Here is a 56,622-nt window from a genome sequence, read left to right as displayed (position 1 = left end):
AGCGCGTTGGTCGTGAAGTTCCGGCATTCGACGGTAAACTCGTCGTTGACGCCATCGCCAAGGTGGAAGAGGAAATCGGCTACGCGCTTACCGATGCCCAGCGAGAGGCGGTCTACATGGCCACGAGCTGCGGCATCTGCGTCATCAGCGGTGGCGCAGGCACGGGCAAGACGACAGTCGTGCGTGCAATCCTTGCCGCACTGGAGGCCGTCCGCGACAGTCTTCCAGCTTCGCAGCGCCAAGGCGTCGAACACCTGCAGGTGGCTCTGGCAGGCCGCGCCGTCAGACGGATCAGCGAAGCGACAGGCCGCCCGGCAAGCACTCTTTCGCGACTGGTGCACGACATCGAAAATGCTGGCCGCCGTGTTCAGTCAGGGACCGTCATCTTCGACGAGTCCTCGATGCTCGACACCCCGTCGATCTATCGGGTGCTCGCTCAGTTGCCCATCGAGGTCAACCTGATCTTCATTGGCGACCCCGGTCAGCTCCCGCCTATCGGACCCGGCCTGCCCTTCCACACCATGGTCAAGGCGACGCGCATCCCTTCGGTCACTTTGGATGTCGTCCATCGTCAGGATGATGCCACTGGCATTCCCGCCGTCGCCTCTGCGGTGCGATCAGGTAAGTCCGTCGCCCTCCGGCGCTTCGATCCAAACGTCGCCCTCTCGCCGGGCGTCTATCTCTTCCCGGCGACGAAGGAGGATGTGGCAGCAAGAACCTTGGCCGCCTTCCGCGCCATGTGCGGTCGGGTGCCCGCCTACGGCAGGACGGCCGCCCTGCACGATATGGATGTCCAGATACTCACTCAGGTGAAGAACGGACCGGCCGGATCGAAGGAGCTGAACCGCGCCATCGAGATCGAATACATGGCGCGGCAGGCCAACGTCGAGGACTGGGGCCTGAGCGTCGGCTCGAAGATCATGTGGTTGAAGAACGACTACCCAAGGCACCGCAACTGGATGCTGATGGCAGTCCCCTACTCGACAAGGTGACCGGCGAACCTGTCTGCTCCGGGTTCATGAACGGCTCTCTGGGCGTGGTCACCAAGCCTCATCCGAAGGGTGCTTGGGTTAGGTTCGATGACGGCGCTGAAGATGCGGTCACTGCGGCCGACCTTGAGAAGGTTACTCATGGCTGGGCGATCAGCGTTCACAAGGCGCAGGGCTCGGCTTTCCGTAGGGTGATCGTGCCGCTCGTCGGCTCGAAACTTCTTGACCGGACCCTGCTCTATACGGCCGTCACCAGAGCCGTCGAGACGGTCGTCATTGTTGGTGACCCGGAAGTCCTTCGTCGCACGATTGAAGAGCCGCCCACGGCTCTTGATCGAAGCAGTTCGATGAGCTTGGAGGCGGAACAATAGTTGCTCGAAATCGCGCTAAGGCCGAACGGAGCGGGAACGGCCCACCGGGCGCATCTCAAAAGGGCATCAATAATCGGGCATTCCGGAACCTGGTCGCCGCTGCATTGCGCTGCCATATCCGACATGACCCGCTCCAGACGCCTTAGATCGGCGATTTTCTGACGGATATCTTTCAAATGTTCGATTGTGAGCGCGTGAACCTCCTGGCAGGTGTGGGCGTGGCCATCGACAAGTTGCAATAGCCCACGCAGTTCATCGAGGCTGAAGCCGAGTTCCCGGCCGCGCCGCACGAAATGTAGCCGCCGCGTGTGGTCATTGCCGTATACACGATACCCGCCTGCGCTGCGGGCGGGCTCCGGCATGACGCCGATCTTCTCGTAGTAGCGGATCGTCTCGATGTTGACGCCGCTGCGTTCAGACAGCACGCCGATCGAGAATTCTTCTTCAGTCTGCTTCATCACGATGTGCTCACAAATTGGTGAATTTTTCCCGCTTGACCCTGTAGTCGCTACAGACGCTAGGGTCACGATAGATCAATTTTGGGAATATGTGAACGATGACGCAGGACGAAACTCAGACGCTGAGAAATACCGCCGTAGAGCCCGAGGAAAAAGGATTTGATCGGGCGGCGTTGCTGTCAGTTGGCGGCATCGTGGCGGCACTGGGCGCGGCAACCTGTTGCGTGGTGCCTTTGCCTTGTTCTTCGCCGGCATCAGCGGCGCATGGATCGGCAATCTGACTGCCTTCGAGCCCTATCAGCCTGTGTTCGTCACGATCGCGCTCGCCTGCCTCGGCTATGGCTTCTATCTCGTATACCGCAAGCCGAAGGCCGCGGAATGCGTCGAAGGCTCCTATTGCGCGCGCCCGTCGTCCCACCGGAACGCCAAGATCGGCCTCTGGATCGCAACGGTCCTCATCGTCGTCGCTGTGGGCTTTCCCTACGCTGCGCGCTTCCTCCTTAACGCCTGACCTGAAGGAAATCCTCATGAAAATCCTACCCTCGTTGCCCTCACCGTATCGCTGCTTACGAGTGTTCCCGCCTTTGCCGCCGAGCAGACGGTGACCTTGAATGTCGCCAACGCCACCTGCGAACTTTGCGGCCCGATCGTGCAGCGGGCTCTCAGCGACGTGCCAGGCGTACTCGATGTCGACGTGTCGGAGGCGATTGGCGCGGCAATCGCCAAGGTGCGCTTCGATGACAGTCAGACGAATGTTGAGGCGCTGATCACCGCAACCAGCAATGCTGGCTATCCCTCCAGCCTTTCGCAGTAGGGAGGCTCAGCATGACTGATGGAAAGTTCATCGGCTTCGGCGTCGTCGCGCTTCTGGCTATCACCTGTTGCGCCGCCCCATTTCTGCTGGCTGCTGCGGGCTCTTTCGTGGCTTACGCATGGTTCGCGGCAGCGGGCCATATGCAGGTCCCGATCGCGCTCGCTGCCATTGGGGTAGCTGCATTTTACCTTTACCGGCGCAGCTGTTCTGGATCGGCGGCGGATGCCGCTTGCTGCGGATCGCCGACAGAAAACAAGGAAGAATTGAATGTGTGAACACTGCGAACCCACTTCGAACAAAGGCAATGGCCGTTACGATCTCGTTGTCGTCGGGGCCGGCTCGGCCGGATTTTCCGCCGCAATCACGGCCGCCGAACAAGGCGCGCAAGTGGCCCTTGTCGGGCATGGCACGATCGGCGGCACCTGCGTCAACATCGGCTGCGTGCCCTCGAAAGCCCTGATCAGAGCCACGGAGGCCGTGCGTCACGCCAATGATGCGGCTGCCCGTTTTGATGGTGTCGAAAGCGGTGCGCGGGTGGTCAATTGGGCCGCCCAGATCGCCCAGAAGCGACGCTTTGGTTTCCGCTCTGCGACAGGCGAAATACGCCGATCTGCTGCCGGAGTACAACAACGTGGTCTATCGCGAAGGGCAGGCCCGTCTTGTAGACGGCGGTGTCGAGGTGGCAGGCCAGCGGCTCGCCTCCGAACGGATCGTCATCGCGACAGGCGCGCGTCCAGAACTGCCGGAAATTCCGGGATCGCCGACGTATCGCCGCTCGACAGCACGACGGCGCTCGCCCTGACCGAACTGCCGCGTTCGATGATCGTGCTCGGCGGCGGCTACATCGGCTTGGAGCTTGCCCAGACTTTCGCGCGGGCCGGTGTCGCGGTGACGCTCGTGTTCCGCAGTCGGCTTCTGCCGGAGGCTGAACCCGAAATCGGGTCTGCGCTTGCTACCTACCTGGCCGACGAGGGCATCCGGATCGTCGGCGGCATCAGCTACGAATCCGCCCGCAGGACCGATGACGGCGGCATTGCGCTCGCCATCGTGCGGGACGGTCGTCCGGAGACCCTGACGGCCGAGCGGATTCTGTAGCGACGGGACGCCGCCCGAACACCGAGGCCCTCGGGCTCACTGGAGGCCGGCATAGACTTGTCACCTGCCGGTGCCATCGTCGTTGACGACCGCATGCGCACCTCGAAGACGGGGTCTATGCGGCCGGAGACGTGACCGGCAAGGATCAGTTCGTCTACATGGCTGCCTATGGCGCAAAGCTCGCCGCCAGGAACGCCTTGAACGGCGACGGCCTGCGCTACGACAACACCGCAATGCCCGCTGTGGTGTTCACAGACCCGCAGGTGGCGAGCGTCGGCCTGACCGAAGCGCAGGCGCGCGCCGCCGGACATTCGGTTCGCACTTCCGTCCTTTCCTCGACAATGTGCCGCGGGCGCTGGCGGCGCGCGACACACGCGGCCTGATCAAGCTGGTGGCGGACGGAGCAAGCCGGAAACTGCTGGGGCGCACATTCTCGCGCCGGAAGGTGCCGACAGCATCCAGACGGCCGCGCTGGCTATCCGTGGCGGCCTGACGATTGACGATCTGTCGGAGACGATCTTCCCGTACCTGACAACCGTCGAAGGTTTGAAGCTTGCGGCTCAGACCTTCGACAGGGACGTGAAAAGCTATCCTGCTGCGCGGGTTAAAGGTGAAAGGGAAACGGGTGCTTGCTCAGTTGTAGCATAGACGGAGCGGGCACCTCATCCCTGACGCGCATAATGGTCACGGCATCGTCGGTGCCTTCTGGCCAAGCTTGATGATCAGCGCTCCGATTGTTGCGTGCCTCGCGTCGAACTATGCCGCCAGAACCGACGCTCTACGGAGCAACAAGGGAGGGATAGAGCGGTGCAACAATGCTGCCAAGTGTAGCGAAACGGGCCGACCACCAAAGCAACAAACGGTGTCAAATCATTGCTGCAACACCTTGTCCCGAGGTCATCCTCCGGAAACCATTGCAACGCATGGCGATCGGCTCACTCACTCACCCAGCTTCACTGCCGAAACCGCACTCTTTGGAACTACCCTATATCCATCTGTCCTGAAACATCGCGACAACCGCTTGCGACGCTATCGATATCTAAGCCCTGAATATTCGCGGCACCAAACACTAGAGAAATGGCACTGAAAACGAGCATGTAACTTCCAGCGAATCGGACCTTTTTTCCACCTCGTTTCAGCTGACATTCAAACGTCGCAAACGGCGGAAATTACGGCGTTTTTCGGGCGCGCTCAGCGGCCATTTCTACTTTGTAAATCCGGTGAAAACCCATAGTTCCGTACCAGAATGCGAGCACTTAATTCGCTCAAGAAAATGTGAATATGTTAATTAAGTCAAAGTGTTGATAAGTTCTCTTGCAAGTGGCGCGCTTATCCATAAGATGCGGGCCATTTCAAAAATTTCAAAGGAGGGGTTCTCAAATGTATCGTAAATTTCTACTGACAGGTGTGTGTCTTCTGGCGCTGGCTGGCGCAGCTTCGGCAGAAGTCGTTCTCAATCGCGGCAACGACACTGATCCGGCGACACTGGACCATCACCGCACCTCGACGGTGGCTGAAGGCAATGTCATGCGCGACTTGTATGACGGCCTGACTATTCAGAACGCAAACGGCGAAGCAGTTCCGGGCGTTGCCAAATCCTGGGATGTTTCCGAAGACGGTACGGTCTACACCTTCCATCTGCGCGATGACGCAAAATGGTCGAACGGCGATCCGGTCACGGCCGGTGATTTCCAGTTCACCTTCCGCCGCCTGATGGACCCGAAGACAGCCGCCGGGTACGCCAGCATGCTGTTCATCATCAAGAATGCCGAAGATATTGCCGGTGGCAAGAAGCCGACTGACCAGCTCGGCGTTGAAGCCGTCGATGACCATACGCTCAAGGTCACGTTGAACGCCCCTGCTCCGTATTTCCTTGAGCTTCTGACCCACCAGACCGGCTTCCCGATGAACCAGAAAAGCGTCGAGGAAAATGGCGACAAGTTCACCACGCCCGGCAAGATGGTGACGAACGGCGCCTATATGCTGGAAAGCTTCACACCGAACGACAAGATCGTGATGAAGAAGAATCCGTATTACTATGAAGCGGATCAGGTGAAGATCGATACGGTCAACTGGATACCGTTCGAGGATCGCGCAAGCTGCATGCGCCGTTTTGAGGCGAAGGAAGTGCAGATTTGCTCCGACGTTCCGGCCGAGCAGATGGACTATGTGAAGAAGAACCTTTCCAAGGAATTCCGCATGGCGCCTTATCTCGGCGTCTATTATCTGCCGGTAAAGGGCAAGACCGCCGACAGCAAGCTGAAGGACCCACGCGTCCGCCAGGCGATTTCCATGGCCATCGACCGTGATTTCATTGCCGATCAGGTCTGGCAGGGCACCATGCTTCCGGGCTATTCGATGGTTCCTCCGGGCATCGCCAATTATGTGAAGGATGCGCCGAAGCTCGACTATTCAGACGACATGCTGGAACGCGAAGACAAGGCCAAGGAACTGTTGAAGGAAGCTGGCGTCGAACCGAACACACTTTCGATCGAACTGCTTTATAACACCTCGGAAAACAACAAGAATACCATGGCCGCCATCGCCGATCAGCTCGGCAATATCGGAGTCAAGGCTTCACTGAACGAAACCGAAGGTGCGACCTACTTCAACTTCATGCGCGACGATGGTCCGTTCGATATCGCGCGTGCAGGCTGGATCGGTGACTATAACGATCCGCAGAACTTCCTTTTCATCAGCCAAAGCAATGTGAGCTTCAACTATTCCAAGGTGAAGAACGCCGACTACGATGCGCTGATGGCGAAGGCAGAAAAAATTCTCGATCTCAACGAGCGCGCCAAGACGCTGGCTGAAGCTGAAAAGCTGAAGCTCGATGAGATGAGCAATATCCCGATCCTCTATTATTCGTCGCGCGCCCTTGTTTCGGACAAGATCGACGGTTGGAACGACAACCTCATGGACAGCCACAAGACGCGCTGGCTCTCGTTTAAGCAATAAATTTTCAGCTTGGGCTGCGCCTGTTGGCGCGGCCCTTTTCTCTTCCGGCAGTTCCGGAGGGCCCTCTTTTGTCGGGGCTAACATTTTTTAATAAGCATATGGGAGTTTTCAATGGTTCGCGGATTCTTGATGACAGGCGTTTGCCTGATGGCGCTAGCCGGTGCCGCATCGGCAGAAACAGTGCTCAACCGGGGCAACGATACCGATCCCGCCACGCTGGACCAGCACCATACAACCACCGTTTCGGAAAACCGTGTTCTTCGTGATCTTTATGAAGGTTTGTTGGCGCAAAACGAGAAGGGCGAAGCCATTCCCGGAGCGGCCGTATCATGGCATATTTCCGAAGACGGCCTCACCTACACATTCCACATGCGCGAGAATGCCAAATGGTCGAACGGTGACCCTGTTACCGCCGGCGATTTCGAGTTTTCCTTCCGCCGCATCATGGACCCGAAGACGGCTGCCGGCTATGCCAGCGTCCTCTACGCCATTAAGAATGCCGAGGAAGTTGCCACCGGCAAGATGCCCGTCGATCAGCTTGGCGTGAAGGCGCTTGACGACAAGACGCTGCAAATCACTCTCAAGAACCCTGCCCCTTATTTCCTCGAACTTCTCACTCATCAGACCGGTTTCCCGGTCAACAAGAAGGCTGTCGAGAAGTTCGGCGACAAGTTCACCCTGCCCGGCAACATGGTGACCAATGGCGCCTATACGCTTGTCAGCTTCACTCCCAATGACAAAATCTCCATGAAGAAGAACCCGAATTACTGGGATGCTTCCAATGTGAAGATCGATGCGGTGAACTGGATACCGTTCGAGGATCGCGCAAGCTGCATGCGCCGCTTCGAGGCGAAGGAAGTCGATATCTGTTCCGATGTTCCTGCCGAACAGATGGACTATGTGAAAAAGAACCTCGGCGGTCAGTTCCGCCTCGCTCCCTATCTTGGCATCTATTATGTCGACATCAAAGGCGAGCCATCGAGCAAGCTGCGCGATCCGCGCGTGCGCAAGGCCATATCGATGGCCGTCGATCGTGAGTTTCTCGCCAATGAAGTCTGGCGCGGTGTGATGCTGCCAGCCAGTTCCATGGTGCCGCCCGGCATTGCGAATTACGTCAAGGACGCGCCGAAGCTGGATTTCGCCGACGAGGATGTGCTGGACCGTGAGGACAAGGCCAAGGAATTGCTGCAGGAAGCCGGTGTCCAACCGGGCAGCCTTTCCGTGACGCTGCGCTACAATACCTCGGAAAACCACAAGAATACCATGGCGGCGCTTGCCAACATGCTGGGCAATATCGGCATCAAGGCAACGCTCAACGAAGTGGAAGGCGCCACCTTCTACAACTACCTTCAGGAAAAGGGTATGTTCGACATCACCCGTGACGGCTGGATCGGCGATTACAACGATCCGAATTCGTTCCTGGAGCTTTATACCACCGGCAATTACTTCAATTATGCCGAATGGTCGAACAAGGATTACGACGCGTTGATGGCGAAATCTGCAACGACGACCGATCTCGCCGAGCGTGCAAAAATCCTGGCTGAAGCAGAGAAGATACTGCTCGGCGACGGCGCTGTCGTGCCGCTGATGTATTATTCGTCCACCGCCCTCGTTGCCGACCGTGTTCAGGGTTACGAAGATAACCTCATGAATTCGCACGGCACGCGCTGGTTATCGACAAAGAATTAAAAACAAAAAAGAAACAAGCCCTTAGTGGGATTTGCCGGATCGTTCAAAGCGGTCCGGCAAAGAAGGGAAAAGAACATGCTGGGCTATACGCTCCGACGATTGGGTAGTGCGATACCCACGATATTCATCATCATCACGCTGACGTTCTTTCTGATCCGGCTTGCGCCCGGCGGACCTTTCGACCTTGAAAGGCCGATTGATCCACTGATCCTGGAGAACCTCAAGAAGGCCTATAATATGGATGCGCCGCTGTGGCAGCAGTATCTGATTTATCTGGGCAATCTTCTGCACGGCGATCTTGGACCGAGCTTCACACGACGCGACTTCTCGGTGAACGATCTTTTCGCTTCCGGCCTGCCGGTTTCTATCATGCTCGGCACGCTCGGTCTGACGCTTGCAGCGATCATCGGAACATTCCTCGGCACGCTGGCGGCGTTGAAGCAGAACTCAGCTGTCGACTATTTCGTCGTCGCACTGGCCACATTCGGCATCACCACGCCCAACTTCGTCGTGGCCCCTCTCCTCAGCCTTCTGTTCGGCGTCATTCTCGGATGGGTTCCGGCGGGCGGCTGGTCTTCGGCCAATATAACTTACTGGATATTGCCGGTCCTGACGCTTGCATTGCCGCAGGTCGGCGTCATTGCGCGTCTCGTGCGTGGCGCAACGATTGAGGCGTTGCGCGCCAATCACGTGCGCACCGCCCGCGCCTATGGCCTGCCATCGCGTGTGGTTGTGGGCGTGCATGCCTTGCGCGCCGCGATGCTCCCCGCAGTCTCCTATCTCGGCCCGACGGCAGCCGCCCTGCTCACAGGTTCGGTCGTGGTCGAGACGATCTTCGGCATTCCCGGCATCGGTCGTTACTTCGTGCAGGGCGCGCTTAGCCGCGATTACACCCTCGTCATGGGAACCGTTGTTGTCATTTCGGTCTTCGTCGTGGTGTTCAACCTGATCGTCGATCTTCTTTATGCATGGCTTGATCCGAGGGTTCGCTATGACTGATCTTACTGTACCGACGGAAACAGCCCGGCTGGAAGTTCCAAGCCGCTCGCTCTGGCAGGACGCATGGTTGCGCCTGCGCAAGAACAAGGCTGCCGTGGCAAGCGCTATCGTCCTTCTTCTGATGGCTTTTCTGGGCATTTTCGGCCCGATGCTGAGCCCGCACCCCTATGACAAGATTTATCCGCAGTTCGTGCGTGTGGCACCGAGCCTCGAAGCCTATCCGCGTGAAGATACAATCATGCCAGGCCTTGAACGCGAACTTGCCCGGGCGCGGCTGAAAGCTGCCGGCGAGCCGGAACTGAACGGCAACAATGTCGTTGTCGACTTTACCGCACAGCGTCCGACGGACGAGCGTGTGCTGCGTTATTTCCAGCGCTCCGACCTGTTCAGCAATCCGAAAATCGAGATCGCTACTGACGGGCTGTCGGGCAAGCTGACCCTCGACGTGGCACGCAATTATTTCCTGCTCGGCACTGATAATCTGGGCCGCGATCTGATGACGCGCATCTTCATCGGTGTGCGCATGTCGCTTGCCATCGGCCTGCTTGCCTCGGCGATGGCACTGGTTCTGGGCGTGTCCTATGGCGCTGTCTCCGGTTATCTCGGCGGGCGCATCGACAATGTGATGATGCGGCTCGTGGATATTCTCTATTCGCTGCCCTTCATCTTCTTTGTGATATTGATGCTCGTCTTCTTCGGGCGATCCATTTTCATCATCTTCATCGCCATCGGCGCGACGGAGTGGCTGGATATGGCGCGCATCGTGCGCGGACAGACATTGAGCCTCAAACGTCAGGAATTTGTGCAGGCTGCGGAAGCGTTAGGCGCGACACGGCGCGGCGTCATCACCCGCCACATCATTCCGAATGCGCTCGGCCCGGTCATCGTTTTCGTGACGTTGCTGGTGCCGAAGGCAATCCTGCTCGAAAGTCTCCTCTCCTTCCTCGGTCTCGGTGTTCAGGACCCCCTCACCTCTCTGGGGCTGCTGATTTCCGAAGGTGCCCAGAACATGCGCGGCGCAAGCTGGCAATTGATCTGGCCTGCCGCAACGCTGACCATCATCCTGTTTGCGCTGAACTTCCTTGGCGATGGCCTGCGCGACAGCCTTGACCCGAAGGATCGCTGAGATGACGAGTGAAAACATTCTGAGCGTGCGCGACCTGAAGGTCACATTCGACACGCATGACGGGCCGGTGCAGGCGGTGCGCGGCATCAATCTCGATGTCAAAGCCGGTGAAACCATCGCCATTGTCGGCGAGTCCGGTTCAGGCAAGAGCCAGACGACCATGGCAATGATGGGGCTTCTGGCCCAGAACGGCAAGGCAACCGGCCAGGCGCTCTATCGCGGTCAGGATCTGATCGGCATGTCCGAAAAGAAACTGAACAATATCCGCGGCGCAAAGATCACCATGATCTTTCAGGAGCCGATGACGTCGCTCGATCCGCTTTACCGCATCGGCGACCAGCTTGCCGAGCCGCTTCGCTATCATCGCGGCATGAACAAGAAGCAGGCGCGTCCGCGTATTCTTGAACTGCTCAAGCTGGTTGGTATTCCAGAACCTGAACGCCGCATCGACAGCTATCCTTATGAACTGTCAGGCGGACAAAGGCAGCGTGTCATGATCGCCATGGCGCTCGCCAACGAACCGGACATCCTGATTGCCGATGAACCGACGACTGCGCTCGACGTCACCATTCAGGCGCAGATTCTCGATCTTCTGGCCGATCTGCAGAAGCGGTTGGGCATGGCGGTGGTCTTCATCACGCACGATCTTGGCATCGTGCGGCGCTTCGCCGACCGGGTCTATGTGATGCGCTCCGGCGAAGTGGTTGAAACCAACGAAACGGAAAAGCTCTTCACCTCACCGGAGCATCCCTATACGAAGATGCTGCTCGATGCGGAGCCGGAAGGCGAAAAGGCCCCTCCCCGTGACGACGCGCCGGTGCTTGTTCGCGCCGACAATGTGAAGGTCAATTTTCTTATCAGCAAACCATGGCTCGGCGCTGCGAACTATCTCACCGCCGTCAACAATGTCTCGCTGACATTGAAAGAAGGCCAGACCATCGGCATTGTGGGTGAATCCGGTTCCGGCAAGTCCACGCTCGGTCGCGCCATTCTGCGTCTTCTCCCATCAGAAGGCCGCATCGCTTATCTCGGCAAGGAATTGCCGACGGAATCGCAGGCGATGCGTCCGAAACGCCGCGAATTGCAGCTCGTTTTTCAGGATCCTTTTGGCTCGCTCAGCCCGCGCATGACGGTGGGACGCATCATCACTGAAGGGCTTCTGATCCACGAACCGAACCTTTCGGCGAAAGAGCGTGATCGCCGCGCGCAGGATGCCCTGCGGGAAGTCGGCATGGACCCGGCCATGCGCAATCGCTATCCGCACGAATTTTCCGGCGGCCAGCGCCAGCGCATCGCCATTGCGCGCACGATGATCCTGAAACCGCGCGTGATCGTGCTCGACGAACCGACAAGCGCGCTCGATCGTTCGGTGCAGAAGCAGATCGTCGCCCTGTTGCGCGACCTGCAGAAAGACCACGGCTTGTCCTATCTCTTCATCAGCCACGACATGGCGGTCGTGCGGGCCGTTTCGGACTATGTGATTGTGATGAAGAACGGAAAGATTGTCGAACAGGGCGATACCGAACAGGTCTTCGACCACCCGCGCGAAGATTATACCAAGGCTCTGATGGCGGCGGCGCTCAGCGAAGAGCGCTTCGGTACGTGATGTAATGACGGAATGAAAAGCGAAAGGGCCTGATTTCAGGCCCTTTTCATTTGAAAGAAGCTCAAGCGACGCTGTGCAGTTCGGTGCAGACCTTGTTGCGGCCCAGATGCTTGGCACGATAGAGCGCCGCATCTGCCCTGCGGAAGACCGTTTGGAAATCTTCGTTACCCGGCATGCAGAAAGCGATGCCTGCGCTGGTCGTCGTTGAGAAATCTCCAGCCGAAGCCTCGAACACGATCGCCGAAAAGGCTTTCCGGATCGTGTCGGCCAAGGCAAGAACATCGCTATTATGTTTCTGCCTCAGGATCAGAACAAATTCCTCACCGCCGATGCGGGAAATGAGAGCCTGACCTTTGACATGATTACGCAGAACGCCGGAGAACGTGTACAGCACTTCATCCCCGACGATGTGGCCATGCGTATCATTGATGGATTTAAAAGCATCAAGGTCGAAGATCACGACTGAATCCCCGAGCTGCAGTTCATTATCGTCCAGCACGTCATAAAGCGCGCGCCGGTTCAGCAATCCGGTCAGGCTGTCGGTGCGCGCCTCGTTGGCATGACGACGCGCAATGCGCGACTGGGTGAAATTCAGCGACAGCGCGCCAATGCCCGTAATGCCTATGATTGCGGTGATGGCATTGATATCTTCAGCCCAATTGCTTGGGATCGTAGTCATGACCCACTGTTGTTGATGCAGGATGACAGCGCCGCACAGAAAGAATGAAATCGCTGTCAGGGCATAAAGAACGATCATGCCAATGACCGGAACCGGCGCTTCCCGATAGACATGGAAATATTCTTTCGCCGTCAGCAGGAGCAACAGGGCCGAAGTCAGGTTGAAGATCGCTGTGCCAGTGCCCGTCTGTCCGGCCAGAATGGGCAGCGTCGTAGCGCATATTACAGCAATCGCCAGCACGACCAGAAAGCTCCGTTGTATCGGACGTCCGGAAATCTGCCGTGACCCGACAATCAGGAAGATGAAACCGACGCTCTCCAAACCGAAGGCGACAATGGAGGCCGTAGCCAGCGGCAAAGGCCCCGCATAGTAAAGTACTGCCCCCGTGCCGAGCAGGATCATGCCAAGGCAACCCCAGAGCAGAAATTTGTCACGCGAGTTCTGATACCAGACGCTGAGAATCGTCAGCCCTACTGCCAGAGAGCAGATACCTGTCGCAAAAAACAAAGTGTTCTGGTCGAGTCCCAAAGCTGCACTTCCCCCGCTGCATAGCCAAGTGTAGTTCAGCTCTTGATAATAAGCGATAAGCAATATGTTTAAATCGATCAACCATCGGTCGACATGATGCCATATCTATACAGAACAGATGAGCTATGGTTAATAATCGCCATACATGGCTTTGGTAAAAGAGGTCGAGATGTTGAAAATTGCATTGCTGGCAGGCAGCCTGACACTTCTTGCAGCACCATCGTCTTTCGCCGACGAACAGACAATCGAAGGTGTGGGCCTCGGCAGGGAAATCACCTGCACCTCCGGCGATGTCGGGATTTACGGTGCGGAAAATAACGTCAAGCTCAAGGGAGAATGCGGCCATATCACCATACATGGCGTTTCTCATACTGTGACTTTCGAAAACGCCCGGAAGCTTTCGGTATCCGGCACGGACAACACGGTTTCGGGTGGAGCAACGCAAAATCTGATCGTTGAAGTGTCGAACAATCAGGTAACCGCCACCTTGAAGAAAGGAACAGATCCTTCAATTCTGGAGGTTTCCGGCGCGGAGAATATCGTCAATGTGAAGGTCGATGGACCTTCGCAGTTCGATGTCAGCGGCGCGAACCATCAGGTGACCTGGTCGCTTGCAGGCGGTTCCGCCGAACCGACGATCTCGATCTCCGGCGCCGATAACGATGTAACCAAGGCTGAATGAAAATGATCTGCGCGGCACCGTGATCTGGCGCCGCGCAGATTATCGATTTCAGGCTGCCAGCGAAGCCATATCGATGACGAAGCGGTAGCGCACGTCGCTCTTCAGAACGCGTTCATAGGCTTCGTTGATCTCCTGAATGTTGATCTTCTCGATTTCCGAAACGATGTTGTGCTGGCCGCAGAAGTCCAGCATTTCCTGCGTTTCCTTGATCGACCCGATCATCGATCCTGCAAGCGACTTGCGGCCGGGAATAAGCGAGAACGCATGCACCGGCACCATGTCTTCGGGAACGCCAACGACAACCATCGTTCCGTTTACCTTGAGCAGGCCAAGATAGGCATTCCAGTCGATGGCGACGCCAACCGTGCAGATGATGAGATCGAACGATCCCGCCAGCTTTTCGAAAGTGGTCGCGTCGCTAGTCGCATAATATTCATGAGCGCCGAGCTTGAGGCCATCTTCCTTCTTGGAAAGTGACTGGCTTAGAACCGTAACATGCGCGCCCATGGCATTGGCGAGCTTGACGCCCATGTGTCCGAGTCCACCCATGCCGACGATCGCCACACGCTTGCCGGGACCTGCATTCCAGTGACGCAGCGGCGAATAGAGGGTGATGCCTGCACAGAGCAACGGTGCTGCCGCATCAAGCGGAAGATTGTCAGGCATGGAAAGGACATAGCCTTCCTTGACGACGATATGGTCGGAATATCCGCCCTGCGTCCGCGCCTTTCCTTCGGTGTCGAAGGTGTTGTAGGTCTGGATGAGGCCCGGAAGATAATGCTCATTGTCGACATCCCGGCTGGCGCAGCCAACACAGGAGTCCACGAAGCAGCCGACGCCGACCTTGTCGCCGACCTTGAACTTGGTAACCGCATCACCGACGGCGGTGACGACACCTGCGATTTCGTGCCCCGGAACGATGGGATAAACTGCGTTCTTCCATTCATTGCGGACGGTATGGATGTCGGAATGGCAAACGCCGCAATACTGGATCGAGATGACCACGTCATCTGCATTGGGCTCGCGCCGTTCAAAAATGAACGGAACCAACGGCTCATCTGCATCCGTAGCAGCGTAACCTCTTGCTATGGCCATGATAGACTCCATTTATTGGATTGGGGAAGCAGGCAGAATATGCCGGAAGCAAGGGCAGAAGCGGTAGACCGATCCTGCAAGCTTCTTGCACGATCCTGCAAAACTGCCTGCTTCGCGATTGCCGATGCATGCCTGCCTGATCAATAATTGCTGTATTCTATCTCATCTGAAGCGGATCACCTATGACGTCACTGAACGACACCTACGAGGAACTTGCCGCGCTGGCGGAGCGTTTCACCGCACAGGACGGCGAATACCGAACACCGATCGAAGGTCTGGGGATCAGCAGGCGGACGACGCCAAGCATACCGTGCCACAGCAGCTATCGGCCCTGTCTCGCCATGGTGTTGCAGGGCGCGAAATCCCTGCGTCTCGGCTCCGAGACGATCAATTATACCAAGGGCGAATATCTGGTGACGTCGCTGGACCTGCCCGTCACATGGCGGGTGGTCGAAGCTAGCCCGGAAGCACCACATCTGTGTCTGGCGCTTGCCATCGACAGCGAAAAGCTCACCGACCTGATCGGGCGCGCCGACGTTCGCAGGCACGTGATGGCAGATGGCGATCAATGGGGCATTACCGTCAATGCAGCGCCTGCTGGACTGCTGGATGCGGCTCTGCGCCTGCTGCGCCTACTTGACAATCCCGAGGATATTCCGGTGATGGCGCCCCTGATCGAACAGGAAATCCTTTATCGCCTTCTGACTGGTCCCGGCGGCGAGCGTTTGATCAACATCGCAACCGCCGACAGTCAGGCCAACCGGATAGCACGGGCTATCGGGTGGCTTCGGCAGAACTTCGCAGCGCCATTGCGGATTGAACAGCTTGCCGAACACGTCAATATGAGCGCGTCGTCATTTCATCATCACTTCAAGGCGATTACGGCAATGACGCCGGTTCAGTATCAAAAGCAACTGCGTCTGAACGAGGCACGCAGGCTGATGCTGGTCGAGCGTCTGGATGCTGGTACGGCTGGCCATCGCGTAGGCTATCAAAGCCCGTCACAGTTCAGTCGCGAATATAGCCGCTTCTATGGAAACCCGCCGATGCGCGATATCGAAGCGGCTTAGATAGCAGAACGGCGGAACTTTCGTTCCGCCGTTCTATTGTTAGTGCCCCTGGCTGTTGCGGACAGCCGCGACATCTGTCGCCTTTACCGGTCCTGCGCTGTTACCCCATGCCGAGCGGACGAATGTTGCCAGTTCGGCGACTTCATCATCCGACAGGCGGTCGGCATAACCCTGCATCACCAGACGCATCGGACGCTTCGCCGTGGACGGAACCTCTGCGCCATGCAGGATGATCGAGATCAGCGGTTTCGTCTCCGAACCTGTCACAAGATCATTACCGGCAAGCTCAGGAAAGATTTCCGGCGCGCCCTTGCCCGTCACGAAGTGGCAGGCGGCGCAGTTATCGATGTAGAGACGTGCGCCCAGAGGCATATCCGGAGAAGCTTCCGTCAGCATCTTTGTCGTTGCTTCACCGGCCGCATCGGCCGGAGCCGCTGGCAGCGCCATCGACGCCTTAGAAGCGAAGCTCTGCGGCACTTCGACAGCCGCACCGTCGATCCCCTTCAGGAAAGCGGCCATCGCCAGATTGTCTGCATCAGTGAGATGCTGCAGCGAATGTTCGACAGCGAGGCCCATTTCGCCATTGGCCGTTGAATGGGAATTGCGGCCTGTTGCGAGATAGGTTGCCAGTTCCTCGATGGACCATTTCTGTGGAGCGGAATTGGCGCCGCGTAGAGACGGAGCGTTCCAGCCATCGACGACACCGCCGATGAGGAAGTCCTTGTCACCGACCTGCGTGCCGCTCTGCGCCATCAGCGTATTGCGTGGGCTGTGGCAGGCAGCACAGTGTGCCGGTCCTTCGACCAGATACTGTCCGCGATCCTCTGCTTCCGACTTGCCGGCGGCCTTGAAGGCCGCTTCCTGACCGAGAGCAAGCCAGTTCCAGGCGCGAATGCCGAAACGCATGTTGAACGGGAAGCCGAGCTTGGTTTCCTGAACGACATTGTTCACCGGCTCCACCTGATGCATGAAATAATCATACAGAGCGCGGACATCTTCTTCCGTCAGCTTGCGATAGTTCTCATATGGCATTGCTGGATAAAGATGCGAGCCGTCGGCACGAATGCCGTCATAGAGAGCGGCGCGAAACTGATCGAGTGTCCAGTTTCCAATGCCGGTTTCCTTATCCGGAGTGATGTTGGTCGTCCAGATCGTACCCATCGGGCTTGCAATCGGGCGGCCACCGGCAAAGGGCTTGCCGCCTTCCGCCGTATGGCAGGCCATGCAGTCAGAGGCATACATGACATATTGGCCCTGCCCTTCGGCAGGCTTCCAGTCTGCGGCCAGTTCCTTGGTCGGTTTAGTCAGTTGTACCGGCACGAAGATGAAGGCCAGCAGCGCGACAATACCGATGACGACCAGAGCGCCGATTATGCGAAGAAAAGTTTTCATCACCATTCTCCTCAGATCAGCGGACGCGGATTGGACAGATATTGCGTGCGGATCGCATGCGCAGTCGAATAGGCAAGCCCGCCGAGCAGGCCTGTCGGATTGTACTGCGTGTTCTGCACGAAATTGCCCGCGCCGGTCATGAACACATTGTGCTTGTCCCATGCCTGCGAATAGCGGTTGACCACGCCCTCACGCGGGTTTTCCGACATGCTATGGCCACCCGTATTGTGCGTCGTCTGATAGGGACGCACGTCATATTGCGCGCCTTCCTTCTTGAAGGACGACTGCATCAGGTCCGGGTTCATCGTTTTGGCCAGTTCTTCCATCTTGGTCTTCATGTACTGGGTCATCCGGATATCATTCGGATTCCAGTTGAAGGTCATGCGCATGAGCGGGCGACCGTGACGATCCTTGTAGGTTGGGTCCAGATCGAGATGGTTAGTCCTGTAAGCCATATGCGAGCCATGGCTGCCGATGGACATGGCATGGCCGTACCATTCGGCAATGGCCTTCTTCCATGCACCGCCCCAGCCCGGCGTACCGGACGGCAGTGGCATACTGCGGATCGGCTGGCCGTTGGTCTGGCCTGCGCGCCAGTACGAACCGCCGATGAAGCCTTCTCGTCCGAAATCGATCTGGTTGACACCGAAATCGTCGATGCACATGCCGTTCGCGCCGGTGCCGATGAACGGATTGAACTCTTCATCCTTGAAGAAGAGCGTCACGCCGCCATTCATCTGATAGGCATAATTACGACCGGTCACACCTTCGCCCGTTGCCGGATCGTATGGCTGGCCGATGCCGGAAAGCAGCGCCAGATGCACGTTGTTGAGCGAGAAGGACGCAAGAATAACGATATCGGCGGGCTGGAACACTTCCTCCTGCGTCGCCTCGTCGAAATAGGTCACGCCCGTAGCCGTCTTGCCGTCTGGCGCCATCTCGACACGCAGAACTTCCGACTCCGTGCGATAGGAGAAGTTCGGCATGCGTTTCAGTGCATCGAGAATTGCTGTCTGAGGCGAAGACTTGGAATACTGGTAGCAGCCGAAGCGCTCGCAGAAACCGCAATGGTTGCACGGCCCCATCTGCATGCCATATTCATTGACATAGGCCGTCGACGCGATGCCGCCGGGCGACGGGAAGGGATGATACCCCATGCCCTGCGCGGCATCGGCAAACTTCCGGCCGTCCCAGGTCGTGTGCATCGGTGGCATGGGGTAGTCGTTTGAGCGCCATCCCTCGAACGGATTACCGCCCTCGACGGTCTTGCCCTTGAGATTGCCAGCCTTCCCGGAAATACCGGCAATACGCTCGAAACGGTCGAAGAACGGTTCCAGCTCGTCGTAATGGATCGGATAATCGCCCAGAAGCATGTCTTCCGGAATGATCTGTTCGCCCCAGCGTTCCTGCACATAGGAGCGCAGGCGCAGCTCTTCCGGCTGCGGACGCCAGTTCAGGCCGTTCCAGTGCGTGCCCGCTCCGCCAACGCCGTTACCAGGCAGAAACGAACCAAAACTGCGATACGGCAATGCAACTTCATTCTCGTTGCGTCGGATCGTGACCGTCTGCTGGCTGGCGCGCTGCATCAACTTCAGACGCACGCCATATTTCAGCTCATCGATCATGTTGGGATATTTGAAATCGGGGACCGTGTTCTGGTCATGCCCGCGCTCAAGCGCAACGATTTCAAGCCCTTCCTGAGCCAGTTCCATGGCCAGAATAGCGCCGGTCCAGCCGAGGCCGACGACGACCACGTCTTTTTTCTTTTCCTGACGTGCCATTGTTAAGCCCTCTCGCCCTTGATCGAAACTGGGCCTAACGGGTAGCGAACATTGTAGCGTTCGACCCATTCCTTGTAGCTGCCGCGCGCGCCGGGGAAGCCGATAAAGCTCCAGGCCTGCATGCCGTGATTGCCGCCATACATCGGATCGGCGAAATAGCCTTCCTTGGTGTTCTGCAACAGGACTGTGAAGAAGTCGCGCAGTTCAGGCTGCAAGCCGACCTCCCCCTTCTGCAGCGAGGTCAGCGCCGCATCTTGCTGTTCCGCCGTCAAGGCCGAGAACGCAGCGCCATGCTTCTGCTCGCACCACGCATTGAAGGCAGGAATACCCTGCCTGTAAATCTGCGCAGGGTTGAGCGGCGTCTGCCAGCCGCGCGTCGGATCGGCGGACGCATCGTGGGGGCCAACCATGTACCAGTCATCCGCGCGACCGTAATCACCGGCAAGCTGAAGATCGATGAAGACAGGAACACGGGCTTCGATAGCGCCAGGACCATCGCCTTCGGACGGGATCAGTCTTGCCGTTGCGGCGAGAATGAAAGCCCATTCGACTTCATTGAAATATTGACGTTCATATTCTTCGAGTGGAACCGGGGGAGTTTGTGGTTCCGCTTTGGCTGAGACAGCGAGCCCTGAAAGCATCACGCTTGCCGCGGAGGCTTTCAGAAAACTGCGACGACTCGGATATCCGGGAAGGTCGGTCATTGTCGTTTCCTGCCGATTAGGTGGGTAAGACTTTTGGAGGTGTTTCCGAGAAAATTCCACGATACGCAGATGAGAAACATACACTCTGGATACACAAGCCTTCAGAATTGTTCAAACAACTTGTACCCTAGTTGTGCATAACCAACCTGCGTTCGCTATAAGACTAGAGCCTTAGCGCAATCCGAAAAGGCCCGGAGAACGACGAAAATCCGGTTGAATGACGCCGAGGCGCGGGCAGTTTTCACAATCACGTGAAGACAATCCCTGCCCGCCACATATTGCCCGGTCTTGCAGTCACGATCACCCGTCAAAGCTGAATTGGGTTCGACTGACCGGAACCGGCAGCGGCTTTTCACGTTGAAAGCGATGGCCGGAAGTGGCCATTATGGTGCTGTCGCGGTTTGCACGCGACTGGAGTGAAACGAAGGGAGGTCAGAAAAATGAAGGCACGCACAGCGACTGTCGGTGATCTTGAAAGCGTTTTTCACGACCTTTCGAGGCGTATGGCGATCGAATATATCGCCGCCGGCAAGGATACCAAAGCCGCCTATGACAACCTGATGATGAACCTGCGGGAAGGCCGTGCACATGCTTTGCTGCAGGACGGCAAGGTGGTTGCTATCATCGCCTGGCATGAGGGGGATGGCGCCACCGATACGCTTTTTGCGGCGAAGGAAGAATTTTTCAACCGAAATACCGTGCGTTTCTGCAAGCAGCATATCCGGCAGATTCAGGCTTTGGCCGGTGACCTGCCAATCCATTCACGAAGCTGGCTCGACCGATCCGACATCGTAAAATGGTTCAAGATCATTGGTTACCAAGAAAAAGGAACCGACAATGGTGCCCGCCTCTTCGAACTGCCTGCCCGCCGTGATGGCATAGTGGCAGCATGACACCTCGCCACCGGAGCAATTTCCGGTGGCGTCTCTATCCCACGCCTGTTTGAAGCAACAACCGAATTCTGTTTTTCGTTTTCTGTGAATACAAAGTAAAATCAAAGACATAAAATAATTACTAGAGCCAATTGCGAGTCTCGCATGAGTTGCGGGGAAAGATCGTTTCTTTCAAGCCTTTAACGCATTCCTGACGATTAGCCGTTATTTGGAAAGATGACTGCCATTCGGGGGAAATCATGGCTTGGAAATTCATGCTTGCAAGTGCCGTTCTTGCTGTAACTCGAACGATGCCGAGGGGTTTCGCTGCGCCCACGGGACCGGCTGTGGTCTCCGATAATGCAATGGAAATGGAACTGAAACCCGCACCGATCAATCCTGACTGGGTGCTGGACGGCACTCCGCATGCGCGCTCCAGCGAGCAATCGGTAAGCCGGGACCGAGCCGCCTATACGGCCATCTGGGATTGCACCGCAGGCACTTTCCGCTGGTATTTCGGCTGGGATGAAACCGTCTATATTCTGGAAGGTGAAGTGCACGTCACCGACGCGGACGGCGGCACACGCACCTTGCGGGCTGGCGACGTTGCCTATTTCCGGGGCGGCACATGGGCAACCTGGAAAATCGACAATTATCTGCGCAAGGTCGCCTTCATGCGGCGCACTTTGCCTGCACCCGCTTCGTTCATCTATCGCGCCAGCGACGCGGTGAAACGGCGGCTGGGACGCCGCAAGAGCGGCGCGCTGAACTGATTACCGGTTTGTGATCGGGATGGGCGCCGCATCCGCGCCCATTACGTTGACGAACAGTCCGATATTTCAGTATAAATCAATGACGGTTTTCGCCGTACATGATGGGAATGGGGTTCTCCCGAAACTGCCAGCAATTGGCTGATGACTCCTGCTTGAATTGAAACAGGAGAAGAGTGCGTCGCAAGACCTCTCGAAGTGAGATATTCTATCGAATTTCCAGACGTCACCGACTAATCTCTATCCATTATTGAAATGGACACAGAACAATGCAAGCAACCCTCATGGTAGCGCTCGGTGGAGCGATCGGAAGTGTCGCGCGGTACTGGCTGGCCCTCTTGATGCTGCCGATAAGCCGCGAACTTCCCTGGGGCACCATCGTCATCAATATTGTCGGCTCTTTTGCAATCTCGTTCTTCGGTGCACTGACACTGGAGCAAGGCCGTTTTCCCATACCGGAAATCTGGCGCCTCGCCTTCATGGTCGGCGTGTGCGGTGGCTTCACCACTTTCTCGTCTTTCAGCCTGCAAACGATGGATCTTCTGCGCGCTGGACAACCCGGCAAAGCCCTGTTCAATATCGGTTTTTCGGTTGTGCTTTGCCTGATCGCCGTGTGGCTCGGGCTGCTTGCCGCAGAACGCTTCAATGGTGGTATCGAACAGGTTGCGCAGAATGTAATCGAAGAAGAAGCATCATAAGCTTCACATACGATTGCAACAGCAACGGCTGGTGTTGACGCGTGCCGTCCGGCAGTGGGCGCGCAACGCGCTCTAAATATTTGTTTTAACGCGCATCTTATCCGAAAACCGTTTCACACTTTTCGGGATGCGCTCTAATGGACGCACGTGTGAAACTGCCCCGGCTTTCAGACCCACGGCTCATATGAAAACACCCTCCATTTGCTATATTATGCAAATAAAAAGATGGAGATATATTGACTTTTATGGCTGTCGTTTACCTAGAACGAATCAATTACTGGCCATAAATTAAGTTTTGTGATATGTTTTACCTATATTATATTTTAGGATTTATAAATATGGGACTTGATACATTCTCTGTTCTTCAATCTCTTGCATTGTTTGCAGTCGTGATAGTGATAATGTTCATGATATTTATCGGCATAAATACCAATGGAACATTGTGATTTAATCACGATCTGCTTCACTGGAACGTATCTGGAAAAATGTGAAACAATTTCCGGAACAGGAGGTACTTAAAAAGACAGAAAACATTCGTAGTAATTCGGGAGATATCTGCGAGGCGACCTCTCAACGCTTTCCGTCACCAAATTTCTCGGCTGCGAAATCCAGGAAGCTTCTGAGCTTGGGTGTCATCTGTCGATCTGATGCATAAAGCGCATGCAGGGAGCGCGATGGGGGTTCGTATTCAGGGAGAAGCCGGATCAGCTTTCCTGACGATATCTCATCGGCAACCAGTTCATACGGTTGAAAGAGGATGCCCATACCAGAAAGTGCTGCAGCACGCAGTGCTTCACCGCTGTTGGCACAGAAGCGGCCCGTGATTGAAATAGTCACCTCACCTTCCGGCCCAATGAATGACCAATGGGTGCGGAGCGATGAATGCGTGAAGATCAGGCATTCATGTTCGACCAGATCTTGTGGTGTCTTCAGGCTGCTTGCAGAATCCATATAGGCAGGCGCAGCACATAGAATAAGGCGATAGGGCGCAAGACGCTTGGCAATAAGGCTGCTGTCGGGGAGATCGCCAGCGCGAAAAATCACGTCAAACCCCTCCTCCACCAGATCGACATTTCTGTTCGTAAGATTGAGGTCTACCGACACCTCGGGATGCCGCCTGAGATATTCCGAAAGTTCGGGCGCAAGCGCGTGGCTTCCAAAAGTCACCGGAGCGCTGATGCGAAGCCTTCCCCTTGGTTCAGACCTTGTCTCCGCCATCAATGCTTCGGCAAGGTCCATTTCCGCCAGAATGTTCTTCGCGCGCTCGTAGAACACTTGCCCGCTGTCAGTAAGGCTTTGCCGACGCGTCGTCCTTGTCAGCAGTCTTACGCCCAGTCCGAGCTCCAAGGCACGTATCTGCTTGCCGGCAAGCTGTGACGACATCTCCAACTCGTGTGCCGCCGACGAGATGGACCCGGATTCGACTGCCTTTACGAAGACTCTCATGCCAGTCAACCGATCCATTACAAACAATCCATTTCCATTATTGAAAAATATGAACCATTTTATCCTCATTGTTTCATAACTACAATATGCACGAAGCTGCCATTATCCCGCGATCAACCGGGACAACACCATTTAGAAGGAAAGGCACAAAGCCATGCAACCCATCTCTGATACAACAAGCACCGCGACCCGTCCCAGCGCACAGCAACCAACTGTAGTCCTCGTGCGTGGAGCATGGGCCGATGGATCGACGTGGAGCCGACTGATCTCCTGCTGCAGGAAAAAGGTGTGAATGTCGTAGCCGTACAGAACCCGTTGACCTCCCTGGAGGACGACATCGCGACCACCCGGCGCGCGCTTGAAAGACTGCAAGGCCCTGTTGTGCTGGTCGGCTGGTCATATGGTGGAGCCGTGATTACCGAAGCCGGCCAGAACGACAATGTGAAAGCACTTGTTTATGTGGCGGCCTTCGCGCTTTCCGAAGGTATGTCGGTCAACCAGACGGCCAAGGACTATCCGCCTCCTTCCGGTTTTAACCACGTCCAAGCCGACAAGGATGGCTTCCTGACATTGACATTGGAAGGTGTGCAGCAGCATCTTGCTCAGGACATTGCACCTGAACAAACCAAGGTGATATTCGCCACACAGCACCCAACCCACGCCAGTAGTTTCGATGGCAAGGTGTCCGTGGTTGCGTGGACGACGAAACCGTCCTGGTATGTGGTGAGTGAACAGGATCGCATGATCCAACCAGATCTCCAGACAGCAATGGCGCAGAAAATCTCCGCAAAGGTGACTACTCTGCCAGCCGGGCACGCACCGCACATTTCCCAACCGTCGGAAGTCGCAGAAGTTATTCTTGAGGCGATTGCCCACGTTACCCAGTGAAGAGAAGTTCGCTTCCGAACAGGCCGCCACCACACGAAGCCTGCCCCCAAACCGGGGCGGGCTTTTTGCGTCTTACCAGAAATGTTGATGGAAGCAGGCTCTGGACCGTGCAGCTTGCACCGAAGCACCCATGCTCGCAACCGGAGTAACGCGATCGGCTTCGGTTTGCAAACGACAGGCGGCGGCTAGTGCCAGTGTTTTGATTTTATATCGAAATGGCGGAGGGGGTGTCTTTTATTCGAACTGACGAGTAATTCCGAGTAATTCCGATAGCTCAATAAAATCAATATTTTCGTATCATTTTCGTGCCGGTCGTCTGCGCCTGATTCCGATGGGTTCCGACATGCATTTGTGGGTAGGTATGTGGGTGCCAAAGTATACTTTGGTTCTACTCTCTTAAACTCAAAAATGGTGTACGTGAAATTCTTTCATTCTCAATAGACTCAAGCATCTCAACAGCTTAATATCGCTACTTCTAATCCCATTTTTTGAGGTCTGAAATGGCCAGCGTCATCAACAGATTAAGCGCCGCAATGGTCGCCAAAGCACTTCCCGCAGGCATGTATAATGATGGCGGCGGGCTTTATTTGCAGGTCGCCAAGGGCGGCACCAAGTCTTGGATTTTCCGCTTCATGCTTGCTGGCCGTGCCCGCGAAATGGGACTTGGCTCCATCCACGATTTTTCACTTCGGGAAGCCCGGGAACGGGCGCGAGAAGCTCGGCAACTTACGGCGGATGGAATAGACCCAATTGAGGCACGCCGAGAACGCCAAGCCACCACGCGAGCGAAGGCCGCGAACGAAATCTCCTTCGCGGATGCCGCCGAACGCTACATCAAGGCGCACGCGGCAGGCTGGAAAAATGCCAAGCACGCGGACCAGTGGCGCAACACCCTCAAAACCTACGCCTACCCCGTCATCGGCTCCCTATCAGTCGCCAGCATCGACACCGCCCATATCACTAAAATCATCGAGCCGATCTGGGCAGAAAAAACCGAAACCGCGAGCCGTGTACGCGGACGTATTGAGTTGGTGTTGGATTGGGCCAAAGCGCGCCATTACCGGAACGGCGAAAACCCTGCTCGTTGGCGCGGCCACCTAGACAAGCTGCTTCCCGCCCGGTCCAAGGTTTCCAAAGTTCGGCATCACCCAGCCATGACGTACACCGACCTCCCCTCCTTCATGCCCCGGCTCCGAGAGGTATCGGGCATAGCCGCCCGCGCCCTTGAGTTCACAATCCTCACCGCTGTCCGCACGTCCGAAGCCATCGGCGCAACCGACGCCGAGTTCGACTTAGTCGAGAAGGTCTGGACGATCCCGGCAGAGCGCATGAAAGCGGATAAGCCGCACCGCGTCCCTCTTTGCGACCGTGCCGTAGAAATCCTGCAATCAACGCCGAGGGAAGCCCACAGCCCTTACGTGTTCCCCGGCGCGAAACGAGGTAAGCCGTTGAGCAACATGGCAATGCTAGAAGTTCTTCGAGGAATGGACGGCACTGAGGGACTAACCGTTCATGGCTTTCGCTCCACATTCAGGGATTGGGCGGCGGAGCGTTCCAGCTTCCCTCGCGAGATTGCCGAAGCCGCGCTCGCCCACACCGTCCGCGACAAAACCGAGGCGGCATATCAGCGTGGCGACATGCTGGAAAAGCGACGCAGGCTCATGAGCGCGTGGGCTGACTACGTTTCCACGACTCCTGCATCCGGCAACAATGTATTGGCGATTGGTAAATTATAGCGAGTAAAAAACGACGCAAGAACTGCACTGTCAGAAATTAACGATAGTAGGCGAAACAAGCAGCGGTAGCCGCCATTTCGTTGAACGTAACCTGTCGTTGCGATAAATTTGAATGGGTAATGCCTATGGGGGGCACCATGCAACAGGCACAAACACACCTCTATTTCAGTATTCGCCCATCTTTGATTGCGTGGATTTCCGCTGGAATAATCGCTTTACTAGTATTTCTGCACTCCGTGGTCATGGTGTGCTGGTACACAAAAGCTTGTGGCATTGCGATGGAGCCGATTAATCGCGTCGGCCATATGTTTGACCTCAACCGAGAAATGAACGTTCCGACGTGGTTTTCTGTACTTCAGCTATTTGCAACCGCCTGCGCGCTCGCATTGGTCGCGTGGGTCCAGCGCCTCAAATCACTTCCTTCGACTGCGTGGTGGGGCTTGTCAGCGATCTTCTTCTATATGTCGCTCGACGAGGGAACGGACATGCACGGCTTATGGCGAGCGGATAATTACGCCATCCCCGGCACCGCCCATCCATTTTTCTCATGGATCATTCCGGCTGCTTTCGTGGTGATCGTTGTCGGAGTTATTTTCGTCCGCTGGTTATTCGCACTGCCCCGACGCACAGCAAGCCTGTTCGTCCTTGCAGGAGCGGTTTTTGTGACCGGCGCTCTGGTCTTCGAGGGTATTGGAGCGTTCTTGGCTGACGAAACCTTTTTCAATGCGTCCTACCTCATCGTTTCAACAATCGAAGAGACGCTGGAAATGTCGGGCGTTCTAATTATGCTTTTCGCAGTGCTCGAATATCTGGAAGACCAAGGCGTTAGGCTTGCGCTCGCCCCCGAGCCATACGACTGAAAAATTCACACAAAATTTGCGAGGGACATGGTCAGGCAGATGGGGGGTGGCATCCGGCGAAGTAGCCCTCGCCGTTTGCACAATGCAAAGGGGGATGGGGCCTCGGCCTACCCAGCTTTTTGGTCGTTGAGTCGATAGCGTCCCTTGGCGACGCGAACGAATAGCGCAACATCGGGCGACTGCTTGTCGGTGCAATGGTCAGCGAGGAACTCGAAATAGCGAGGATAGGCCCAGCCGGGTGCAACCCGTCGCACATCTAAGGCGCGAAACGGCTCCGCCAGTTCCCCCTTCCGCACGGCCATGCAGACTGCCGAATAAATGTCAGTCCCACCCAGTCCCATAATAGAACACAATAAGCAATGAAACTCGGTGGGGCAAGGCTGGACCATACCGATCTTCGCCCCGCATTCGGCGCATGGCGCGATATTTCATTCGATGGATAAACTACCGGCAATCATTGCCGCGCTTGATGGCGGCACCATTCCGTCCCGTTTCCCGATACATTCTATCCGTGGCTAGCCATGCCATGCGACGCCCGCCCACATGCATATGGCTCAACCTCACAGCACCGTATTCCCGCGCAGTATCAATAGGGCAAGCCCTAGCGATTCTCGCAAAAAAGCCAACTGACGGTATCACACACATTGGAGTTGACTTTTTGATACGGTAGTATCACAATATCTAAAAGTTATGTGAGACTATCGGAGTCCGCCATGTCCACCGCCGCAATCGTTGGCTATGCCCGCACATCAACCACCGACCAGAAAGCTGGACTTGAAGCCCAGCTCCGCGATCTGTCCGCTGCGGGAGCGTCGCGCATCTTCCAAGAGGAACTATCGTCTGTCGCTACCAAGCGCCCGGAACTGGAGCGGGCGCTGGATTACGTACGCGAGGGCGACACGCTTATCGTCACCAAGCTTGACCGCCTCGCGCGATCCGTCGCAGACCTCGTGGCGATCACAGAGACGCTTCGCACAAAGGGGGTGACACTCCGCATCCTATCGATGAACCTCGACACCTCCACACCGACCGGCAAGTTGATGCTGAATTTGCTGGGGTCGATTGCGGAGTTTGAACGGGAGTTGATGCTGGAACGGCAGCGCGAGGGGATCGCGAAGGCCAAAGCCGAGGGCAAATACAAGGGGCGAGCGCCGACTGCGCGGGCGAAAGCGGAAGATGTACTGCGGTTGAAGGCCGGGGGAATGACGGCGGACGCCATCGCGACGAAGCTGGGGATCGGGCGGGCGAGTGTGTTTAGGATTCTAAAGGAGTGCGCGCAGCTCGCATCGTGAACTATCATGGTGATTAGTCATGGTTCACCGATATGTCCACAATAGCCCCAAGCAACGGATACCCTGTTTGTTAATAATTCTAATCGCGCTATATCCAAAGCAGTAGTTAAAACTTCATTGGCTGCATCAACTAAATGCATATCCCTTTCACGAGGATTGGTTTTGGAGCCGTGGAACAAGTTATTCCGAATTATTCGAACTGCTTGCAATACACTTTGAGCGTTAGTTGGCGGATTTCCATCGATGAAACGGCAATTATTACCGAGCTTTACTAAAGTACGCGGTGGCTCATTAAACAAGATAGCCGCTCGCTGACTATGCTGGACTTTCGGAAAGAATGATTTATGCAAGTCCGAAGCAAAATCGTCCCAAGTGGCATAAACATAATCTCCATTATCACCGCCCACATATCCAGTAGCAATCAGAGCAAACTCAAATCTCGCAAAAACAGCGAAAAGCTTAATCATGTTAAGCGGTACCGCGCCTTGAAGCTCTTCGATAAACAGTCCGTTATTGTCGATCACCACTATTCGCCCCCTCCCAATTATTCAGATCAACTTAAGAGTTTTGTTGCTCTTACTATACTTTTCTCCCACGGTTAGATTGCTTTTGTCTAGCTCCGGATCGACGATTGAAGTTGTTAAAATTATTTGATGTGGGAACTTCGCCTTATCTGATTCACCAACAATTACGCGCTGGTAATTATGACTTCTCTCTGGCTCCATTCCTTTGTCTTCAATATTATCCATCAGTAGAAATTTGGGATGCCAAAAACTTTCATCATATGTTGCACCAAACAAAATTGAAAGGATTGATGTATTCTTCAAAATAACATTACTACTCTCAGCGAAGTTCATTTTACCGTCAACCAACATAGCATCATCGCCAAAATCAATTGTAAAGCTAGTTGGGTCCTCGAAGGTGTCTTCCCGCGATAAATCTCGAGACAGAATTTTCTTCCCCAACGACGCAATAAGCCCCATTGCCTTATTCTGACGAACTGATGCTGAGTGCTCCAGCCTTTGGAGGCGGTTTTGAAGTTCGCCTATCTCTTTGTTGAGGTTTGAACGCTCTTCTGAAAGTGCGTCTATTCGTTCAATCGTAGCGCGGATTCTTTCAAAATAAGAAAGCTCATGTTCGATTTTTCCCAGCCTCCGATTTCGCTCGGCTAGAAAACTCTCACGAGGAGAGTTGCTGACGTCATAACGCGTGGAAAAATCCAACAATGTATCGCTATAATCTTTCCTTAAGGACCGGATCTCGGCCTGAAGTAGAATAGCTTGAGATGATTTCAATTTGAGAAGCTGTCTAGACTCCCGGATTTGCAATTCGTTATCTATCTTTAACTCAAAATACTTCGATCTTTCTTCTTCTGAAGAATTTTCTTCATGGCAAAGGATGCAAAATCCAGATCTAGTATCTTTAAGAGGCTTAAGACATGCAGGGCAGTATTGAAACTCAATATTTCCAATCAGAGTTGATGCGTCGTCTACGGCGTTTAGAACTGATAGTTGCTCTTCAAGGTATTTGACAAAACTCGCAATTTCCTCTTGTTCAGAATTGTTTTCGTGAAGCGCTCTCTCTTTGTTATTGAGCTTTTGAGATAGCCTTTGCACTTTCTCATGCAGCGCTCGACGTTCCGCAATAAACGTCTTTGCTTGGTCATCACCGACAATTGTGTCAACCTGAGCTATATCGAAGAGTACTTGCTCTTTCTCCAGGAGCAGTTTCGTCAGTAATTCGTCAAGCGCAGAAACCGAGCTTATGCCATCCGACTGCGGGAGTGACATCTGAGCCGCCTCATATAGGCGATCCTTCTCCGAATATTCATTCTTTAGTTCGCGCAGCTTCAGCCGGGCATCATACGCTTCGTATCCATTGATGCCGATAAGTAGCTGCCCTACGGCATCTCTTATGTCGCGGGTGTCAAACGTTTCAAATCTGAATAACTTGCCAGCAGGAGTCTGCTGATCAGCATAGAGTAACCGCAAAATCTGATGAAGCGTGACATTCGAAGCCCCTTCACCCTGAGCCTCTGGAATGAAAGCGGCACGGAATAATATCTGAGTATAGGATAGCCCGGTTCCGCCAGCGGATCGCCTAATTTGAACTCGCTGCCATTGGTCAATTCCTTGATTTACGGCGTTGTTAATGTCGCCGTAATAAATGTAAACGGGCTCAAGCTTGTTACCGATATTGCGATGAACTGTAAGTATAGACTGAGCAGTTTCGATCTCCAAACGAACCGACGAACAGCGCTTTGCCGCATCCTTCCAACGGTCAAACTCGCCGCCCAATCCGTAAAAAATAAAATCAGCTATGGTAGATTTGCCAGAGCTATTTTCACCACGAATTATGTTCACACCTCGATGAAAACATTCATCATAAGCAATGTGGCTGCCTTGGAGGACTTGAAGCCTCTTCAAAGCAAAAAAAGAAATCATCGTCTATGCCCCTAATCGATTGAGACCTGTAACCGACCTCAATCCCCCTTTGCCACTACCCACTTTGACAAACTCATTCGTAAGAAAGTTAAGTACCGACCGCTCCGAATCGAGTACTAGCTTATCAACGAGATTTTCCGCAATCTTTATACCTTCGTTACTGAGTCTATATCTGTTCTTATTTACGTCGGACACCTCTACCATCCCTTTTCCGACCAGATGGTGTAAAGCGTTGCTTTGTATTCCTCCCATTTTGATGAATAATAACTGAGGTGACGGATACTGAATAAATGTGTTCTGAGCTTTTTCTATCTTTATTTCGTTGAATGATCGCCGAACATCTGTGGGCATATGAACATTGTGTAGCAGGGGAGGATTCACGTAGTAAAAGTCGGTGATAAACAATCTGGTTTTGTCAGGAGCTGGTCCCTGCCAATGTGTCAACAACGCCAAATAACGTCTGATGGTATCAAACACGTCAAGCTGCGCATACCAGATACGATAATTCATGGTTTATCCCAGCGGACGTGGCAGCGTTCAGTAAGAAAGTAAAGAGCATCCATTACAATTCTTTCGTTTGCTGAATGTTCCGAGTATTTTTCAGAAAGTGGCGCGACTAACCTTTCTTGAACTGCAATGGAAACAGTTTCTTTATCGGCTCCATTACATATAAGCGGGTAATATACGAGACTCTGAAATCGTTGATCTATGTCAGCCAACATATTGTTGTGCAGCAGTAAGCTGCTAGACTGAAGGCCAGACTTCAAGAACCGCCTAGCAAATCTATTCTGGGATTCATTGGCAAACGAATACTCGTATTCTCGGTCAGCCGCGATCATTTTCTCATGTAGATCGCGCCTGTCGCTTTCACTATGTGATGAAAGATCGTCGCCTTCGAACTCGGCACATTTTGCGCCACCAGCAACTGCGATCTCTAGAAGCTTTGCCTTTAAACGAGAAAAAACACTTCTGTATATGACCGAGTGTCGATCAAGGGGCTTGCAGATGTTTATATGATCGGCATCTACAGGAATTGGCCGCGAAGCATTTACACCGGGATCAGCGCTGTTCGCCTCTACAATGAGCGCAATTTTGCCTGTTTTGTGCATTTCGTAATATGAGGTTACTTCAATTTTTTGATTTGCACACAGGCTTCTAAAGCTTGCGTTCAACTCATCTAAGTCCGATGAATCTTTCACAAGCTTCTCAACGTGGTGAGAGTTGAACCCTCCGACAAAGCATTTCAGCAAGCTGGCGAGTGAAGAACCCGAATGAGGAGTTGCCAAGAAAAAGATTCCAACGCAGTTTTTTGCCAGTTTTATCCAGTTCGTCTCCGTCGACTCTTGCGCTGTTCGCAGCACTTGCTTTATGAGAAGACCACCAAGGCTATGGCAGATAAAAATTACCGGCCGTTCCCCAATGCCATATGAAGCTAAAACCTCCAGTGTATTTTTAGCCCTCTCGTAAAGGTTCATCTCCTTTTTTGCCCATTTAGCAAACATGCTTGCAGGGTATCCTAGGGTAAAATAATTTCCATCAGGAAGGTCAGTGCCTAGCCAACGAGGCCAAAAAACCCCCTCAGCTTCCTTGGATTCCGGTGCTGACCAAGTCTGGTATAGGTCTCCAGTTAGTCCGTGTACAAAGACCACATCAGCGCATCCGCCATTTGCTACTATGGTACCGAGTGTAGTCGATTGCACGCTCACCTGAGACTCGTTCGTAAGTTGAAGCTCTCAAAATTTTAAGAGAATTGGCAAAGAAATCAAGCCGATCGAATTAGGGCTGACAATCGATAAAAGACTGGAGAAGTTTGGTCGAAACAAACAAGTAAAGTTGGTGTGGTTGGTCATGGCAACGTTTCTTTTCGAAACCTTTTCACCCGCTCCCGCGCTGCTTCCAGCCTCTGCGCCAACCGCTTCGCCTTTTCTGTATCTTCGCCTTTCGCCACTCCCGGAACAACCCGGCGCGCCTCCACCTTCCGCAGCAGCTTCAACGCCTCCAGCCGCAAATCCGTTGATTGTTCCTCATCCTCGGCCACCCCGATCAAATATCGGTGGGTGAGGTCGTAGACCCCTTGCGGCGCTTCATACTCAATAATCGCTTTCGCGGCCTCGACGCACTTGGCCTCTGCCACCTCGGTCGAGGTCATGATTTGCAATAGCGCGGCGAGCGCCGGGCTTAGGATTTCACCCTCGGCCATTCTTCTGCCTCCACATAACGGTTATGAAAGGGGCAATGCCCCGGTTTCGGTTAGGGATGAAAATCCCATGTTTTCAATGGGATGAAAGAAATCCTAACCGTTCTAACTGATCTAACTGATAAGGGGATTGAAGGGATTTAGTGATCTAGGAAGTCTATAAAGTTCGTGTTATAACCGTTAGGAACAGTTAGGCAGTTAGGTCATTGTTTTTATTGTATTTTTCATTCATCATCCGTTAGGGCCATACCATCCTCTTTAACATACCCTCTAACCGGCTTATCTCCAGCCCAGATCAGCTTCGGCCCGGTCCACCCCAGCCGCCTCATGCAATCGCCCAGCCTCCGGCTATCCCGCCTCGTTACGTTCGGCATCTCCATCGCCAACGCCGATGCGAAAATGTTACTCGTGGCGATGCGAAGCTCGCCTTCGGCCCGCTTAGCAAGCTTCGGCAGGAGCGCGACGAGCGTATCTTCCCACGGATCGGCCTCAACCCTCTCGGCTTGCCGCTCGGCAGCAACCGTCCACAGATGCTCCGGGATCGTCACCGGATCGGCTTCGCCCGGCTCCACCATCGCGGCTTCGGCCCAAAGCTGATCGCGGGCCTCACGCAGCGCCACCAGATCAATCTTTCCCGTCACCACCGGCCAGAACCTCCGGTTTCCGGTCGGGTCTTTCAGGTAATGGTCGTCGTTCGTCGTGCCGATCAGGATGCAGCGACGGGGAACTTCCTCAACCGTCCGGGCGTAGGCGGCACGCGCTCGGTCGTGGGTTTTTGAAATAAACTGCTTTGCCCGCCGCACGTCCGACTGGCCCAGCCCATCCAGTTCCGGCGCTTCGACAATCCACTTTCCCAGCAGCAGTTCTTGATGCTCTTTATAGTTCTGGCGGAAATCGAGGGCGTCGGTGAAATTGTCATCACCTCCGGCCAATACCTTGAGCGCCGATGACTTACCGCGCCCCTGCGGCCCTTCCAGCACCAGCATCGCATCAAACTTACAGCCGGGACGCCGTACGCGCCGAACCCCGGCAACCAGCACGGCCCGGCCAATGGCCCGCGTCAGTTCGTCATCCGCCGCGCCAAGATATACCGAAAGCCAAGTGTCCAGCCTCGGCGTTCCATCCCAAACCAGCCCATCAAGATAATCCCGCACCGGATCGAACGCGTTCTGCATCGCAAGCAGCCTTGCCGCGTCTTCCACGTTTCGCTGGCCGGGATCAAAATCGAAATTGTCAATCACAACGTCCCTCAGCTTCAGCACCGTGTCCGCAAAAGCCTCACCAACGGGCTTATCGTAACCCTCGATCTCCATCCGCATGTGAAACTTGTCGAACTTCATGCTAATGCCGAGCTTGGTGATCGCCAGCTTCGCGTTCGCCACCGATGGCGCGAAACCGCCCGGATTTGCTTGGCGGTTCAATTCCGCCTGCGCCTTGCCCTTTCGCGCCTGCTTGCGGTCCAAAAATGAGCTAAAGGTCTGCACTTCGTTCGGTTTGGACGAAACCGGCAGCAAGTCTTTCATAGCCAGATCGGCTGCCGTCACCAGCGCAAGGTCCGTGGTGTCTAACTCCCGCACCACCCTTGCCATCACATCCTTTTCCATCTTCAAAATCTCACCCACGGCCCAGCCTCCGTTCTCGATCAAAAACCACCCGCATTCCTTGGCATAGGCGGTCGTAGGCATCTTCAGCCCGCTTTCCCGGCAAAGCTTCGATCAGCTCCAAAGCCTCCCGAAGCAAATACATGCCGCGGAAAAACTCCGCCTGTGCAACCAGCTCCGGCTGCACCCGCAACCGGTTCCGGGCCTCATCCAATGAAATCACGTCAGCAGTCATCACGGTTCACCTCGCTACCTTTCGAAAAGGAGGACTGGCGGAACGAGACATTAGATACCTCCCGCCAGTCCCCGTCGCGGGGGCCATGTCCGCGCCTCAATTCGCTCGCCGTTTCCGCAGGGCTTCTTGCGCCTTCGCCGCCAAATCCGACACATCCGGCGTCGGCTCGCCCAGCACCCGCAGTGTGGTCATTGTCGCGACAAGCCGCTCAACCAACGGTAACGCCTTGCATTCCGCCAGCCAGTCCTCAGCCCGCGCCAGCACCAGCCCACGGAAAGCGACCTCGGCATCCGTCCATCCTGCGGAAGCCAGCATTTCTAGCGCTCGCATCACCTCGGTCCAGTTTGTATCGTCAAGATGGCGAAGAACCTGTCGCGCCACAGCATCCGGCTCACCCCGGCTAAACCGCAGTTCCCGGAGCATTTCTTCGGCGGTCGCGGCCATCACCTATCTCCCTCATCCGGTTTCACGGTGCTGGTGAACAGGCGGCTCGCTGCCGACTCCACACCGCCATAGGTCTCCAGCCCATGCGTCGGCGCACCCCTTTCCGCGCCTCGGTCATATGCGCCCGTAGCGGTGGAGTCGGCAAAAGCGTTGATGACATTGAGGGAATGCTCGGACATGGGCAGATTGCTACGCAGATAGTGCTCAAGCACTTCCCGGTGCCCGACCAGTTTATGATCCTGAATGTACCGGGCAACGCGCTCGTGCTCTTCTGGGTAAAGCGCAGCCGACTGCTGATAGCGGTACGCAATCTGGTCCAGTTGTTGGCGGGTGAAGAGGCGGGCGCTGGCGGCGTGATAAAAGTCTTCGGATTTCATCGGGCTTGCTCCTTTTGAGCGAACGCTGCGAGCCACGCCTCGACCTTGGGATGGCTGTACATAATTGACTGGAGTTCCTGCGGGGCATCGGGGAAAGCAGCAAAGACCGACGCCCGCACAGCTTCGCGAGCCTTCGTCCGTTCCATCTCCCGCTTGTGCATTGCAGCGCAATCGCTGATGCCCAGCGCCACCGTGTCCGAGGACTTGTCGTACTCCGGCACCGACTGGCCGTTCAAATGATCGGTCGCTGAAATGCCGGGGCCGGATCGAAAACTTCCGAGCTTGGCCTCCAGCCGAGCGCTTTCGATCTTGTCGTCTGAAATGTAGTTCATGGCTTTCGCCTCCTAAAGTTATGCGCTCGCCGCGCCGCTTCGTTCGATGCAATTCTCCTGCCATGCCGCAATCACATCCTCGTCCCAGCCAACAGCGCGGGGGCCGAGCCGGACGGGCTTGGGGAACCAGCCATCCCGCATCCCCTCGTAAATGGTGGATGTGGAAAGGCCGGTGGCGCGGCGCACGTCAGGTAGTCGAATAAAAGTTTTCATGTTGGCGTCTCCGCATTTACTTTCACTATTCTTTCGGTGCGATCCGATAATACATAGTAAATGTTGAAACGTTCCGGTTGTCAAAAGCGCATCCCCAGACTTTCCCAGAGAAACCCATGCGAAATTGACAATATATTCCTATTTACTATTGTAAAAAGAATAATGTTCTAAAGTAATTTAACTAATAACAATATTAAAAGAACATACTTTGTTTATTAGTGGAGCTAAACCTGCGGTACGTAATCCAAACCCGAGCAAAGGAGACGCTGACCTACGTATAACTGAAAGACTTTATCGACGATTGAGTCTGATATGGCTTATTCGCCCGGCGTATAGACCATACCTAAAACCTCATTAAGACAGTTAAATGGCGGAGCCATAACCATCTATACTTTCTATTTTATTTACGTTGACCTATCCTTGCTCGCTTGTCAAACGTCTTAATGAGTCATAATGCGGCGATGGCGTTGGGAGTCATAACGTTAGAAGCGGAGGAAAAGACTCCCCGGGCAACCGGCGGCACTCGACTCGCCAGCCGACGCATATTTGCGGTACGGATGCGGTATGGATGCGGATTTGGTTTTGTGGGTAAATCTGTGGGTCAACTTCGCCCGCACTTTATTTTATCAATGATTTCAATGACTTATAAAGGAAAATGGCGGAGGGGTGGGATTCGAACCCACGGTACGATCTCTCGCACGCCGGTTTTCAAGACCGGTGCCTTAAACCGCTCGGCCACCCCTCCAGGCAATTGTTTTATCTATGCTTTTCACAAGTCTGGAAAAACAGCAAATCACAGCAAGCTATCGATTTGCGCCCAATTGCTTAGCGAGTGACTTCTTAGCAGCTTTTCTTGCGGCGTCAACGTGCACTGTTTCATTTGCCAGCATTCTGAACAACACGGAACGAAACCAGCATCCGATCACGATCAAAAGAGTTCGATCCAGCCTTCAGCAATACAACTTTCAGTGTGGCCACCATGGTCAGTTTCTGAAAACGCGCTAACTTCTCTCACGCAGCCTCAATTGCAGATTGCCGTTCCGGCATCATTCAACACGGAGGATTCCCCATGCAGCACAAAATCCAGGAGAATATGGAAGTCATCGGCGCCGATGGCGTACATGTCGGCACGGTCGATCGCATCGAAGATAACCGCATCAAGCTGAAGAAAACCGATAATTCCGGTATGCACAGCGACCATCATCACTATATCGAACTCGGCTTTGTTGCCGACGTCGAGGGCGACAAGGTGAGATTGTCGGCTAATGCAGATATTGCAGTAACCTTGGAAGAGGAAGCATCCGGCCGCCCTGTCGATCTTTGAAGCAAAGCGCAAAGCCCCTCATAACACGGGGCCAATGGCAGCCGTGTTATGAGACAAACTCCCCTCACCTGCTTCCCATTCTCGGTCCTGGCGCATTGTTGCAGATCGAGACTTCGATCTGTTAGAAACTGAATGCCAAAACGCCGCAAGGAAGCAACCAGACTTGTCCTTTGCCACATTGCGGCTTAAACTTGAGTTTAATAATCAAAATAAGAAAAAGGAAGCTATGAGTCTGGATTCCGTTAAGGCTTTTTTTGCGGCCAAAGCGCCTGAAATCGAAGTGATTGAACTGCCGACGAGCACCGCCACCGTTGTTCTCGCCGCCGAAGCACATGGCGTGGAACCGGGACAGATCGCCAAGACGCTTTCTTTTTCCGCCAAAGACCAGACCATTCTTATTGTCACCCGTGGCGATGCGCGTATCGATAATCGCAAGTTCAAGGATCAGTTCGGAACCAAGCCTCGTATGCTTGATGCCGAGACCGTTCTTGCCGAAACCAGCCATCCGGTCGGAGGCGTGTGTCCGTTCGGTCTGCCGAGCGCCCTGCCCGTTTACTGCGATGTATCGCTGAAGAATTTCGAGGAAGTCGTGCCCGCTGCCGGAGCGACCAACAGTGCCGTGCGCATCGCTCCGCACAAAATGGCTGAGCTGGTCAGCGCCGAATGGATAGACGTTTGCCAGTAGGTCAGAATGGGCTTTTGCAGCGGGTCTGGGAGGAACTCGCGGTTATTTGATACCGGTAACAACTTTTCCCCTTTAAAGGTGAGAAAAGACTTCATATATTTTAAGAATGATTCTAAAGTGGGTTAAGAAACAGATATCCGCTTTAGCGCATGATCCGATCGAGCCTTGAACCTTTCCGGATCGCAAATGCGACAAGACCAGAATTTTGGAGCAGTTCCGAAACAGGGATAAACCGCTTTCGGTTTGGAATTGCGAACTCAAGGATTGGAGCATCGCGTCCTCGGCATCGAGGTTGCAGTTGTTCCGAGACGTGTTGAAAGGAACAGTGATGCGTCTTACCCGCCAGACGAATTATGCCGTTCGTATGCTCATGTATTGTGCTGCCAATGACGGCAAGCTCAGCCGCATTCCGGAAATCGCACGCGCCTACGGCGTTTCTGAGCTGTTTTTGTTCAAGATTCTTCAGCCGCTCGTTGAACATGGGCTGGTGGAAACTGTGCGTGGCCGCAATGGCGGCGTGCGCCTCGGACGTGCAGCACAGGACATTTCGCTGTTCGATGTTGTGCGTGTGACCGAAGAAAACTTCGCCATGGCGGAGTGCTTCGAGAACGATGCCACCGAATGCCCACTGGTCGACAGTTGCGCACTCAATTCAGCGCTGCGCGAGGCACTCAATGCATTCTTCGCCGTGCTGATGAAGTACAGCATCGCAGACCTCGTCAAGGCGCGCCCGAACGTGCGACACCTGCTTGGTCTCGATGAAATGGAAGAAGAGCGCGTAGCGAGCTGATAATTCAGCGCGAAGTTTGAAATGAAAAGGTCCGGCTTTACGCCGGACCTTTTTTATTCTGCGGCTGCGCGATAGGCAGACTGGGGCAATACAAAAGGCACCCCCTTTTCCGGCGGGACACCCACCCGCAACGTGCATTCATAAACACGTTCGAGCCGCTCGTCGGTCAGTGCTTCGCGCGGTGTGCCCATCACATCAAGCTTGCCTCTGTTCATGACCGCAATACGGTCGGCGAACATGGCAGTCAGGTTGAGATCATGCAGGATAGCAATCACCCCGCCGCCCGCTGCCGCGAAATCTCTTGCAATCTCCATCACCACAATCTGGTGACGTATATCGAGACTTGAAATCGGCTCATCCAGAAAAAGATAGCGCGCCTCACCATCCACAACCGGTTTCCAGACCTGACAAAGAACACGGGCAAGCTGCACGCGCTGCTGTTCTCCGCCGGAAAGTTCCTGATAAAGCCGACCGCCGAAGCCAGCGAGATCAACCCTTTGCAAAGCGAGATCGGGCAAGCGCTTTTCTTCTTCGCGAGAAACGCCACTATAGCCGCCGGTGAGCCCGATCTTCACGATCTCGCGGACCGTGAAGGGAAACGACAAGGCGCTTGCCTGTGGAAGTACCGCCCGCCGCGCCGCCATCTGCCACGGCTTGATTTCAGCGAAGGAGCGACCGTCCAGATAGGCTGTTCCCGTGTAAGCGACGTCACCGGCAAGCGCACGCAACAGCGTAGTTTTGCCTGAGCCGTTCGGCCCGACGATTGCGGTCACCTCGCCCGGATTAGCGGAGAAGGCAATGTCGCTGATGATGGTCTTGCCTGACAGGCTTACGCCCAATGCTTTTGTTTCAATCATGATACCCTCACAGATCGAGCAGGCCGCGCTGGCGCAGCAATATCCAGAGGAAGAACGGCGCGCCAAAAAGTGCGGTGATGATGCCAATCGGCAATTCTGCCGGGGCCACAATCGTCCGACTTACCGCATCCGCCAGAAGCAGAAGCGTAGCGCCGAGCAGCGCTGACGCTGGCAGGAGATAGCGATGGTCCGGACCAATGCTGAGGCGCAGCATATGCGGCACCACAATGCCGACAAAGCCGATCCCGCCAGCAACGGCGACAGTCGCGCCGGTAGCTGCCGCTACGGTAACGATAGCGATGTTTTTGATGCGTTGCACCTGAATGCCGAGATGACCGGCTGCAGCCTCGCCCAACGCCAGTGCGTTGAGACCACGCGCAAGCAAAGGTGAAACCACTAGAATGATGGCGATGATTGGTCCCGCAGCGCCAATCTTGGCCCAGGTGGAACCTGCAAGCGAACCAAGCCCCCAGAATGTCAGGTCGCGCAACTGTCGATCATCAGCCAGATAGATGAGCGCGCCGGTTGCAGCGCCCGCCAGGGCGCCAAGTGCAATACCTGCGAGCAGCATGGTTGCAACAGACGTGCGGCCCCGACGCGTCGCGACACGATAGAGCAGCAAGGTACTGGCAAGCCCGCCCAGAAATGCAGCCAGAGGCAAGGCATAAACGCCAAGGATCGCAATAACGGGAGCAAGAAAAGTGCCGCCCAGAACAATCATCGATACCGCGCCAAGTCCTGCCCCGGCAGACACCCCGACGAGACCCGGATCGGCCAGCGGATTGCGGAAAAGGCCCTGCATCACGGCACCGGAAACCGCCAACCCCGCCCCTATCAGCATACCCATGACAATACGCGGCAGGCGAATCTCCATGATGATCAGGTGATCGCGACGGAATGCATCCGCGCCTTCGGCTGCGCCGGAGGAGGTCAGAGCGCGCAGAACCGAAAGCACGGACGCATCCGAAGCGCCTGCTGTCAGGCTGAACAACGCCGCGATGCATAAAGCAACGGCGAGCAATATGATGGTGAACCGTGCACGTGCGGCACGGTCTCCCGTGATGTCACCTTCTGAGGTGGTGACTTCATTTTCTGATTGACGCGCTGCAAAGCGCTGTTCGCGCGCTACGCGACCTTGGCTGGTCATTTCGAATAATCCTTACAATCAGACTTGCGTGCTCTTCAATCCCGCAAGTCTGATTATGTTATTGCGCTGCAGAGGCGCCATAGAGTTTTGCTGACAGGTCCCGAATGGCAGAACCAGTTCGAGGCCCAAATCCCAACAGATACGACGCTTCCATCGAAACGACATTCTTGTTACGCCCTGCCGGTGTTGCAGCAATAATGGGATTCTTCAACAGCGATTCCGGCGTCATCCCGTCCGCTCCCGTATCCATCATCAGGATCATATCGGGCGCGGCCTTCTCGACGGCTTCGTCGGTCAGCTGCTTATATCCGTGAAATTCGGTGATGACGTTTTCACCACCGGCAAGCTCAATCATGCCGTCGGCCGCAGTGCCTGTGCCCGAAGCCATCATGCGCCCGCCGGGCGCCGACAGAACGAAAAGTACACGCTTGCGCAAACTGTGGCCAGCTGCGGCCTTCTCAGCCGCTGAGATATCGCGTGAGACTTCGCTCGCAAGCGCCCTGGCCTTCTCCTCCAGACCGAGAGCCTCGCCCACGATCTCGATTTTCCTGACGACGCTTTCGCCGGTATAGGTTTCCGGCACAACGATCATTGGCACAGACGCTTTCTTCAAAACATCGAGCGTATCCTGTGGGCCGCTGCCTTCAAGGAGCAAAATGCCGGTCGGATTGACCGAGAGCACACCTTCTGGTGCAAGCTGACGCATATATCCGATATCCGGCAGCTTCTTTACCGCGTCGGGATAGGCGCTTGTCTGGTCGCGCGCGGCGAGCATCTTTTCTGCGCCAAGAGCGTAGACGATTTCCGTCAGCGAGCCGCCGACGGAAACGATGCGCGACGTATCGCCGAAATGGTCGACGGCTTCTGCGCGTGCAGCACCACCAGCTGCCAGCGACAAAGCGATGGCAGCCAGAGCAGCTCCGCGCCTGAAGCGCAAGGAAATGAACGACATTGCCGTCACCTTATGCAGCGGAAGACTGTGGCAGACGCGGAAGATTTTCCGCGATCATGCGCCAGTCGGCCAGTTCGGCTTCGCCTTCATGACGCTCACCAAAGAACTGAACAATCAGTTCGCCATTGGCATCATAGGCCTCCAGCGACGTCACATGCCCGTCCTTCGTCGGCTTGCGCACAACCCAGACGTCAGCGATGTGATCGATGCGCAGATGCATATGGAACGTCGGGTCCAGCACGTTCAGCCACGGGCCCATCATCTTGATTTCATGGATTGGGCCAGTGTGAATCTGGATGCAGCCACGGCTTCCGACAAAGCACATGATGGGCAGCTTTTCCTGCACCGCATGGTTCATCATGGCCTCGACCGATGACGTATCGACACGCCAGGCGAAATCATGACCGGCAAGATGCACGGCCTGATGGCGGTCCACACCGAAATCCTTCAACAGGCCAACGAACTGGTGCACATCGGTGAGTGCGCCCCAGCGTTCGCGGAATGCGTCGATATCGAGAAGCGATACGTCTGCCTTCGGTCCCTTTGTTGCAAGCGCGCTGGTCTCAACAGCTGGCGACTGATCGTCCAGCAGCAAATCGGCGACAAGAGCCTCATAGGCTTCAATGTTCGAAGCTGGGCGCAGATGAATCTTGAAAACCGCCTCGCCCGTGGCATCGAAAAATTGCAGGCTGCGACGCGTTGCTTCGCCATCCTGCTTGGCAACGGCAAAACCGTGAACCCAATGCTTCGGGAAAATACGAAGGTCGATTTCCTTGCCGAGCGCCAGCGAAGCATGTTGGCCCCAGATCGTCTTTTCAAAAGGCCCGATCTTTTCATGAACGACGCTCTCATTACGCGTCAGCACCATGATTTCGCCGACAGCAGCAATGCGGTTCAACAGCGTTTCGACATCGGCGCGAATACGCCGCGCCGAAATGGGGGCTGCTATATCCTGTCCGCAATGTGCTGCTACAAAATCGGCTTCTGATACACCGAGGCTCTGCGCAAAATCACGTTCGCGCATTTTCGGATTATCAGCCCGTGCCTTGAGAATCTGCTCTGGGGAGGGCTTGGAATGGGTCGTCATCTGATGGTTGCCTACTTGTTTAGGATGAGCTTGCCTTGGCGGGTGATCTTGAGACGATAGAGCGAACCGCCGTGCTCTATGCCCACTTCCCGGGAGCCGTCGAAGAGTTCGCGGCTGCCATAGGTTTTCAATTGCGGCTCAAGACCGCCTTCGCCGAAGCGAGGTTTCGCCTGAGCTGGGACAGACCCGGTTGAATCGCTGCGGAGCTGGCTTTCAGGAATGCGATTTGCGGCTCGTTCGGAAACGGGTCCGCGTGGTAACCGCACCTGCATGTCGATATGGATTCGCCTGTTCATTTTCTCGCCTCAGCATCGACTTTCCACACGGTGATGACAGCAAATTTGTTTTGTTGACATCAACAGTCATGTTTATTAATCACTGCATTACTGGAATAATCGAGTCAAGTTTAAATCTCGCTTTTTCCGCGCAAGCCCGGAAGAAATCCTCTTCCCAGCCAGCACGCGCCTTCTCCCGAGGGGGAAGTCATAAACAATTGAATTTTTTAATTTCTTCGTCACCCATCGGGTCGGCGAAGCGCGTCTGGGTCATGAAGGAAACATTGGAAATGCGGGCGACTGGTGGGGTTCACAAACGGTCAATTCTGGCGAGCACGGGGCTTGCTGTCATTCTTGTGGCGATGACGTCACAAGCCTTTGCGCAGGAACAGAAAGCTTCTGAAGAAGAAGCTGGCGTCGCGTTGAAGACGATCACCATTCGCAGAGCGAACGACGCACAGGCGCCGACTTCCGTTGCGGCACCGGTTGGCAGGGTTGACCGCGAAGAGATCAATCGTTTCGGCGGCGCGAAGCTCGACGACGTGTTGCGCGGCACCGCTGGCGTGTTTACCTTGCAGAATGCTTCCAATCCCGGCGTTGCGGTCAATATTCGTGGTTTTGAAGGCTCCGGCCGCGTCAACATGATGATCGACGGCGTACCGCAGAGCTACCGCAACACCGCGCACGATGCGCAGGGCTATGCCTACATCGACCCGAACCTGTTATCTGAAATCGACGTGGCGCGCGGCGCTGTGACGACCGAAGGCGGCACTGGCCTTGCAGGCAGCGTCAATTTCCGCACCCTCGGCGTCGATGATGTCATTCTGGATGGCAAGGACAAGGGTGTTCTCGGCCGCGCTTCCTGGGGTAGCAATGGAACCGGCTTCTCCGAAATGCTGGCCGGTGCCGCCCGCGTCAATTCCATCGGGATTGTTGCGGCCATCAGCCGTCACGATTCCAACGATTACAAGAACGGCGACGGCGTGACCGTCGAGAAAACCGGCGAAGAACTGACTTCCGGCCTGTTCAAAGCTGAGTTCGGCCTTGGCGAAGACCAGAAGCTGACGCTTGGTGGCGTGCTCTACAACAACCACTACGGAACATATGCGAACGGCTACCGTCCGGGAACCTATACGATCTACGATATGTTCCTGCAGAACCGCACGTTCTTCGCACAATATAACTACAATCCGTCCGACAACGATCTCATCGGCCTCGACGTCAACCTCTACCACAACAGCACATTGCAGAACTGGGAAGACGGCAATGGCAGCTTCGTAGGACGGCAGGTTTCGACCGAAACCACCGGCATGACGGCCTCGAACACGTCGCGCTTCACCTTCGGCGAAGTGGCGGTCGCGTGGAAGAACGGCTTTGAAATCAACCGCGACACCGCTGGCGGCACCAAAACGGGCGTCAACCCGACAGATGCCACATCCAATCGCGGCGCGGTCTTCTCGGAAGCGACATGGAATTATCAGGCCCTGCAGGTCGTCACCGGCCTCCGCTATGACTATTTCAAACTCGAGAGCGACGACAGCTCGATTTCGAACAGCGACAGCGAGTTCAGCCCCAAAGTCACCGTTGCCTATAACCTGACCGACTGGCTTCAGCCCTACATTACCTATGCGCATTCCATGCGTTCGCCGAGCCTGCAGGAAACATTCCTCGGTGGTGTGGCGCATACCGGAACCGGCATGATGCACGGCAATCCCAACCTTCGTCCTGAAAAGCAGCGCGGCTGGGAATTCGGCGTCAATATCGCTCGCGATGGCATCCTGACTGCTGAAGACGGCCTGCGTCTTAAGGCTAATTACTATACGATGCGCGTTGAGGATTACATCACGGCTGCATCCGACTACAGCCAGTTCATCAATGTCGACGGCACTTCGACAGTGAAGGGCTTCGAACTCGACGCGCGTTATGATGCGGGCTTCGCGTTCGGTGGCATTGCTTATACGCATTCCACCTCTGAACTGCCTGAGCAGACAGCTGGCATGGGCGCAAACCAGTATTTGCCGGAAGATGTCGTAACGGTTACCGCCGGTGCGCGTTTCTTCGAGCGCAAGCTCGAAAGCGGTCTGCGCGTTCAGCACGTTTCGAGCGGCAAAAGCATCAGCGGAAACGATACCGATCCCTACACGCTGGTCGACGTCTTCGCGAAATACAAGTTCACCGACACGGTCGATCTTTCGCTTCAGGTGCTGAACATCGCCGACAAGGAATATACCCCTGCCCTCAGCACCTATGGTTCTGGTCGCGGACGTACATTCCTCGTCTCGACACAGTTCCAGTTCTAAAACTTTGGGAGGCGTTCTCGCCTCCCGTTCATGATCGTCACATCTTCGAAGACCGACCAACCTGACCGCGGCGGCCTTCTGATCCCGAGATGTGACGCGGCGGGTGCGGCCCCTACCGCTGCACTCGCCAAAAGTTATATAAAGTAGCCAATCCCAAACCTGATGGAAAAGGATCAGCAATGTTCATAGCCATGAATCGCTTCAAGGTTCGCGTCGGCAGCGAAGCCGACTTCGAGACCGTATGGAAAAACCGCGACTCGAAACTGTCCGAACTTCCCGGTTTCGAGAGTTTTCACCTTCTCCGCGGTGCGACCAATGAAGAGGAAGGCTACACGCTTTATGCTTCGCACACGGTCTGGCGCAACCGCGATGATTTCGTCGCCTGGACGAAGTCCGAACAGTTTCGCGATGCGCATCGCAATGCCGGAGACAACAAGCCGCTCTATCTGGGACCTCCGCAGTTTGAAGGCTTCAGCGCCGTTCTCGGCTCCTGACGTACGGTAGAAACGCCTATCCACAAGGTGCGGCGAAATAGCGCATAATGTCATAGCGGCATCATTCGGAGGCCGCTATGACGATAGTAAAGCACCAATTATCTTTTAAAGATGGGTAGTTAACTCATATTTAGAATGATTCTAACTTATTGATTTTTAGAACATTTCAAAAACATAAAAATTGACAGAACGGAGCCCTACCGGCCATAACCTGACTTAATTTGGTGGGTTTTATAAACGCCACTTAAGTAATGCCTTTAATGTTCGGGCCTTTAACCCTTGCAGTTGGAGGAACCATTGACCGGTTCAGTTCGGCCTTGCGCCACGAGTGAAATAAAGCTGCCAGTTTTTCAGGTCAGCAACCCAGTTGAAGTAAAGAGTGAGCCGGTAAAGTCTCTCCAGTCGACGCTTTTTGCGTCTGATTTCTGCTTTGCGGGTATGGGAGATACTTCCTCATGCTAGTCTGCAGCTGTAACGTTATTACCGATAAAGACATTGAAGCCGTTGTTATTGAGCTTCTCGATCAGGATTGCTGGCAACTTATCGTTCCTGGCACCGTCTATAATGTCATGTCCAAACGCGGCCGTTGCTGTGGCTGCTTCCCAAACGTCGTGGAAACGATCATAAGGGTGACTGAAGAGTATCATCTTCGTCATAACCAAATGGACGAAAACGTGGTCCAGTTCATGGATCGTGTACGTTCTCTACGCGACAAATTCGGGAGTTCATGGAATGAAAGGCGAACCAAAGGTCATCGAGCGGCTTAACGAGGCATTGTTCCTCGAGCTTGGCGCTGTAAACCAGTACTGGCTTCACTACCGCCTCCTCAACGACTGGGGCTTCACGCGTCTTGCCAAGAAGGAACGTGAAGAATCCATCGAAGAAATGCATCACGCAGACAAGCTGATTGACCGCATTATCTTCCTCGAAGGTCACCCGAACCTGCAGACCGTAGCTCCGCTGCGCATCGGCCAGAACGTCAAGGAAGTTCTCGAAGCCGACCTTGCAGGTGAGTACGACGCACGCGCTTCCTACAAGAAGTCCCGCGAAATCTGCGACGAACTCGGCGACTATGTTTCCAAGCAGCTTTTCGATGAGCTTCTGGCGGATGAGGAAGGTCATATCGACTTCCTCGAAACCCAGCTCGACCTCCTCGCCAAGATCGGCGAAGAGCGTTATGGCCAGCTCAATGCGGCTCCAGCCGATCAGGCTGAGTAAGCCAAATCCGCTTTGCGAATGGAAGCCGGGGCTTTGCGCTCCGGCTTTTTTTATCATCTCAACTTTACCGTTGCCCCTTTATCGTGATATTGCGCGCGCAATTTCCGATATTTTGCAAGGTTCTCCCAATGAGCGCACCGCGCGTCAGTTTCGTTTCTCTTGGCTGCCCGAAGGCGCTTGTCGATTCCGAACGCATCATCACCAGCCTTCGCTCCGAGGGCTATGAAATCTCCCGCAAGCATGACGGTGCCGATCTGGTGATCGTCAATACCTGCGGCTTTCTTGATTCCGCCCGCGATGAATCGCTGGATGCCATCGGCCTTGCTCTCAACGAGAACGGCAAAGTCATCGTAACCGGCTGCCTTGGCGCAGAACCCGATGTCATCCGTGAGCGTCATCCGAACGTACTGGCCATCACCGGCCCGCAGGCTTATGAAAGCGTAATGAGCGCGGTGCATGAAGCCGTCCCTCCCGCGCACGATCCATTTGTGGACCTGGTGCCGCCGCAGGGCGTGAAGCTGACCCCGCGCCACTACGCCTACCTCAAAATCTCCGAAGGCTGTTCGAACCGCTGCTCCTTCTGCATCATTCCGGCGCTGCGCGGCGATCTCGTCTCGCGCCCGATTGATCAGGTGCTGCGCGAGGCCGAGAAGCTGGTGACTGCTGGCGTGAAGGAAATCCTCGTCATCTCGCAGGATACGAGCGCCTATGGCCTCGACATCAAGTATCAGGAAGCCATGTGGCAGGACCGCACGGTTCGCACCAAGTTCCTCGACCTCTCGCGTGAACTGGGCGATATGGGCGTGTGGGTGCGTATGCACTACGTATACCCTTACCCGCATGTCGATGAAGTCATTCCGCTGATGGCTGAAGGCAAGATTCTGCCTTATCTGGATATTCCTTTCCAGCACGCCTCCCCGGCGGTTCTGAAGAATATGCGCCGTCCGGCACATCAGGAAAAGACCTCGCGCCGCATTCAGGCCTGGCGTGAGACCTGCCCGGACCTGGCCGTGCGTTCCACCTTTATCGTCGGCTATCCCGGCGAAACGGAAGAAGATTTCGAAATACTTCTCGACTGGCTCGATGAAGCCAAGATCGAACGCGCCGGCTGCTTCAAATATGAACCGGTCAAGGGTGCAAAGGCCAATGATCTTGGTCTCGAGCAGGTGCCGGAAGAAATCAAGGAAGCCCGCTGGCATCGTTTCATGGCCAAGCAGCAGCAGATTTCGACCAATCTCCTCAAGAAGAAAGTTGGTAAGCGCCTGCCGGTCATCATTGATGAAGCAAACGGCACAATCGGCAAAGGCCGTACGCGCTACGACGCTCCGGAAATCGACGGCAGCGTTCACATCCAGTCGCGCCGCCCGCTACGCGTCGGCGACATCGTAACGGTGAAGATCGAGGCGAGCGACGCTTACGATCTGCATGGTATCGCGGTCTGATGGCGGCGGAAGCTGCCATAGCGATCAGAAAAGCCGCCGCGGCTGACGTGGCGGCAATTATCGCCATGCTCGCCGATGATGCGCTCGGCGCACAGCGCGAAGATGCGAGCCTCCCCTTGCGGGATTCCTATCGCAGCGCCTTTGCGGCAATCGATGCCGATCCCAATCAGCTCCTGGCTGTCGTTGAACATGATGGCGAGATCATTGGTTGCATGCAAATCAGCTTTATACCCGGCCTGTCGCGGATGGGCATGTGGCGCGGACAGATCGAAAGCGTGCGGATTGCGAGCCATATTCGTGGCGGCGGAGTAGGCCGTCAGATGATCGTTTGGGCAATCGAGCAATGCCGTGAACGCGGCTGCGGCCTTGTGCAACTGACGACCGATAAGTCGCGTTCCGACGCGCTGCGTTTTTATCAGTCGCTCGGCTTCACCGATAGTCATGAAGGACTTAAGCTATCGCTTTAACAAATAGCTTCAATATTTTGTAAGAAAATGAAAAGGGCGCTTTGAGCGCCCTTCTTTGTTTCTGTATGGAACCGCTTACTGCGGCAGCTTGTCGTCCACGCCAGCGACGTAGAAATTGAGGCCAAGCAAGGTCTTGTCGTCAGCCTGCTCGCCTTCTTTCAGCCAGACGGAACCGTCCTGCTTCGTGATCGGACCGGTGAAAGGCTTCAGTTCGCCCGACTTGATCTTGGCTTCGGTTTCTTCGGCCAATTTCTTCACATCGTCCGGCATGTTGGTATAAGGCGCCATCTTCACGAGGCCTTCCTTCATGCCCCACCAGATGTTTTGGCTCTTCCATGAACCGTCGAGAGCAGCCTTGGCGCGATCAATGTAGTAAGGGCCCCACTCGTCCACGACAGCGGTAAGCTGCGTGTCAGGCGCAAACTTGATCATGTCCGAAGCCTGACCGAAAGCCTTGATGCCGCGATCATGCGCCACCTGAATGGCAGCGGTGGAATCGGTGTGCTGGGTGATGATGTCTACACCCTGGTCGATCAGTGCCTTGGCTGCATCAGCTTCCTTGCCCGGATCGAACCACGAATTGACCCAGATCACCTTGACCTTGAAGTCGGGATTAACCGACTGCGCGCCGAGCATGAACGCATTGATGCCTTGCACGACTTCCGGCACCGGTACGGAGGCGATGTAACCGGCAACACCCTTGGTCGACATCTTGGCGGCGATCACGCCCTGCACATAACGGCCTTCATAGAAGCGCGCATTATAGGCAGACATGTTGTCGGCAGTCTTGTAGCCGGTCGCATGTTCGAACTTCACGTCCGGGAATTTCTTGGCAACCTTGAGGGTCGGATCCATATATCCGAACGACGTCGTGAAGATCAGCTTGTTGCCAGCACGCGCCAGACGTTCGATGGAACGTTCAGCATCGGCACCTTCCGGAACGCTTTCCAGAAAGGTGGTTTCGATCTTGTCGCCGAGTGCCTCGACCAGCTCCTTGCGGGCCTGATCGTGCTGATAGGTCCAGCCAAAATCGCCCGGAGGTCCGATATAAATGAAACCGATCTTCAGTTTTTCTTCTGCATGCGCCGCGCCGCCGAGCATAAAGCTCGCCGCAGTGGCAATCGCCATAAGCGTCTTTTTCATGTTCCCTGCACTCCTTGTTTTTACCCTCTAACCAAAACGAAAACCCTTGGGACGGTTTACGTCTACCCCTCAGCCGTTCGTTCTACCGGTCTGGCACGAACGGTTTGCCGAGCGAAGCCGGCGTATTCATCATCGTCAGGCGCTTGTTGCGCGATATGATGACCAGCACCACAATCGTCGCGAGATAAGGCAGCGCAGACAGAAACTGCGATGGCAGGCCAAAGCCCAGCGCCTGCGCGTGAAGCTGACCAATGGTCACCGCACCGAACAAGTAAGCGCCGATCAATACGCGCCATGGCCGCCACGATGCGAACACGACAAGCGCAAGTGCGATCCAGCCACGACCAGCCGTCATGTTTTCCACCCATTGCGGCACGTAGACGAGTGACAATTGCGCGCCTGCAAGACCAGCACAAGCACCGCCGAACAAAACCGCCAGAAAGCGCGTGCGCACCACATGCACGCCGAGCGCATGGGCCGAGCCATGGCTGTCACCGATGGCGCGCAATGTAAGCCCTACCCGCGTGCGGAACAGAAACCATGCCACGCCGACGACCAGCAGGATCGAAAGATAGAAGATCGGATCCTGCCCGAAGAAGAACCGCCCGACAAGCGGCAGATCGGTCAGATAGGGAATATGGATGGCTTCAAGCCGGACACCGGGAAGCCCGACAAAGCTTTCACCGAGCAAGGCCGATGCTCCAACGCCAAGGATCGTCAGCGCCAGCCCGGTTGCGACCTGATTGGTGACGAGTATGAGCGTCAGAAAGCCAAAAATAGCGGAGAAAAGCGCACCGACCAGAACGGCGGCAAACAAGCCCAACCAGGCCGAACCGGTCATTTGTGCAATGGCGAAGCCGGACACGGCCCCCATCAGCATCATGCCCTCGACACCAAGATTGAGCACGCCGGAACGTTCAACAACCAGTTCGCCGATGGCAGCGATCAGGAGCGGCGTCGCTGTTGTTGCAATTGTGAGAAGAATAGCCTGCGTCAAATCCATGGGATCAGGCCTTTCCCGCTTGGCGACCGGATATGAAGCGAATGCGATAAAGGATGAGTGTATCGCAAGCGAGAACGAAGAACAGGATCATGCCCTGAAACACGCGCGCAGATTTTTCGGAGATGCCGATAGCAACCTGTGCAGCTTCGCCTCCAAGATAGGAAAGCGCCAACACCAGACCGGCTGCTATTGCTCCCAGCGGATTGAGGCGTCCCAGAAACGCGACGATGATCGCCGTAAAACCGTAGCCCGGAGATATGACCGGACGAAGCTGGCCGATGGCACCGGAGGTTTCCGCGATGCCTGCGAGACCGGCAAGGGCACCGGAAACCGCAAAGACGAAGAACACCATCTTGCCCGCGCTGAAACCCGCGAAACGCCCGGCTCTTGGACTTTGGCCGATCACCTTGACCTCAAAACCCTTCAGCGTGTGCTTGAGCAGGAGCCAGACGACAACCGCTGCAACGAGCGCAAAGATGAAGCCCCAATGCGCGCGGCCCGATGCGCTCCAGATTTCCGGCAGAATGGCGCTATCGTTGAACTGACGGGTTTCCGGGAAATTATATCCTTCCGGGTTGCGCCATGGCCCGCGCACCAGCCAGTCGAGGAACAGCTGCGCGACATAGACAAGCATAAGGCTGGTCAGGATTTCATTGGTATTGAAGCGCACTTTCAGCAAAGCGGGAATGGATGCATAGGCCGCGCCGCCTGCCATCCCCATCAGCATCATCAGGGGCAGAACCACCCAAGACTGCAGATCAGGGAACATGACGGGCAGGATCGATCCCGCTATGGCACCGGCGATGAACTGCCCCTCGGCACCGATGTTCCAGTTGTTGGACAGAAAGCAGACGCAGAGGCCGACTGCGATCAGGATCAGCGGCGCAGCCTTCACGAGCAATTCATGCCAAGACCAGATGTCGAACAAAGGCTCGACAAAGAAGACATAAAGCGCATGTAACGGATCCTTGCCCATCAGCGCAAAAGCAAGTCCGCCGAAAATCAGCGTCAACGACAGTGCCAGCAATGGTGACAAGGCGCTGAAAAGTCTCGACGGCTGCGGGCGTTTGACGAGTTCAATCCGCATCATGCAGCTCCCGCCTCTCCTGAGATACCGCCCATCAAAAGACCGATCTTTTCCAGCGTTACATCGGCAATCGGCAGAGGATCGGAGAGCTGGCCATGATTCATCACGGCAATGCGGTCACTGATTTCAAGAAGCTCATCAAGGTCCTGACTGATGACGAGAACTGCGGAACCGGAGCGCGCAAGATCGACAAGTGCCTGCCGGATATGTGCTGCGGCACCGGCATCCACGCCCCATGTCGGCTGGTTCACAACCATGACCGATGGTGAGCGATCAAGCTCGCGCCCGATGATGAATTTCTGCAGGTTTCCGCCAGAAAGTGCAGATGCGGGCGGATTTTCAGCACTCTTGCGCACATCCATCCGTTCAATGATGCGTTTGGCAGCCGATCGAAGCGCGCTCTCTGCGATCAGCTTCATCTTGCCACCACGCAGGAACATCTTTGCGTCGGTCTTGTATCGCGACAAGAACAGATTGTCGGTCAGCGTCATGGTCGGAACAGCACCGTGACCAAGCCGCTCCTCCGGAACGAAGGCTGCCCCCATCATGCGGCGGTCGCTGATGCCGGCCTTGCCTGCATCCTTCCCGCGAATGCGCACATTCGATGGATTTGACTGCAGCACTTCGCCCGAAACAGCTTCGAAGAATTCACCTTGCCCGTTGCCTGCAACACCGGCAATGCCAACGACTTCGCCTGCGGCGACCGAGAGAGAAATATCTTTCAATGCCGTCGAAAATGGCCCACGCGGCGGTTGCGACAGTGACTTGATTTCAAAAAGCGCGTCCTTACCGACATCTACCGCCGCCGCGATGGGACTGCGTGCCACGACATTGATATCATTACCGACCATCATACGGGCGAGCGACGCGGCGGTTTCCTTGCGCGGATCGCAATGCGCAACGACCTTGCCATGCCGCAACACGGTCGCGCGATCACAAAGCCGCTTCACTTCCTCAAGACGGTGGCTGATGTAGAGGATCGACTTGCCTTCGGCTTTCAGGCGCTCCAGCGTTTCAAACAACTTGTCGGCTTCTTGCGGCGTCAGCACCGAAGTCGGTTCATCGAGGATGATAAGATCCGGCTCCTGAAGAAGACAGCGCACGATCTCGATACGCTGACGTTCGCCGACGGACAGATCACCAACATGGGCCTGCGGGTCGACCGGAAGACCGTACGTCTTGCCAACCTCACGCGCACGCTTCGCAACGTCTGAAAGCGGCAGCGAACGGTCGAGCGACAAGGCAATGTTCTCAGCGGCAGTAAGCGAGTCGAACAGCGAAAAATGCTGAAAAACCATGCCTATACCAAGTTTTCTTGCGGTGGCCGGTTCGTCTATCGTGACAGGTTGCCCCTTCCAGACGATTTCGCCTTCAAGTGGCTGCAACGCGCCGAACAACATTTTCACAAAGGTGGATTTTCCGGCACCGTTTTCACCCAGAAGCGCGTGAATTTCGCCTTCCCCGATGGTGAGATCGACACCATCGCAGGCCCGCAGCTGACCAAATACTTTCGTGAGCCGGCGGACATCCAGAAGAGGCCGGTCGGTTAAAGGCGCTGTCATTGTTCCCCAAAATTATATTTTTGAGCGACCTTATCCAGCAACTCTGCTCTTGAAAAGCCCAAAAGCAAGCAGCGGTGGACATATACACACTGCTGCAATCATCAGCCCGATCATGGAAGCAGAATGGTGGTTCCCGTCGTCTTGCGGGCTTCCAGATCCTCATGCGCCTTGCCCGCATCCTTGAGCGCATAGGTCTGGTTGATCTCGATCTTGACGGCTCTGCTTCCGACCACGTCGAAAAGCTCTGCTGCCGTCTTTTCGAGGTCCGCCCGCTTGGCGATATAATTGAACAGCGTAGGACGCGTGGCAAAGAGCGAACCCTTCTGCGCCAGAATGCCGAGATCAAACGGCGGAATGACACCCGATGACTGGCCAAAGCAGGCAAACATGCCAAGCGGCTTCAACACGTCGAGCGAGCCCATATAGGTATCGCGCCCAACAGAATCATAGACAACGTCGACACCCGCTCCGCCCGTCAGTTCCTTCACCTTTTCGGCAAAGTTCTCGGTGCGGTAATTGATGACATGGTCGTAGCCATGCTTTCTGGCCAGCGCGATCTTTTCTTCCGATCCCGCCGTACCGATGACGGTGGCGCCAAGATGCTTCGCCCATTGTCCGGCAATCAAGCCTACACCGCCAGCAGCGGCATGAAACAGGATCGTCTGCCCCGGCTCCACCTTGAATGTACGCCGCAGAAGATATTGCGCCGTCATGCCTTTCAGCATCATGGAGGCGGCGGTTTTCAGATCGACATTATCCGGAACCTTGACCAGCCGGTCCGCTGGCAGAATGCGCTCGTCTGCATAGGAGCCCGGTGTCGCCACATAGGCAACACGGTCACCGACACGAACACCCTTAACACCCGGACCGACAGCAATGACTGTGCCCGCGCCTTCATTGCCGGGCGTGAAAGGCATCTGGGCTGCCTTGTAAAGCCCGGTGCGGAAATAAACGTCGATGAAGTTCAGACCGACGGCTTCATGGCGCACTTTTGCCTCGCCCGGACCGGGTTCGCCTATCTCGATCTGTTCATACTTCATGACTTCCGGCCCACCGGTCTGATGGACGCGAATGGCATTGATCATCATGCTTCTCCACTCTTCTTTGCGGCAGCGGCTTTCTCAGCCGCGATGACGGTCGCAGTCCGTCCCAATCCTGGGAAAAACTGCATGACAGCGCCGATGAAGTAGATGTAGAGGCCCGTCACGGAAATACCGACGCGAACCCACAGCGGCGCGTCCAGAGTATAATAGAGCGCAGCCGCGCCAAAGGCACACCAGAGCAGGAAAACCGTCAGATTAAGCGGTCGCAAGCGCACAACGCGCACTGGATGCAGGAAATTGATCGGCAGGAACGACAGGATTGCCGATACGACAACGGTTGCGAAAGCGACCCACTCGCCCGGTTTGACGATGAAAAGCGTAAAGACCACCATGTTCCAGACGACCGGGAACCCCTTGAAGAAGTTCTCCTTCGTCTTCATGCCGGTATCGGCATAATAGATCGCGCTCGAAACCACGATGATCGCGCCGGATATGAAGGACAGATAAGTCCCCATAAACCCGCTTTGATAAAGCGCGAAAGCCGGTATCAGAACATAGGTGACATAGTCGATGATGTTGTCGAGAAGCTCGCCAGACCAGTTCGGCAGAACATATTTGACTTCAAGCTTGCGCGCGATGGGGCCATCGATGCCGTCGACGAAAAGCGCCAGCCCCAGCCACCACCACATCGCCGTATAGCGCCCATCACTGGCCGCCACGATGGAAAGGAACGCCAGAAACGAACCCGATGCCGTCAGAAGATGAACCGAAAACGCCTTGGCTTGCGGCGCGGTGACTTTTTTGGCTTTGAGTTTTCCGGTCAGTTTGGTTTTCACGCCGTCCGCCATTTCAGTTTGTCGCCGCGCATATCCCGCCCAAGACATTCCCCGCATCGGCTCAAAAATCGGAATCGCTTTTTGAAAAGCACGATGCGTAGATTCAACAAGTTAGAGCGTCCTTTGTGCGTCCGCAAGGACGCACGGCGCTCTAAGGCAGCGAGTAAATTTCATCAAACGGGGAACGCGTACACCAAACAAACTGACGTCCCCAACCCTCAAGATCGTTGAATAGCTTCTCCCCCAGGAAAAGCCATGATCCTGCAAGCAGCTTTCCCTGAATAAGCACAAAAGAGCAAGTAAGGCGTGAGGCAAATCCGCCATAATCCCACGGAAGAATGGTCTTTTGCCTGCAATTCGGTTTAAGTGCAGCTCAAACGCATCCGTCTGGAATCATCAGACAATGCGATATGCATAGCGAACGGTCACGAGGTCTGCACTGTCGGACCAGGGATGAAACACGATGAAC

57 protein-coding genes, 1 tRNA gene, 3 pseudogenes and 1 riboswitch (2 of these 62 only partly in view) are annotated in these 56,622 nt (G+C 55.3%); of the genes and pseudogenes, 30 read left to right on the top strand and 31 right to left on the bottom strand.

The genetic code is table 11. The features are described 5' to 3' along the window. Positions 1-992: the 3' portion of an ATP-dependent DNA helicase gene (locus LJ361_RS15590; protein WP_264811910.1), read on the top strand. Its footprint begins 31 nt before the window's first position; only the last 992 of its 1,023 coding nucleotides appear in the window; the start codon falls outside the window, past its left edge; its stop codon occupies positions 990-992. Positions 993-1,018: 26 nt separating this feature from the next. Continuing rightward, positions 1,019-1,210 (top strand): annotated as a pseudogene (locus LJ361_RS23525) (hypothetical protein); the annotation flags it as partial. A 17-nt stretch (positions 1,211-1,227) separates the two neighbouring features. Here LJ361_RS23525 and LJ361_RS15580 read toward each other — a convergent pair. After that, positions 1,228-1,818 carry a helix-turn-helix domain-containing protein gene (locus LJ361_RS15580; protein WP_320109272.1) on the bottom strand — a complete coding sequence of 197 codons (591 nt, stop codon included), beginning with the start codon at positions 1,816-1,818 and terminating at the stop codon, positions 1,228-1,230. A 98-nt stretch (positions 1,819-1,916) separates the two neighbouring features. Here LJ361_RS15580 and LJ361_RS15575 point away from each other — a divergent pair. The 9 genes and pseudogenes from LJ361_RS15575 to LJ361_RS15535 all read left to right on the top strand — a co-directional run bounded on the left by LJ361_RS15575 (position 1,917) and on the right by LJ361_RS15535 (position 12,105). Next, positions 1,917-2,329, top strand: a pseudogene (locus LJ361_RS15575) (mercuric transporter MerT family protein). Positions 2,330-2,419: 90 nt separating this feature from the next. Then, complete coding sequence (locus LJ361_RS15570; RefSeq protein ID WP_264811909.1) at positions 2,420-2,632, top strand: cation transporter; 213 nt, start codon at positions 2,420-2,422, stop codon at positions 2,630-2,632. Between the two features lie 11 nt (positions 2,633-2,643). After that, positions 2,644-2,907, top strand: coding sequence for a hypothetical protein (locus LJ361_RS15565; protein ID WP_264811908.1), 264 nt, complete (start codon positions 2,644-2,646; stop codon positions 2,905-2,907). Then, positions 2,900-4,335: pseudogene (gene merA, locus LJ361_RS23630) on the top strand (mercury(II) reductase). Before LJ361_RS15565 ends, merA begins: the two are co-directional and overlap by 8 nt. Positions 4,336-5,107: 772 nt before the next feature. Continuing rightward, positions 5,108-6,685, top strand: a complete 1,578-nt coding sequence (locus LJ361_RS15555) for a peptide ABC transporter substrate-binding protein (protein ID WP_010658796.1) — start codon at positions 5,108-5,110, stop codon at positions 6,683-6,685. 111 nt (positions 6,686-6,796) lie between these two features. Then, a complete protein-coding gene (locus tag LJ361_RS15550; protein ID WP_010658797.1) occupies positions 6,797-8,374 on the top strand; it encodes a peptide ABC transporter substrate-binding protein in 1,578 nt (525 codons plus the stop codon). Positions 8,375-8,449: 75 nt separating this feature from the next. Then, a complete protein-coding gene (locus tag LJ361_RS15545) occupies positions 8,450-9,373 on the top strand; it encodes an ABC transporter permease (protein ID WP_010658798.1) in 924 nt (307 codons plus the stop codon). Next, complete coding sequence (locus tag LJ361_RS15540) at positions 9,366-10,499, top strand: ABC transporter permease (RefSeq protein WP_010658799.1); 1,134 nt, start codon at positions 9,366-9,368, stop codon at positions 10,497-10,499. The genes LJ361_RS15545 and LJ361_RS15540 overlap by 8 nt, the downstream gene beginning before the upstream one ends. Position 10,500: 1 nt before the next feature. After that, positions 10,501-12,105: an ABC transporter ATP-binding protein gene (locus tag LJ361_RS15535; RefSeq protein WP_010658800.1), complete on the top strand. Its 1,605-nt coding sequence runs from the start codon at positions 10,501-10,503 to the stop codon at positions 12,103-12,105. Between the two features lie 61 nt (positions 12,106-12,166). Here the strand turns inward: LJ361_RS15535 and LJ361_RS15530 are convergent, their stop codons facing one another. After that, on the bottom strand, positions 12,167-13,312 hold the full coding sequence (locus LJ361_RS15530) for a sensor domain-containing diguanylate cyclase (RefSeq protein WP_010658801.1): 1,146 nt from the start codon (positions 13,310-13,312) through the stop codon (positions 12,167-12,169). Positions 13,313-13,481: 169 nt separating this feature from the next. On the opposite strand from LJ361_RS15530, the gene LJ361_RS15525 reads away from it, so the two are divergent. Then, positions 13,482-13,994: a DUF3060 domain-containing protein gene (locus LJ361_RS15525; RefSeq protein WP_264811906.1), complete on the top strand. Its 513-nt coding sequence runs from the start codon at positions 13,482-13,484 to the stop codon at positions 13,992-13,994. 48 nt (positions 13,995-14,042) lie between these two features. Here LJ361_RS15525 and LJ361_RS15520 read toward each other — a convergent pair whose 3' ends face one another. Next, the gene (locus tag LJ361_RS15520) at positions 14,043-15,089 is read right to left on the bottom strand and encodes an NAD(P)-dependent alcohol dehydrogenase (RefSeq protein WP_010658803.1); all 1,047 of its coding nucleotides are present in this window, start codon (positions 15,087-15,089) and stop codon (positions 14,043-14,045) included. A 182-nt stretch (positions 15,090-15,271) separates the two neighbouring features. Between LJ361_RS15520 and LJ361_RS15515 the strand changes: the two genes are divergently transcribed. Beyond that, positions 15,272-16,159, top strand: a complete 888-nt coding sequence (locus LJ361_RS15515; RefSeq protein WP_010658804.1) for an AraC family transcriptional regulator — start codon at positions 15,272-15,274, stop codon at positions 16,157-16,159. A gap of 39 nt (positions 16,160-16,198) precedes the next feature. Here LJ361_RS15515 and LJ361_RS15510 read toward each other — a convergent pair whose 3' ends face one another. From LJ361_RS15510 to LJ361_RS15500, 3 genes are read right to left on the bottom strand one after another with little or no spacing between them, the layout of a single operon-like run. Continuing rightward, positions 16,199-17,551 carry a cytochrome c gene (locus LJ361_RS15510; RefSeq protein WP_010658805.1) on the bottom strand — a complete coding sequence of 451 codons (1,353 nt, stop codon included), beginning with the start codon at positions 17,549-17,551 and terminating at the stop codon, positions 16,199-16,201. A gap of 11 nt (positions 17,552-17,562) precedes the next feature. Then, on the bottom strand, positions 17,563-19,332 hold the full coding sequence (locus LJ361_RS15505; RefSeq protein ID WP_010658806.1) for a GMC family oxidoreductase: 1,770 nt from the start codon (positions 19,330-19,332) through the stop codon (positions 17,563-17,565). A 2-nt stretch (positions 19,333-19,334) separates the two neighbouring features. Then, entirely contained in the window at positions 19,335-20,036 is a 702-nt protein-coding gene (locus LJ361_RS15500; protein ID WP_010658807.1) for a gluconate 2-dehydrogenase subunit 3 family protein, read from the bottom strand. Positions 20,037-20,476: 440 nt separating this feature from the next. Between LJ361_RS15500 and LJ361_RS15495 the strand changes: the two genes are divergently transcribed. The 3 genes from LJ361_RS15495 to crcB all read left to right on the top strand — a co-directional run bounded on the left by LJ361_RS15495 (position 20,477) and on the right by crcB (position 22,376). Continuing rightward, positions 20,477-20,929 carry a hypothetical protein gene (locus LJ361_RS15495; protein WP_010658808.1) on the top strand — a complete coding sequence of 151 codons (453 nt, stop codon included), beginning with the start codon at positions 20,477-20,479 and terminating at the stop codon, positions 20,927-20,929. Between the two features lie 239 nt (positions 20,930-21,168). Continuing rightward, complete coding sequence (locus LJ361_RS15490) at positions 21,169-21,681, top strand: cupin domain-containing protein (RefSeq protein WP_010658809.1); 513 nt, start codon at positions 21,169-21,171, stop codon at positions 21,679-21,681. A 94-nt stretch (positions 21,682-21,775) separates the two neighbouring features. Beyond that, a riboswitch (Fluoride riboswitch) is annotated at positions 21,776-21,839 on the top strand. Positions 21,840-21,947: 108 nt separating this feature from the next. After that, the gene (gene crcB / locus LJ361_RS15485; RefSeq protein ID WP_010658810.1) at positions 21,948-22,376 is read left to right on the top strand and encodes a fluoride efflux transporter CrcB; all 429 of its coding nucleotides are present in this window, start codon (positions 21,948-21,950) and stop codon (positions 22,374-22,376) included. A gap of 570 nt (positions 22,377-22,946) precedes the next feature. On the opposite strand, the gene LJ361_RS15480 is transcribed toward crcB, so the two are convergent. Then, the gene (locus tag LJ361_RS15480) at positions 22,947-23,840 is read right to left on the bottom strand and encodes a LysR family transcriptional regulator (protein WP_010658811.1); all 894 of its coding nucleotides are present in this window, start codon (positions 23,838-23,840) and stop codon (positions 22,947-22,949) included. A 216-nt stretch (positions 23,841-24,056) separates the two neighbouring features. Between LJ361_RS15480 and LJ361_RS15475 the strand changes: the two genes are divergently transcribed. The 3 genes from LJ361_RS15475 to LJ361_RS15465 all read left to right on the top strand — a co-directional run bounded on the left by LJ361_RS15475 (position 24,057) and on the right by LJ361_RS15465 (position 27,306). Then, positions 24,057-24,710, top strand: a complete 654-nt coding sequence (locus tag LJ361_RS15475; RefSeq protein WP_264811905.1) for an alpha/beta hydrolase — start codon at positions 24,057-24,059, stop codon at positions 24,708-24,710. Positions 24,711-25,210: 500 nt separating this feature from the next. Next, positions 25,211-26,446: a tyrosine-type recombinase/integrase gene (locus LJ361_RS15470; protein ID WP_151612320.1), complete on the top strand. Its 1,236-nt coding sequence runs from the start codon at positions 25,211-25,213 to the stop codon at positions 26,444-26,446. Between the two features lie 137 nt (positions 26,447-26,583). Then, a complete protein-coding gene (locus LJ361_RS15465) occupies positions 26,584-27,306 on the top strand; it encodes a hypothetical protein (protein ID WP_264811904.1) in 723 nt (240 codons plus the stop codon). Positions 27,307-27,413: 107 nt separating this feature from the next. Here the strand turns inward: LJ361_RS15465 and LJ361_RS15460 are convergent, their stop codons facing one another. Continuing rightward, positions 27,414-27,608, bottom strand: coding sequence for a hypothetical protein (locus LJ361_RS15460; protein ID WP_313733548.1), 195 nt, complete (start codon positions 27,606-27,608; stop codon positions 27,414-27,416). Between the two features lie 411 nt (positions 27,609-28,019). Here LJ361_RS15460 and LJ361_RS15455 point away from each other — a divergent pair, with 411 nt between their 5' ends. Next, complete coding sequence (locus LJ361_RS15455; protein ID WP_264811902.1) at positions 28,020-28,598, top strand: recombinase family protein; 579 nt, start codon at positions 28,020-28,022, stop codon at positions 28,596-28,598. A gap of 17 nt (positions 28,599-28,615) precedes the next feature. Here LJ361_RS15455 and LJ361_RS15450 read toward each other — a convergent pair whose 3' ends face one another. The 12 genes from LJ361_RS15450 to LJ361_RS15395 form a co-directional block, all read right to left on the bottom strand. Continuing rightward, positions 28,616-29,125, bottom strand: coding sequence for a hypothetical protein (locus LJ361_RS15450; RefSeq protein WP_264811901.1), 510 nt, complete (start codon positions 29,123-29,125; stop codon positions 28,616-28,618). Between the two features lie 21 nt (positions 29,126-29,146). Further along, positions 29,147-31,042 (bottom strand): AAA family ATPase, encoded by a 1,896-nt coding sequence (locus LJ361_RS15445; RefSeq protein WP_264811900.1) that lies wholly within the window; start codon positions 31,040-31,042, stop codon positions 29,147-29,149. A 3-nt stretch (positions 31,043-31,045) separates the two neighbouring features. Continuing rightward, positions 31,046-31,552, bottom strand: a complete 507-nt coding sequence (locus LJ361_RS15440; protein WP_264811899.1) for an ABC-three component system middle component 5 — start codon at positions 31,550-31,552, stop codon at positions 31,046-31,048. Continuing rightward, positions 31,549-32,748, bottom strand: coding sequence for an ABC-three component system protein (locus tag LJ361_RS15435; RefSeq protein WP_264811898.1), 1,200 nt, complete (start codon positions 32,746-32,748; stop codon positions 31,549-31,551). The genes LJ361_RS15440 and LJ361_RS15435 overlap by 4 nt, the downstream gene beginning before the upstream one ends. 140 nt (positions 32,749-32,888) lie before the next feature. Continuing rightward, the gene (locus LJ361_RS15430) at positions 32,889-33,242 is read right to left on the bottom strand and encodes a hypothetical protein (protein WP_264811897.1); all 354 of its coding nucleotides are present in this window, start codon (positions 33,240-33,242) and stop codon (positions 32,889-32,891) included. A 221-nt stretch (positions 33,243-33,463) separates the two neighbouring features. Continuing rightward, on the bottom strand, positions 33,464-34,861 hold the full coding sequence (locus LJ361_RS15425; RefSeq protein ID WP_264811896.1) for a virulence-associated E family protein: 1,398 nt from the start codon (positions 34,859-34,861) through the stop codon (positions 33,464-33,466). Beyond that, positions 34,854-35,075: a hypothetical protein gene (locus tag LJ361_RS15420; protein WP_146097142.1), complete on the bottom strand. Its 222-nt coding sequence runs from the start codon at positions 35,073-35,075 to the stop codon at positions 34,854-34,856. The genes LJ361_RS15425 and LJ361_RS15420 overlap by 8 nt, the downstream gene beginning before the upstream one ends. A gap of 96 nt (positions 35,076-35,171) precedes the next feature. Beyond that, positions 35,172-35,519 carry a hypothetical protein gene (locus LJ361_RS15415; RefSeq protein WP_264811895.1) on the bottom strand — a complete coding sequence of 116 codons (348 nt, stop codon included), beginning with the start codon at positions 35,517-35,519 and terminating at the stop codon, positions 35,172-35,174. Continuing rightward, positions 35,519-35,896, bottom strand: coding sequence for a hypothetical protein (locus LJ361_RS15410; RefSeq protein ID WP_151612340.1), 378 nt, complete (start codon positions 35,894-35,896; stop codon positions 35,519-35,521). The genes LJ361_RS15415 and LJ361_RS15410 overlap by 1 nt, the downstream gene beginning before the upstream one ends. Further along, positions 35,893-36,228, bottom strand: a complete 336-nt coding sequence (locus tag LJ361_RS15405) for a hypothetical protein (protein ID WP_151612342.1) — start codon at positions 36,226-36,228, stop codon at positions 35,893-35,895. Before LJ361_RS15405 ends, LJ361_RS15410 begins: the two co-directional genes overlap by 4 nt. 18 nt (positions 36,229-36,246) lie before the next feature. Beyond that, a complete protein-coding gene (locus LJ361_RS15400) occupies positions 36,247-36,441 on the bottom strand; it encodes a helix-turn-helix transcriptional regulator (RefSeq protein ID WP_121994584.1) in 195 nt (64 codons plus the stop codon). A gap of 656 nt (positions 36,442-37,097) precedes the next feature. Beyond that, positions 37,098-37,186 (bottom strand) — tRNA-Ser (locus LJ361_RS15395). 324 nt (positions 37,187-37,510) lie between these two features. On the opposite strand from LJ361_RS15395, the gene LJ361_RS15390 reads away from it, so the two are divergent. From LJ361_RS15390 to rirA, 3 genes are all read left to right on the top strand, one after another. Continuing rightward, complete coding sequence (locus tag LJ361_RS15390; RefSeq protein WP_010658813.1) at positions 37,511-37,765, top strand: DUF2171 domain-containing protein; 255 nt, start codon at positions 37,511-37,513, stop codon at positions 37,763-37,765. 226 nt (positions 37,766-37,991) lie between these two features. Further along, the gene (locus LJ361_RS15385) at positions 37,992-38,450 is read left to right on the top strand and encodes a YbaK/EbsC family protein (protein ID WP_010658814.1); all 459 of its coding nucleotides are present in this window, start codon (positions 37,992-37,994) and stop codon (positions 38,448-38,450) included. 328 nt (positions 38,451-38,778) lie between these two features. Then, positions 38,779-39,240 (top strand): iron-responsive transcriptional regulator RirA, encoded by a 462-nt coding sequence (gene rirA / locus LJ361_RS15380; protein ID WP_010658815.1) that lies wholly within the window; start codon positions 38,779-38,781, stop codon positions 39,238-39,240. 53 nt (positions 39,241-39,293) lie between these two features. Here rirA and LJ361_RS15375 read toward each other — a convergent pair whose 3' ends face one another. From LJ361_RS15375 to hemP, 5 genes are read right to left on the bottom strand one after another with little or no spacing between them, the layout of a single operon-like run. Beyond that, positions 39,294-40,097, bottom strand: a complete 804-nt coding sequence (locus LJ361_RS15375) for a heme ABC transporter ATP-binding protein (RefSeq protein ID WP_010658816.1) — start codon at positions 40,095-40,097, stop codon at positions 39,294-39,296. Positions 40,098-40,104: 7 nt separating this feature from the next. Beyond that, entirely contained in the window at positions 40,105-41,244 is a 1,140-nt protein-coding gene (locus tag LJ361_RS15370) for a FecCD family ABC transporter permease (protein ID WP_010658817.1), read from the bottom strand. 58 nt (positions 41,245-41,302) lie between these two features. After that, positions 41,303-42,196 (bottom strand): heme/hemin ABC transporter substrate-binding protein, encoded by an 894-nt coding sequence (locus LJ361_RS15365; protein ID WP_010658818.1) that lies wholly within the window; start codon positions 42,194-42,196, stop codon positions 41,303-41,305. Positions 42,197-42,206: 10 nt separating this feature from the next. Continuing rightward, a complete protein-coding gene (locus LJ361_RS15360; RefSeq protein ID WP_029375955.1) occupies positions 42,207-43,283 on the bottom strand; it encodes a hemin-degrading factor in 1,077 nt (358 codons plus the stop codon). 11 nt (positions 43,284-43,294) lie between these two features. Next, on the bottom strand, positions 43,295-43,504 hold the full coding sequence (gene hemP, locus LJ361_RS15355) for a hemin uptake protein HemP (protein WP_371264656.1): 210 nt from the start codon (positions 43,502-43,504) through the stop codon (positions 43,295-43,297). 272 nt (positions 43,505-43,776) lie between these two features. Here hemP and LJ361_RS15350 point away from each other — a divergent pair, with 272 nt between their 5' ends. From LJ361_RS15350 to LJ361_RS15325, 6 genes are all read left to right on the top strand, one after another. Then, entirely contained in the window at positions 43,777-45,858 is a 2,082-nt protein-coding gene (locus LJ361_RS15350; protein WP_226622796.1) for a TonB-dependent receptor domain-containing protein, read from the top strand. A 179-nt stretch (positions 45,859-46,037) separates the two neighbouring features. Next, a complete protein-coding gene (locus LJ361_RS15345; RefSeq protein WP_010658822.1) occupies positions 46,038-46,352 on the top strand; it encodes an antibiotic biosynthesis monooxygenase family protein in 315 nt (104 codons plus the stop codon). Positions 46,353-46,807: 455 nt separating this feature from the next. Further along, positions 46,808-47,119 (top strand): bacterioferritin-associated ferredoxin, encoded by a 312-nt coding sequence (locus LJ361_RS15340; protein ID WP_012093011.1) that lies wholly within the window; start codon positions 46,808-46,810, stop codon positions 47,117-47,119. Further along, positions 47,085-47,570 carry a bacterioferritin gene (gene bfr / locus LJ361_RS15335; RefSeq protein ID WP_010658824.1) on the top strand — a complete coding sequence of 162 codons (486 nt, stop codon included), beginning with the start codon at positions 47,085-47,087 and terminating at the stop codon, positions 47,568-47,570. Before LJ361_RS15340 ends, bfr begins: the two co-directional genes overlap by 35 nt. A gap of 128 nt (positions 47,571-47,698) precedes the next feature. Then, a complete protein-coding gene (gene rimO / locus LJ361_RS15330) occupies positions 47,699-49,012 on the top strand; it encodes a 30S ribosomal protein S12 methylthiotransferase RimO (RefSeq protein WP_010658825.1) in 1,314 nt (437 codons plus the stop codon). Further along, entirely contained in the window at positions 49,012-49,479 is a 468-nt protein-coding gene (locus tag LJ361_RS15325; RefSeq protein WP_010658826.1) for a GNAT family N-acetyltransferase, read from the top strand. The genes rimO and LJ361_RS15325 overlap by 1 nt, the downstream gene beginning before the upstream one ends. A 75-nt stretch (positions 49,480-49,554) precedes the next feature. Here LJ361_RS15325 and LJ361_RS15320 read toward each other — a convergent pair whose 3' ends face one another. From LJ361_RS15320 to pcsA, 6 genes are all read right to left on the bottom strand, one after another. Then, on the bottom strand, positions 49,555-50,622 hold the full coding sequence (locus tag LJ361_RS15320; RefSeq protein ID WP_010658827.1) for a BMP family ABC transporter substrate-binding protein: 1,068 nt from the start codon (positions 50,620-50,622) through the stop codon (positions 49,555-49,557). Positions 50,623-50,704: 82 nt separating this feature from the next. Further along, positions 50,705-51,625: an ABC transporter permease gene (locus LJ361_RS15315; protein ID WP_264811893.1), complete on the bottom strand. Its 921-nt coding sequence runs from the start codon at positions 51,623-51,625 to the stop codon at positions 50,705-50,707. Between the two features lie 4 nt (positions 51,626-51,629). Further along, on the bottom strand, positions 51,630-52,712 hold the full coding sequence (locus LJ361_RS15310) for an ABC transporter permease (RefSeq protein ID WP_010658829.1): 1,083 nt from the start codon (positions 52,710-52,712) through the stop codon (positions 51,630-51,632). Next, positions 52,712-54,274 (bottom strand): ABC transporter ATP-binding protein, encoded by a 1,563-nt coding sequence (locus tag LJ361_RS15305; protein ID WP_010658830.1) that lies wholly within the window; start codon positions 54,272-54,274, stop codon positions 52,712-52,714. The genes LJ361_RS15310 and LJ361_RS15305 overlap by 1 nt, the downstream gene beginning before the upstream one ends. Before the next feature lie 110 nt (positions 54,275-54,384). Further along, positions 54,385-55,359, bottom strand: a complete 975-nt coding sequence (locus LJ361_RS15300; RefSeq protein ID WP_010658831.1) for a quinone oxidoreductase family protein — start codon at positions 55,357-55,359, stop codon at positions 54,385-54,387. Next, entirely contained in the window at positions 55,359-56,165 is an 807-nt protein-coding gene (gene pcsA, locus LJ361_RS15295) for a phosphatidylcholine synthase (RefSeq protein ID WP_029375958.1), read from the bottom strand. Before pcsA ends, LJ361_RS15300 begins: the two co-directional genes overlap by 1 nt. Positions 56,166-56,616: 451 nt before the next feature. On the opposite strand from pcsA, the gene LJ361_RS15290 reads away from it, so the two are divergent. Beyond that, positions 56,617-56,622 carry the beginning of a UbiH/UbiF family hydroxylase gene (locus LJ361_RS15290; protein ID WP_010658833.1) on the top strand. Its footprint extends 1,239 nt past the window's final position, so only the first 6 of its 1,245 coding nucleotides appear in the window; it begins with the start codon at positions 56,617-56,619; its stop codon lies beyond the right edge, outside the window.

The organism is Brucella sp. JSBI001 (genome assembly GCF_026014005.1).
In the GTDB taxonomy this organism is placed as follows: domain Bacteria; phylum Pseudomonadota; class Alphaproteobacteria; order Rhizobiales; family Rhizobiaceae; genus Brucella; species Brucella anthropi.
The sequence above is the reverse complement of the archived record's forward strand: the minus strand, read 5'-3'. Positions and strand labels throughout refer to the sequence as shown.

Coding starts and splice junctions, on each gene's coding strand:
- LJ361_RS15580 (WP_320109272.1), bottom strand. CDS start 1,818: ATGAAGCAGACTGAAGAAGAATTCTCGATCGGCGTGCTGTCTGAACGC.
- LJ361_RS15565 (WP_264811908.1), top strand. CDS start 2,644: ATGACTGATGGAAAGTTCATCGGCTTCGGCGTCGTCGCGCTTCTGGCT.
- LJ361_RS15555 (WP_010658796.1), top strand. CDS start 5,108: ATGTATCGTAAATTTCTACTGACAGGTGTGTGTCTTCTGGCGCTGGCT.
- LJ361_RS15550 (WP_010658797.1), top strand. CDS start 6,797: ATGGTTCGCGGATTCTTGATGACAGGCGTTTGCCTGATGGCGCTAGCC.
- LJ361_RS15545 (WP_010658798.1), top strand. CDS start 8,450: ATGCTGGGCTATACGCTCCGACGATTGGGTAGTGCGATACCCACGATA.
- LJ361_RS15540 (WP_010658799.1), top strand. CDS start 9,366: ATGACTGATCTTACTGTACCGACGGAAACAGCCCGGCTGGAAGTTCCA.
- LJ361_RS15535 (WP_010658800.1), top strand. CDS start 10,501: ATGACGAGTGAAAACATTCTGAGCGTGCGCGACCTGAAGGTCACATTC.
- LJ361_RS15525 (WP_264811906.1), top strand. CDS start 13,482: ATGTTGAAAATTGCATTGCTGGCAGGCAGCCTGACACTTCTTGCAGCA.
- LJ361_RS15520 (WP_010658803.1), bottom strand. CDS start 15,089: ATGGCCATAGCAAGAGGTTACGCTGCTACGGATGCAGATGAGCCGTTG.
- LJ361_RS15515 (WP_010658804.1), top strand. CDS start 15,272: ATGACGTCACTGAACGACACCTACGAGGAACTTGCCGCGCTGGCGGAG.
- LJ361_RS15510 (WP_010658805.1), bottom strand. CDS start 17,551: ATGAAAACTTTTCTTCGCATAATCGGCGCTCTGGTCGTCATCGGTATT.
- LJ361_RS15505 (WP_010658806.1), bottom strand. CDS start 19,332: ATGGCACGTCAGGAAAAGAAAAAAGACGTGGTCGTCGTCGGCCTCGGC.
- LJ361_RS15500 (WP_010658807.1), bottom strand. CDS start 20,036: ATGACCGACCTTCCCGGATATCCGAGTCGTCGCAGTTTTCTGAAAGCC.
- LJ361_RS15495 (WP_010658808.1), top strand. CDS start 20,477: ATGAAGGCACGCACAGCGACTGTCGGTGATCTTGAAAGCGTTTTTCAC.
- LJ361_RS15490 (WP_010658809.1), top strand. CDS start 21,169: ATGGCTTGGAAATTCATGCTTGCAAGTGCCGTTCTTGCTGTAACTCGA.
- crcB (WP_010658810.1), top strand. CDS start 21,948: ATGCAAGCAACCCTCATGGTAGCGCTCGGTGGAGCGATCGGAAGTGTC.
- LJ361_RS15480 (WP_010658811.1), bottom strand. CDS start 23,840: ATGGATCGGTTGACTGGCATGAGAGTCTTCGTAAAGGCAGTCGAATCC.
- LJ361_RS15475 (WP_264811905.1), top strand. CDS start 24,057: ATGGGCCGATGGATCGACGTGGAGCCGACTGATCTCCTGCTGCAGGAA.
- LJ361_RS15470 (WP_151612320.1), top strand. CDS start 25,211: ATGGCCAGCGTCATCAACAGATTAAGCGCCGCAATGGTCGCCAAAGCA.
- LJ361_RS15465 (WP_264811904.1), top strand. CDS start 26,584: ATGCAACAGGCACAAACACACCTCTATTTCAGTATTCGCCCATCTTTG.
- LJ361_RS15460 (WP_313733548.1), bottom strand. CDS start 27,608: ATGGCCGTGCGGAAGGGGGAACTGGCGGAGCCGTTTCGCGCCTTAGAT.
- LJ361_RS15455 (WP_264811902.1), top strand. CDS start 28,020: ATGTCCACCGCCGCAATCGTTGGCTATGCCCGCACATCAACCACCGAC.
- LJ361_RS15445 (WP_264811900.1), bottom strand. CDS start 31,042: ATGATTTCTTTTTTTGCTTTGAAGAGGCTTCAAGTCCTCCAAGGCAGC.
- LJ361_RS15440 (WP_264811899.1), bottom strand. CDS start 31,552: ATGAATTATCGTATCTGGTATGCGCAGCTTGACGTGTTTGATACCATC.
- LJ361_RS15430 (WP_264811897.1), bottom strand. CDS start 33,242: ATGGCCGAGGGTGAAATCCTAAGCCCGGCGCTCGCCGCGCTATTGCAA.
- LJ361_RS15420 (WP_146097142.1), bottom strand. CDS start 35,075: ATGACTGCTGACGTGATTTCATTGGATGAGGCCCGGAACCGGTTGCGG.
- LJ361_RS15415 (WP_264811895.1), bottom strand. CDS start 35,519: ATGGCCGCGACCGCCGAAGAAATGCTCCGGGAACTGCGGTTTAGCCGG.
- LJ361_RS15410 (WP_151612340.1), bottom strand. CDS start 35,896: ATGAAATCCGAAGACTTTTATCACGCCGCCAGCGCCCGCCTCTTCACC.
- LJ361_RS15405 (WP_151612342.1), bottom strand. CDS start 36,228: ATGAACTACATTTCAGACGACAAGATCGAAAGCGCTCGGCTGGAGGCC.
- LJ361_RS15400 (WP_121994584.1), bottom strand. CDS start 36,441: ATGAAAACTTTTATTCGACTACCTGACGTGCGCCGCGCCACCGGCCTT.
- LJ361_RS15390 (WP_010658813.1), top strand. CDS start 37,511: ATGCAGCACAAAATCCAGGAGAATATGGAAGTCATCGGCGCCGATGGC.
- LJ361_RS15385 (WP_010658814.1), top strand. CDS start 37,992: ATGAGTCTGGATTCCGTTAAGGCTTTTTTTGCGGCCAAAGCGCCTGAA.
- rirA (WP_010658815.1), top strand. CDS start 38,779: ATGCGTCTTACCCGCCAGACGAATTATGCCGTTCGTATGCTCATGTAT.
- LJ361_RS15375 (WP_010658816.1), bottom strand. CDS start 40,097: ATGATTGAAACAAAAGCATTGGGCGTAAGCCTGTCAGGCAAGACCATC.
- LJ361_RS15370 (WP_010658817.1), bottom strand. CDS start 41,244: ATGACCAGCCAAGGTCGCGTAGCGCGCGAACAGCGCTTTGCAGCGCGT.
- LJ361_RS15365 (WP_010658818.1), bottom strand. CDS start 42,196: ATGTCGTTCATTTCCTTGCGCTTCAGGCGCGGAGCTGCTCTGGCTGCC.
- LJ361_RS15360 (WP_029375955.1), bottom strand. CDS start 43,283: ATGACGACCCATTCCAAGCCCTCCCCAGAGCAGATTCTCAAGGCACGG.
- LJ361_RS15345 (WP_010658822.1), top strand. CDS start 46,038: ATGTTCATAGCCATGAATCGCTTCAAGGTTCGCGTCGGCAGCGAAGCC.
- LJ361_RS15340 (WP_012093011.1), top strand. CDS start 46,808: ATGCTAGTCTGCAGCTGTAACGTTATTACCGATAAAGACATTGAAGCC.
- bfr (WP_010658824.1), top strand. CDS start 47,085: ATGAAAGGCGAACCAAAGGTCATCGAGCGGCTTAACGAGGCATTGTTC.
- rimO (WP_010658825.1), top strand. CDS start 47,699: ATGAGCGCACCGCGCGTCAGTTTCGTTTCTCTTGGCTGCCCGAAGGCG.
- LJ361_RS15325 (WP_010658826.1), top strand. CDS start 49,012: ATGGCGGCGGAAGCTGCCATAGCGATCAGAAAAGCCGCCGCGGCTGAC.
- LJ361_RS15320 (WP_010658827.1), bottom strand. CDS start 50,622: ATGAAAAAGACGCTTATGGCGATTGCCACTGCGGCGAGCTTTATGCTC.
- LJ361_RS15315 (WP_264811893.1), bottom strand. CDS start 51,625: ATGGATTTGACGCAGGCTATTCTTCTCACAATTGCAACAACAGCGACG.
- LJ361_RS15310 (WP_010658829.1), bottom strand. CDS start 52,712: ATGCGGATTGAACTCGTCAAACGCCCGCAGCCGTCGAGACTTTTCAGC.
- LJ361_RS15305 (WP_010658830.1), bottom strand. CDS start 54,274: ATGACAGCGCCTTTAACCGACCGGCCTCTTCTGGATGTCCGCCGGCTC.
- LJ361_RS15300 (WP_010658831.1), bottom strand. CDS start 55,359: ATGATCAATGCCATTCGCGTCCATCAGACCGGTGGGCCGGAAGTCATG.
- pcsA (WP_029375958.1), bottom strand. CDS start 56,165: ATGGCGGACGGCGTGAAAACCAAACTGACCGGAAAACTCAAAGCCAAA.